The sequence below is a fragment of the Nostoc sp. genome, assembly GCF_036919555.1.
Taxonomy (GTDB): Bacteria; Cyanobacteriota; Cyanobacteriia; order Cyanobacteriales; family Nostocaceae; genus Nostoc.
Genome location: NZ_JBALCS010000003.1, coordinates 1 through 57,671, shown reverse-complemented (window position 1 = coordinate 57,671; position 57,671 = coordinate 1). Strand labels below are relative to the sequence as shown.

Annotated in this window: 40 protein-coding genes and 4 pseudogenes (1 of these 44 running past the window's edge); 22 read left to right on the top strand and 22 right to left on the bottom strand. The window is 40.9% G+C overall.

Going from position 1 to position 57,671, the window contains the following annotated elements:
• On the top strand, positions 1-672 hold the 3' portion of the coding sequence (locus tag V7K36_RS00660) for a methyltransferase domain-containing protein (protein WP_335112329.1). It extends 171 nt beyond the left edge of the window; 672 of the gene's 843 nt are visible here — the last part of the coding sequence; its start codon lies off the left edge, out of view; it ends in the stop codon at positions 670-672.
• A 630-nt stretch (positions 673-1,302) separates the two neighbouring features.
• Here the strand turns inward: V7K36_RS00660 and V7K36_RS00655 are convergent.
• Genes V7K36_RS00655 through V7K36_RS00645 form a run of 3 tightly spaced genes read right to left on the bottom strand, consistent with a single transcriptional unit; the run spans position 1,303 to position 3,190 of the window.
• Positions 1,303-1,743, bottom strand: a complete 441-nt coding sequence (locus V7K36_RS00655) for a DUF7689 domain-containing protein (RefSeq protein ID WP_335112327.1) — start codon at positions 1,741-1,743, stop codon at positions 1,303-1,305.
• The gene (locus V7K36_RS00650) at positions 1,727-2,392 is read right to left on the bottom strand and encodes a hypothetical protein (RefSeq protein WP_335112325.1); all 666 of its coding nucleotides are present in this window, start codon (positions 2,390-2,392) and stop codon (positions 1,727-1,729) included. Before V7K36_RS00650 ends, V7K36_RS00655 begins: the two co-directional genes overlap by 17 nt.
• A gap of 60 nt (positions 2,393-2,452) precedes the next feature.
• Positions 2,453-3,190, bottom strand: a complete 738-nt coding sequence (locus V7K36_RS00645) for a hypothetical protein (protein WP_335112323.1) — start codon at positions 3,188-3,190, stop codon at positions 2,453-2,455.
• A gap of 533 nt (positions 3,191-3,723) precedes the next feature.
• Between V7K36_RS00645 and V7K36_RS00640 the strand changes: the two genes are divergently transcribed.
• Positions 3,724-4,500, top strand: coding sequence for an ABC transporter ATP-binding protein (locus V7K36_RS00640; protein WP_335112322.1), 777 nt, complete (start codon positions 3,724-3,726; stop codon positions 4,498-4,500).
• Positions 4,501-4,714: 214 nt separating this feature from the next.
• Here V7K36_RS00640 and V7K36_RS00635 read toward each other — a convergent pair whose 3' ends face one another.
• From V7K36_RS00635 to V7K36_RS00625, 3 genes are all read right to left on the bottom strand, one after another.
• Complete coding sequence (locus V7K36_RS00635) at positions 4,715-5,485, bottom strand: hypothetical protein (protein ID WP_335112320.1); 771 nt, start codon at positions 5,483-5,485, stop codon at positions 4,715-4,717.
• Between the two features lie 285 nt (positions 5,486-5,770).
• Positions 5,771-8,563 carry a GAF domain-containing sensor histidine kinase gene (locus V7K36_RS00630; RefSeq protein WP_335112318.1) on the bottom strand — a complete coding sequence of 931 codons (2,793 nt, stop codon included), beginning with the start codon at positions 8,561-8,563 and terminating at the stop codon, positions 5,771-5,773.
• A 346-nt stretch (positions 8,564-8,909) separates the two neighbouring features.
• A complete protein-coding gene (locus tag V7K36_RS00625; RefSeq protein ID WP_335112316.1) occupies positions 8,910-9,380 on the bottom strand; it encodes an NADAR family protein in 471 nt (156 codons plus the stop codon).
• 197 nt (positions 9,381-9,577) lie between these two features.
• Here V7K36_RS00625 and V7K36_RS00620 point away from each other — a divergent pair, with 197 nt between their 5' ends.
• Positions 9,578-10,465 (top strand): hypothetical protein, encoded by an 888-nt coding sequence (locus tag V7K36_RS00620; protein ID WP_335112314.1) that lies wholly within the window; start codon positions 9,578-9,580, stop codon positions 10,463-10,465.
• A 351-nt stretch (positions 10,466-10,816) separates the two neighbouring features.
• Positions 10,817-11,428: a hypothetical protein gene (locus tag V7K36_RS00615; RefSeq protein WP_335112344.1), complete on the top strand. Its 612-nt coding sequence runs from the start codon at positions 10,817-10,819 to the stop codon at positions 11,426-11,428.
• 104 nt (positions 11,429-11,532) lie between these two features.
• Here V7K36_RS00615 and V7K36_RS00610 read toward each other — a convergent pair whose 3' ends face one another.
• Positions 11,533-11,901, bottom strand: coding sequence for a Dethiobiotin synthetase (locus tag V7K36_RS00610; RefSeq protein WP_334949077.1), 369 nt, complete (start codon positions 11,899-11,901; stop codon positions 11,533-11,535).
• A gap of 209 nt (positions 11,902-12,110) precedes the next feature.
• Between V7K36_RS00610 and V7K36_RS00605 the strand changes: the two genes are divergently transcribed.
• The 8 genes from V7K36_RS00605 (at position 12,111) to V7K36_RS00570 (ending at position 21,269) form a co-directional block, all read left to right on the top strand.
• On the top strand, positions 12,111-12,350 hold the full coding sequence (locus V7K36_RS00605) for a hypothetical protein (protein WP_334827548.1): 240 nt from the start codon (positions 12,111-12,113) through the stop codon (positions 12,348-12,350).
• Positions 12,351-12,362: 12 nt separating this feature from the next.
• Positions 12,363-12,563, top strand: coding sequence for a hypothetical protein (locus V7K36_RS00600; RefSeq protein WP_335112312.1), 201 nt, complete (start codon positions 12,363-12,365; stop codon positions 12,561-12,563).
• Between the two features lie 317 nt (positions 12,564-12,880).
• A complete protein-coding gene (psaC, locus tag V7K36_RS00595) occupies positions 12,881-13,126 on the top strand; it encodes a photosystem I iron-sulfur center protein PsaC (RefSeq protein WP_334827542.1) in 246 nt (81 codons plus the stop codon).
• Positions 13,127-13,564: 438 nt separating this feature from the next.
• Complete coding sequence (gene glmS / locus V7K36_RS00590; RefSeq protein ID WP_335112310.1) at positions 13,565-15,445, top strand: glutamine--fructose-6-phosphate transaminase (isomerizing); 1,881 nt, start codon at positions 13,565-13,567, stop codon at positions 15,443-15,445.
• A 132-nt stretch (positions 15,446-15,577) separates the two neighbouring features.
• The gene (locus tag V7K36_RS00585) at positions 15,578-16,393 is read left to right on the top strand and encodes a TnsA endonuclease C-terminal domain-containing protein (RefSeq protein ID WP_335112308.1); all 816 of its coding nucleotides are present in this window, start codon (positions 15,578-15,580) and stop codon (positions 16,391-16,393) included.
• 20 nt (positions 16,394-16,413) lie between these two features.
• Positions 16,414-18,651, top strand: a complete 2,238-nt coding sequence (locus tag V7K36_RS00580) for a Mu transposase C-terminal domain-containing protein (protein ID WP_335112306.1) — start codon at positions 16,414-16,416, stop codon at positions 18,649-18,651.
• Complete coding sequence (locus V7K36_RS00575) at positions 18,638-20,329, top strand: ATP-binding protein (protein WP_335112304.1); 1,692 nt, start codon at positions 18,638-18,640, stop codon at positions 20,327-20,329. The genes V7K36_RS00580 and V7K36_RS00575 overlap by 14 nt, the downstream gene beginning before the upstream one ends.
• Positions 20,322-21,269: a TnsD family Tn7-like transposition protein gene (locus V7K36_RS00570; RefSeq protein ID WP_335112302.1), complete on the top strand. Its 948-nt coding sequence runs from the start codon at positions 20,322-20,324 to the stop codon at positions 21,267-21,269. The genes V7K36_RS00575 and V7K36_RS00570 overlap by 8 nt, the downstream gene beginning before the upstream one ends.
• Before the next feature lie 1,104 nt (positions 21,270-22,373).
• Here the strand turns inward: V7K36_RS00570 and V7K36_RS00565 are convergent.
• From V7K36_RS00565 to V7K36_RS00535, 7 genes and pseudogenes are all read right to left on the bottom strand, one after another.
• Complete coding sequence (locus V7K36_RS00565; protein ID WP_335112300.1) at positions 22,374-26,672, bottom strand: amino acid adenylation domain-containing protein; 4,299 nt, start codon at positions 26,670-26,672, stop codon at positions 22,374-22,376.
• A complete protein-coding gene (locus tag V7K36_RS00560) occupies positions 26,669-29,935 on the bottom strand; it encodes a non-ribosomal peptide synthetase (RefSeq protein ID WP_335112298.1) in 3,267 nt (1,088 codons plus the stop codon). Before V7K36_RS00560 ends, V7K36_RS00565 begins: the two co-directional genes overlap by 4 nt.
• A gap of 336 nt (positions 29,936-30,271) precedes the next feature.
• The gene (locus V7K36_RS00555; RefSeq protein ID WP_335112296.1) at positions 30,272-30,745 is read right to left on the bottom strand and encodes a cupin-like domain-containing protein; all 474 of its coding nucleotides are present in this window, start codon (positions 30,743-30,745) and stop codon (positions 30,272-30,274) included.
• 75 nt (positions 30,746-30,820) lie between these two features.
• Positions 30,821-31,027 (bottom strand): hypothetical protein, encoded by a 207-nt coding sequence (locus tag V7K36_RS00550; protein ID WP_335112294.1) that lies wholly within the window; start codon positions 31,025-31,027, stop codon positions 30,821-30,823.
• 59 nt (positions 31,028-31,086) lie between these two features.
• A complete protein-coding gene (locus V7K36_RS00545) occupies positions 31,087-32,088 on the bottom strand; it encodes a hypothetical protein (protein ID WP_335112292.1) in 1,002 nt (333 codons plus the stop codon).
• A gap of 87 nt (positions 32,089-32,175) precedes the next feature.
• Positions 32,176-37,110, bottom strand: coding sequence for an aminotransferase class III-fold pyridoxal phosphate-dependent enzyme (locus V7K36_RS00540; RefSeq protein ID WP_335112290.1), 4,935 nt, complete (start codon positions 37,108-37,110; stop codon positions 32,176-32,178).
• A pseudogene (locus V7K36_RS00535) lies at positions 37,110-39,053 on the bottom strand (non-ribosomal peptide synthetase); the annotation flags it as partial. The gene V7K36_RS00540 and the pseudogene V7K36_RS00535, both read right to left, overlap by 1 nt.
• Positions 39,054-40,307: 1,254 nt before the next feature.
• Between V7K36_RS00535 and V7K36_RS33910 the strand changes: the two are divergent.
• The 6 genes and pseudogenes from V7K36_RS33910 to V7K36_RS00510 form a co-directional block, all read left to right on the top strand.
• Positions 40,308-40,436 (top strand): annotated as a pseudogene (locus V7K36_RS33910) (IS701 family transposase); the annotation flags it as partial.
• Positions 40,436-40,612 (top strand): annotated as a pseudogene (locus V7K36_RS00530) (IS701 family transposase); the annotation flags it as partial. The pseudogenes V7K36_RS33910 and V7K36_RS00530, both read left to right, overlap by 1 nt.
• 64 nt (positions 40,613-40,676) lie before the next feature.
• Positions 40,677-42,191: a hypothetical protein gene (locus tag V7K36_RS00525; protein WP_335112286.1), complete on the top strand. Its 1,515-nt coding sequence runs from the start codon at positions 40,677-40,679 to the stop codon at positions 42,189-42,191.
• A gap of 10 nt (positions 42,192-42,201) precedes the next feature.
• A complete protein-coding gene (locus tag V7K36_RS00520; protein ID WP_335112284.1) occupies positions 42,202-42,909 on the top strand; it encodes an anti-phage BREX system Lon protease BrxL in 708 nt (235 codons plus the stop codon).
• Positions 42,910-42,999: 90 nt separating this feature from the next.
• A complete protein-coding gene (locus V7K36_RS00515; protein WP_442948418.1) occupies positions 43,000-43,317 on the top strand; it encodes a S16 family serine protease in 318 nt (105 codons plus the stop codon).
• A gap of 63 nt (positions 43,318-43,380) precedes the next feature.
• Positions 43,381-43,584: pseudogene (locus V7K36_RS00510) on the top strand (type I restriction enzyme endonuclease domain-containing protein).
• Here the strand turns inward: V7K36_RS00510 and V7K36_RS00505 are convergent.
• From V7K36_RS00505 to murG, 3 genes are all read right to left on the bottom strand, one after another.
• Positions 43,496-43,693 carry a hypothetical protein gene (locus V7K36_RS00505; protein ID WP_335112348.1) on the bottom strand — a complete coding sequence of 66 codons (198 nt, stop codon included), beginning with the start codon at positions 43,691-43,693 and terminating at the stop codon, positions 43,496-43,498. The pseudogene V7K36_RS00510 and the gene V7K36_RS00505 sit on opposite strands and share 89 nt — an antisense overlap.
• A 550-nt stretch (positions 43,694-44,243) precedes the next feature.
• Positions 44,244-45,560 (bottom strand): hypothetical protein, encoded by a 1,317-nt coding sequence (locus V7K36_RS00500; RefSeq protein WP_335112282.1) that lies wholly within the window; start codon positions 45,558-45,560, stop codon positions 44,244-44,246.
• Between the two features lie 52 nt (positions 45,561-45,612).
• The gene (murG, locus tag V7K36_RS00495) at positions 45,613-46,686 is read right to left on the bottom strand and encodes an undecaprenyldiphospho-muramoylpentapeptide beta-N-acetylglucosaminyltransferase (protein ID WP_335112280.1); all 1,074 of its coding nucleotides are present in this window, start codon (positions 46,684-46,686) and stop codon (positions 45,613-45,615) included.
• Between the two features lie 84 nt (positions 46,687-46,770).
• Here murG and V7K36_RS00490 point away from each other — a divergent pair, with 84 nt between their 5' ends.
• The 4 genes from V7K36_RS00490 (at position 46,771) to V7K36_RS00475 (ending at position 52,308) form a co-directional block, all read left to right on the top strand.
• Positions 46,771-47,610, top strand: coding sequence for a nuclear transport factor 2 family protein (locus V7K36_RS00490; RefSeq protein ID WP_335112278.1), 840 nt, complete (start codon positions 46,771-46,773; stop codon positions 47,608-47,610).
• Positions 47,611-47,858: 248 nt separating this feature from the next.
• Complete coding sequence (locus V7K36_RS00485) at positions 47,859-48,812, top strand: DUF1822 family protein (RefSeq protein ID WP_335112276.1); 954 nt, start codon at positions 47,859-47,861, stop codon at positions 48,810-48,812.
• A 180-nt stretch (positions 48,813-48,992) separates the two neighbouring features.
• Positions 48,993-51,329, top strand: a complete 2,337-nt coding sequence (locus V7K36_RS00480) for a CHASE2 domain-containing protein (RefSeq protein ID WP_335112274.1) — start codon at positions 48,993-48,995, stop codon at positions 51,327-51,329.
• A 145-nt stretch (positions 51,330-51,474) separates the two neighbouring features.
• On the top strand, positions 51,475-52,308 hold the full coding sequence (locus V7K36_RS00475) for a DUF928 domain-containing protein (protein WP_335112272.1): 834 nt from the start codon (positions 51,475-51,477) through the stop codon (positions 52,306-52,308).
• A 136-nt stretch (positions 52,309-52,444) separates the two neighbouring features.
• Here the strand turns inward: V7K36_RS00475 and V7K36_RS00470 are convergent, their stop codons facing one another.
• From V7K36_RS00470 to V7K36_RS00450, 5 genes are all read right to left on the bottom strand, one after another.
• Complete coding sequence (locus V7K36_RS00470) at positions 52,445-53,593, bottom strand: AI-2E family transporter (RefSeq protein ID WP_335112270.1); 1,149 nt, start codon at positions 53,591-53,593, stop codon at positions 52,445-52,447.
• 90 nt (positions 53,594-53,683) lie between these two features.
• A complete protein-coding gene (locus tag V7K36_RS00465) occupies positions 53,684-53,875 on the bottom strand; it encodes a hypothetical protein (RefSeq protein ID WP_334829452.1) in 192 nt (63 codons plus the stop codon).
• Between the two features lie 155 nt (positions 53,876-54,030).
• Positions 54,031-54,963: a hypothetical protein gene (locus V7K36_RS00460; protein WP_335112268.1), complete on the bottom strand. Its 933-nt coding sequence runs from the start codon at positions 54,961-54,963 to the stop codon at positions 54,031-54,033.
• A gap of 1,406 nt (positions 54,964-56,369) precedes the next feature.
• Positions 56,370-56,981, bottom strand: a complete 612-nt coding sequence (locus tag V7K36_RS00455; RefSeq protein ID WP_335112266.1) for a WD40 repeat domain-containing protein — start codon at positions 56,979-56,981, stop codon at positions 56,370-56,372.
• A gap of 91 nt (positions 56,982-57,072) precedes the next feature.
• The gene (locus tag V7K36_RS00450; protein ID WP_335096829.1) at positions 57,073-57,501 is read right to left on the bottom strand and encodes a hypothetical protein; all 429 of its coding nucleotides are present in this window, start codon (positions 57,499-57,501) and stop codon (positions 57,073-57,075) included.
• Positions 57,502-57,671 lie beyond the last annotated feature (170 nt).

Genomic DNA, 57,671 nt, shown 5'->3' with positions numbered 1-57,671 from the left:
GCAGGGGTACAAGCAGCAGAAAATATCCTAGATGTGGGTTGTGGGATTGGTGGCAGTTCTTTATACCTCGCACAAAAGTTTAATGCTCAAGCTACAGGGATTACATTGAGTCCTGTGCAAGCTGCCAGAGCAACGGAACGCGCCCTGGAGTCTAATTTGAGCCTGCGAACAAAGTTCCAGGTAGCCAATGCTCAAGCAATGCCTTTTGCTGATAATTCTTTTGACTTGGTTTGGTCGCTGGAAAGCGGTGAACACATGCCAGATAAAAAGAAGTTTCTCCAGGAGTGCTACCGAGTATTGAAGCCTGGTGGGAAGTTAATTATGGTGACATGGTGTCATCGACCAACTGATGAGTCCCCATTAACGGCGGATGAACAAAAGCAATTGGAGGATATTTATCGGGTGTATTGTTTGCCTTATGTGATTTCTTTGCCAGAGTATGAAGCGATCGCCCAGCAACTACCATTACATAATATCTGCACTGCTGATTGGTCTACCGCCGTCGCCCCCTTTTGGAATATGGTGATTGATTCGGCATTCACTCCCCAAGCGTTTTGGGGCTTACTAAATGCTGGTTGGACTACCATCCAAGGGGCATTATCACTGGGATTAATGCGTCGCGGTTATCAGCGCGGGTTAATTCGGTTTGGCTTGTTGTGCGGCAATAAGTAGGGGAATTAGTAAGCAGCTGCTGCCCCTACTACCTTAAAGCCTATGCCACACGTCACACCAGTGAAGGGGTGTCTCCTGATAAAGTTGCCCGATGGATTGGTGACAGAGTGGAGACCGTTCTAAAGTATTACTGTCATCCACAGGTTGTAGAGGCAGATTGTCCAGACTTCTGATCTGCTACTCAAATGCTACTCAAAAGCGAAGCACTCAGTCTTCAAACGCTTGAATACAAGACAATATGTAATGTTTGATTTATTCCCATTAAGTAAACAGAGAACGCCTACATATCAAGGGTTTTTTGTTTTTGGGTTAGCTGGCTACTCAAATGCAGTATTTTAAATCTGATTTTGAGCAATCGCAATGTGCGATCGCGCTACTTATTTGCTACTCATTTTTGGCGATCGCACTTTATAACAATTAGATGTCTACTGCCAAGTCGAACGGCTACCAAATTCCCGATTAGGGCGAGAACAGCTAGCTACCCGCTGATATTTTCCCACCGCACATTATCTTTAACTATTGACAACAAAACTTTATGCAGTAAACATTTTACTTTGTAGATATATCAATGAAGATAATCGTGTCAAATCACTAAGGGAAAGTCTTAAACAAAATAGTCTTATCAAAATCCTATAAAGCACGTTTCATAAACTGTTCCACATTTCCGTACAGTTCACCAACTAATCCGTCGAGTTCGTGCTTTATATCTTCATAGCTTCTAAGTTTGCTACTCCACATACCATCATCTAGCTGTTTAGCTACGTGCTGTGGCTTTCCGTCTTCTTTTACATATATAGCAATCTTTTCAAATCTAGCTTCAATTTCCGCATTAGTGCATATCTCGTAACCGCAAATTTGGAATGCAATAGTAAATGCTTGTAGTGTTTCCTCTCTAGGGGCACCCTCAGGCCAGTAATAATCCTCTCCGGGAGCAGGAGACCACCAATGGTCATCTTCATTGTTAATTGCCCAAGCAAAGCAATTGTATTCACGTGTGTATTTACTTGTGATTTCGTATATAGTCTTGGCTAGGTTAGGCCAATCGGCTTCAAGTTCAGCATTTATATCCATGCTGTCTACCCCAATCCAACCAAGCCTCTGCCATTTTTTTGAGCCTCCCTCTATCTTCTGGCTTAATGGGATTAGCTCCAGTGATAGATTTTAATGCCCAAAACCAGTGTTCCGGCTCTCTGCTCAGTTCTTCAAGAATTAAAGGCACTGCATCTCTCCCCATGCCTATTATTTGTTGATATGCAGTGTGTAAAATGATATCACTCATTAATGACATATGCTTGGTTTCGCTACGCCATTGATTAGCAAGCTTAATGAAAGTGTCTTTTAGTTCTGCTTGCCTTAATAGATAACTTGACAGACGGTTTGTTATTTGCTTCGCTTTCGGATGGTTACTTTTTTGCAGTAAGGATCGTTCAGAAAAAACATACAACAGATTTTCTTTTCTACAACGAGAAACCACCTGCTTCCAGTTTTTAGGTCTCAATAATGATGCTTTGCTTGTTTGAATTTTAGTTCGATTACCCAAATAAATATCGCAGTTATTATCTTTGAGTAAATTGAAATTCTTGTAATTTTCTTGAATTGATATAGGAGAGACACTAAGGTAGCGAGATTTAATAGAATGTGAATATTTGTTTGCTTGTTGATTCTTTTCTTTTGGAATCCAAGGGTTTGTTTTATCTTTCGTTTTTTCTAATATCAACATATTTCTACCCTAGATTGTTATTTAGTAATTTTTGATGTTTATATTCTTAAATAAACCTTGTTATTCATCTTTATTTTGTGGATTTTCTAATCCTTCAATTTTTCGTACAGGATTGATACACTCTATTTCTGCTTTTTGTAAAACAGATCCCAAGACATCTCTATTGTTTATTGCAATAACTATTTGATCATGCAAATTATCTAAATCATCTGAGTCAAGAGCTACATAAAATTCTTTAATTCCCTCTGCATCTCTATACTGAATTCTAAGTGTATGAATTAATATAGCAGCTTCTACTTTTCTCTCAGTTTCTGAGTCAAATACAGTCCTTATGTCAGTAACAATCCTTGAGTCTGAAAATATTCGCTCATGTTCAATCAGTAAATTAGAAGCTTTATCCGAAATATCTAAGGAGAAAGCAATACTTTCTAAAGCTTTTAGTAGGCTGGATAACCTCTTGCTAAAACGTTCTATTTGCTCTATTTCAACTACAAATTCATCGTCTTCTTCTATATACTTACTGATTAAAACCACAATCTCCTCATTAGACAAGTTTTCTTCTTTGTATAATTGCCTTAAAGATACTAGAGTCTCAGCAATATTTACAGCAGTACGCCTATCAATTTTTTGTGTTTGAACTATTCTTTCAGAAATATTATATACAACATTTTCGACGGTCGGAGGAAAATCGCGTAAAGCTGATATAATTACATCAATGGCATCATCATCAGTGTTTAAAATAAATTCAATTCCAGTCTTATACTGCTCAGGAATGTTCAAATACATAAATTCTTCCACTCTTACCAAAAATCCTTGGAACACAAATACTATGCAGCAAGAGTAGTGTACTTTGCTGCACTGAAATGTATACGTATTACATTTTTACCATAAAGAATAAACTTTTATTTAAAAAAGCTTACTATTGTACTCTATATAGTATATTATAGTCAATATAAATATTGATTGGTTTTTCTTATATATTCAAATATTAATAATATTTTTTTAATAAAACTTTATTGATTTTTAGTTTTGAGAGCGTCAAGAATAGTAGACAAAATTTATACTTAAATGACACCACTCATATGCAAGGTAATTACGAATCTCTCTCACCCTATAAGCAAACATTTTACTTGATTGAGACACCTATAAAGATGCAAGTGATAAATTGCTACTATTAAATTAACATTTAAGTATATTTTACTAATTGTTATAACTAATGTGTGGAAGAGGGTGAGCGATCGCAGTTTGAGTAAATGGATAAAGTCGAGCTAAATAATCCACTCAAATACTGTAAGATTAAGTTTCTCCTTTTTGATTTTTGAATTTTTGAAATGCCACTCGAACTGCAAAACCTCACAGGCGGTTACACCTCAGTAGCAATTATTCAAGACATTAACCTCACTCTGCAAACAGGAGAATGGTTGAGTTTAGTTGGTGCTAATGGTTCAGGTAAATCTACTTTACTCAAATTGCTGAGTCGTATTCTCTCCCCACAGCAAGGAACAGTGCTACTTGATGGCAAAGCAATTCACTCTCAACCCCCAAATCTAGTTGCACAGAAACTAGCATTATTACCGCAACAACAAACGGTTCCCCTTGGGTTAACAGTGCGACAATTAGTAAGTTTAGGACGCACGCCACATCAACCTTGGTGGCAATGGGAATTAAACGCCGAAGATTGGATGAAAGTGGAAGCTGCAATTAAAAAGACGCAACTAGAAAAATTGAGCTATCGCTTAGTCGAACAACTCTCAGGCGGTGAAAGACAACGGGCTTTTTTAGCTTTAGCACTAGCGCAAGAACCAAAAGTTTTACTATTAGATGAACCGACAACTTTTTTAGATATCAACTATCAATTGCAACTATTAGAACTGCTTAAAGAACTGAATCAGCAGCAGGAATTAACTATTGTCACAGTTTTACACGAACTGAATTTAGCAGCCCGGTATAGCTCCCGCATTGCATTATTAAAACAGGGTCGCATTTGGGAAGTTGGAACACCTGAACAAGTTCTGACACCAAATGCGATCGCTCAAGTCTTCGGCGTAGAATCAGTGATTATTCTCACACCTGTGGGATTACAAGTTTGTGCTATTTCTGCGGTTTAATCTGTTTTGATAATTTTGAGATGCTCATTAGTTTTTAAGTAAGTGGGTCAAATTAAAATATAAAACCTCACCCTGCCTCCGGCTTCCCTCTCCTTAGTAAGGAGAGGGATTGAGGGTGAGGTTTGATCTTATATTTAATTACGCCTACCTACTTATTCAGAAACAAGGTATGTTTCCCCTGCTCATCTTTGCCACTCCCCATCATCTATGTTGCTCAAAAAAACAACTTGAATCGTGCTAGCTGGTTTTCAATGGTTCCTGTGAGGATTTTATTCAATTCTGTAGTGTCTTGAAATTGCAAAATTTGCTGTGTGGGTAAGTCGAAGGGAAATTGCCCTTCAAAGTCTGGGCGTTGCATTTGCGCTAATAGAATCTGTTCAGACCGCTTACTTTGGATGGCATAGCCAATCTCAATACAGACATTCGGACTGGAAATTAGTTGAGGGGTTTCTTTACCATTAATACTAGCAATGGGTGTGGTGTCAGCTATAAATAACAAACTCTTACGGATTTTTCGCATGATCGTGCGGTTAATTCGGATAGTAGCACCACTGGGACGAGAGGATTCTACTAATGTTAGGGGAAGGCGCGATCGCAAGTTTAAACTGTCCAAACTTTTTCGCAGTTCTTCTCTAAGAACATTCGTCGCTGCGGCATACTCAGTTTGAGAGGATAAAAAAATCGTTGGTTCTAACTGAGCCAATAGCGCCTGCTTCGTAAAATAAATTTCATGACTAATTAAGTCAATATTAGCGACGCAATAGCCACCACTACCTTCAATATAAAATTCAATATTTTCTCCTTCCAGATAGCGTCCAAACCAAGTTGATTCCTTAACTTCGTCACTTTCTTCTAAAAAGTCTGCTCGCAATGCTGATTTCAGGAGGCTTTTTTTGCTTAAGCGAATGTCTGGCGGACGTTTTTCCAGTTCTGGAATCGGCTCGTAATCCTGAAGATACCACGCTCTGAGCGCAATAATTGACATAAGGCGCTATTTAAACTATTTATCATTATTTAGCTTCGTATAATCTTACACCCAGAGGAGTCCCTATTTCCGACTTTTCTTTAAACATAAATGCGATTGGTATGGTCGCCAATTCGTCAAGATTGACCGATGGTTTGCAAGTTCTAAGTACAGCTTTTCCGAAATGTGTAGCTTTTTTAAACGCAGAGGGGCGCTGAGTTTTGCCAATTTTAATTCGCTATGAACTTATGAAATTCTGTACTAAGCCTTGTGGGCATCAGTGTCTTTAGACCTGAGACGAGTCAACTAGTTAACTATTTTAGCTAGAGGTTTGATGGGAATCTCAATCCAGAACTCTGTACCTTTGCCAGGTTCGGAAATGCACTCCATTATTCCACCATGTTTTTCGACAATAATCTGATAGCTAATTGACAGTCCCAATCCTGTACCCTTGCCCACAGGTTTGGTAGTATAAAACGGGTCAAAAATTCGCTTTTTCACCTCTTCAGTTATTCCAGACCCATTATCCTTAATCTGAATCAACAGACGAGATTTATCTAGTGAGAGTTTAGTGGAAATGTGGATAGTGGGCACTTCTACTGAGCGTTCCCGAAGTATTAGGCATCGGTTATACTGATTGTCCCTTTTGTCTCCTGTTCTCATTTCCTCATTGCCCATTCCCCATTCCCCATTCCCCATTCCCAAGGCATCTATAGCATTGCTGAGAATATTCATGAATACCTGATTCATTTGGCCGGCATAGCATTCCACCAGTGGGATGTTGCCATAGTCTTTGATTACCTCAATGCGGGGAAATTCAGCATTTCCTTTCAGCCGATGTTCCAAAATTAATAAGGTGCTGTCAATGCCTTCATGCAGATCAACGCGCTTGTTTTCAGCCTCATCCAAGCGAGAAAAATTGCGTAATGACAGTACTATTGAGCGGATGCGATCGGTTCCTACTTGCATTGAGGTGATGATTTTCGGGAAGTCTTCTAGTAAAAAGTCAAAGTCCATTGCTTTGATCGCGGTGCTAATTTCACTATGGGGATGGGCATAGTGTAGCTGGTAGAGACGTAAAATTTCTAGCAGCTGTTCGGTGTAGTCACTGGCGTGGCACAGGTTCCCGTAGATAAAGTTAACGGGGTTGTTGATTTCGTGGGCGACACCCGCCACCAACTGTCCTAAGCCGGACATTTTTTCGATCTGAATCAATTTTGTCTGTGTTTCTTTGAGTTCATATAGGGAATGCTCTAATTGGGCAGCTTGATTTCTGGATTCAGTTTCGGCATTACAGGTTTGTTCGTAAAGTTGTGCTTGTTGAATGGCGATCGCAGCCTGATCTGCTAACTGTTGCAATAAATCAATTTCTGTATCCTGCCAATTTCTGGGAGCGTTGCACTCATGGGCAATTAGTAAGCCCCATAGTTCCATACCGATATTAATCGGAACTATTAAGTTGGCTTGCACTTGCAGACTCTGCAAAAACTCTCGATAACAATCACTTAAAGCAGCCGTTGAAACGTTGTTAATTGCCTTTATCCTGCCCTGACAGTATAGACGGGTATACTCATCAGGAAAGCATTCCGGCGGTGCATTCAATCCCAAAGCTGACTGCCAATTGCCATTAATCTCTTCCACAATCACTGATTTAGTCTTCATTTGGAAAATCAGCACTCGGTCTGAATTTAGCAGGGGACGGACTTCCTGGACGATGGATTGCAGAGTTGTCTGCAAGTCTAATGTGCGGCGAATATGCTCTGTGACTTGCTTGAGGACTTTGGCAAGCAGTAATGATTTTTCGAGTTCAGCAGTTTTATCTTGCACCTTCAATTCTAGGTTTACATTGAGCATCTGTACATTTTTATACATTTGGTGCTGCTCAATTGCCATTGAGAAATGCTCGGATAAGGCTTGCGCTAATAAGATTTCTTCCGGTTTCCACTCAGATGATTGCCCCTTTTTTTGCTCTCGCCAAAGCTCAAAGGAAAGCTGGGGTAACACTTGTCGCCGATTTTCTTCACATCGTCCCGCCCACAAGACTTCTGTTTCAAATTCAGACCGAAAAATGCTTAATACACCAATAAATTTTTCGCGGTAATGTAGCGGAATCACCATAAGTCCGCGAATTTTAGTAGAACGGAATCCTAAAGCCAAAACTCGCAAACGTGGTTCTTTGTAGAGGTCATCGCTTGCCCAAACATTACCTGGTTTACACTCAGCCATCCAGTCTTGCCATACGAGATGCTGTTCGATAATACTGTTATCTAACTGATAGGGGAGTTTCGGCTGGTCGCCCCAGGTGTATAGTTCACTATTCTGTTCAATGTAAAGCCTGCCACCTATTCCACCAAAGGCAGTAATAACTTGTTTTAGCGCTCTCTGCAATTGGATTGTCGGCAGTTTATGTAATAGTGTGGTAACTCGGTTAATAGTCGCTTCTCGCTCTTGCTTGGCGTGGGCTTGAGTGAGGAGATTACTTTGAGCGATCGCGATCCCTACTTCGTCAGTAACTTCCTGCAATATTTTTAGTTCCCGCTTCAAAATCTCTCGCGGTTCACTGTGGTGAGCTACCAACAATCCCCACAATTTCGGCTTTGCCGATTGTTCTTGGAGGTCGGAATGTAAAATTGGCATTACCAACGAAGACTGCACGCCCATTGCCTTTAGGTATTGAATATGGCACGAGTCTACCTGCCGATAGTAGATATTACTTTCTAGATGTTTGCCAGATTCTATTGACTTTACAGGCGATAGCCCGATCTTCCCGTTTGGCACATCCACAATCGAACGTTGCCCTACTAACACGAACATCTGTCTGGCGGCTTCTGGAATATCATCAACTGGGAAGTTTAACCCCAATAAGGATGGCAGACGTTGCTCATGAATAGATTCAGCAACGACTTCACCACTACCACTAGCATTAAAGCGATACACTTTCACCCGATCTACATCCAAAAATAAACGCACTTGGCTAACGGTAGTCGTTAATATCTCTTGGAGGTCGAGCGATCGCCTGATCTGTTTGATCATCCGGTGCAGTAGACTTTTTTGGACTAAGCTTTGCTCCAACTCGTTTGGTTTCTTCGTAAATGTCATTGTTTATATACAGTATGACTGAAGTATAATTTTTTTATAATTGTCCTGATAAGAACTTTCAACTTACAATGCTTGTCTAAAGTTGAGAAAATATTAATCCGAGACACCTATTAATTTTATACTCTCAATCACCAAACTATTTCAGTGAAATCACTCAACTAATTTCTTCATGATTGCTTTAAGATGAAAAATTTTTCCGATTTTTTCCCATTTTTCCAATTAATTCTGATTTTTTTAAAAAAATAACTAAATCATTAGCAACTTTTTCAAATATTTTTGGCTAGGGATTTTTACTATTCCCTGTGTAATTGCTGATTTTATGTTGAATGTAACTATTTTGATGAAACTATTCGTAAAATACCGTTAAGGATAAGAAATTACGGATTTCTTCACGCACACTCATGAGAGTTTTACCGAGATGATTTTGACCTGCTTGATTAGCACCACAGCCCCAAAAAGAATCGGTTGGGGAGTTTTCAACCAAAATCTCATCGCCTGTCTTCAGGAGAACTTCTCTAATATCAGCATGAGTGAGAAACTTTTTGAGTACAGCTTTTCGCATAATTTGAGTTTTAACTAAATTCCAGTCTCGACGGAGTTGGCGATCGCTACATCTTCCCAAAGCAGCAGCTTCTTCTGGGGTGGCGGCGGCATGGATCAGGGGTATAATTGCCGCATCTGTGCTGCCGACAAACTTTTGGGCTTGATAATAATGCTCAACCGTTGGCCAGTAAGTACCCTGGATGTGGATTCCGTGGAGAGAAAAGTTAGAAAAACAGCCATAAGGCTGCCAAACCTTATAAAAGTAAATGGTCATTTGAAAATTGCTCTTTTATATATCAACTTCAGGGGATCTGAAAGTTTTGGATTTCAAAACCCTTGCACTTCGCCTCGCCCTCAGCCATGATGTTGCCAGAGGATTCGTGACTCAAATGACAAAACTGTAATTCAGAAATAGGGCAGGCTGTCATTTTGAGATGACTTAATTAGAAATATAAACTTTTGGAGATTTTAATGATGAATATTCGTCGAGTACTAGTCGTGACAGGGATTCCTGTTCTGGTTGGCACATTTGGTTTTATTTCACTCAATCAAGCAAATGCCGCTAATCAATTCCATCAAATTGCACAGGTGCAACTACCGCTCAACCAACCATCGGAGAAAGAGCCGCCTCCACCCCGACCTAATTTTGCAGCTGCTGCGGCAAAGTTAGGAGTGAGTGAAGCACAGTTAAAGGATGCGTTGGGAGTCCCTGCAAATTTTCCAAATCAAGGCGATCGCAATCAGCGTCCAACTCGACCTAATTTTGCAGCTGCTGCGGCAAAGTTAGGAGTGAGTGAAACACAGTTAAAGGATGCGTTGGGAGTCCCTACCAATTTTCTAAATCAAGGCGATCGCAATCAGCGTCCAACTCGACCTAATTTTGCAGCTGCTGCGGCAAAGTTAGGAGTTAGCGAAGCACAGTTAAAGGATGCGTTGGGAGTCCCTATAAATTTTCCAAATCAAGGCGATCGCAATCAGCGTCCAACTCGACCTAATTTTGCAGCTGCTGCGGCAAAGTTAGGAGTGAGTGAAGCACAGTTAAAGGATGCGTTGGGAGTCCCTGACAATTTTCCAAATCAAGGCGATCGCAATCAGCGTCCACCCACACCTAATTTTAAGGCAGTTGCGGCAAAGTTAGGAGTTAGTGAAGCACAGTTAAAGGATGCGTTGGGAGTCCCTGCCAATTTTCCAAATCAAGGCGATCGCAATCAACGTCCACCCAGACCTAATTTTGCAGCTGCTGCGGCAAAGTTAGGAGTTAGTGAAGCACAGTTAAAGGATGCACTAGGTGTTCCACCTCATCCTCCTGGTGTTGACAGAGCCTCTCCTTACCAAAATCGCCCTAATCTACCAAAATAGCTGAACATTATCTAGATTAAGGAAAAAATTAAATCATCCATTAATTCGTAGCGTTTTTAAACCCATAGGCGCTTCGCCTTCCCGCAGGGTAGGGATGCCAATGAGCATTGCTGTGCCCCTACGACAGGTGTGGTTCAAATACTTGAATTCTGCTGTAACTTGCAATAACAGCGTTCCCCTTATTTTTAAAGCTTTTTTCGACTTGTGTGTACACCGTAGTTCTTGCAAAGGCAGGAGATTCGGCTTCTCGGGGCGATCGCTGTGACACATTGAAATAATCTTGCTGAAAAACGGGAAAACTATGGTTACTCCACTAATAGGGAAATTTCCATGAAAGTCCTGAATCGGAAAATGCTGAAAAAATCTCTGCTTAACTGTTTGATTTTGCCTTTTTCTCTAGCAACCGGGCTGTGCGTGGGAACGCTTTTTAATTCCCAAGCTAATGCTTTACCAGGACAAAGTACAGAGGAAGTAGGCACCTGGATTAAAGCACATCCCACACTCCGCCCCAGAAGTGGGGAACAATTGTTTGTGCAAAAGACTGATACTGCTGCTCAACGATTTACTTTTCAAGCGTCGGTATTGCCTCCCGGTAGAATAGAATTTTCTAAAGACCGTGGCAAAATTCGCAGTGAGCGCATTGCCATGTATGATGCGATTAACGGCATGACATTTACGCGTCTCCAGGAATCCTTGCGGGTGATTTATGGCTTGGAGATTTATCAAGACTACGATCGCGCCCAAGTCGTGTACCAGTATCCCAACCAGAAGGTAATTAACTCGGCGCGTTTTGCCGAAACTCCGATTCGCGAAGCTTTAAAGGGAGAATTACGAGTAGGCGATCGCTATGTATATTGGGTGGAAATTGCCCAACCCAAGACGGGCAAAGCTTTTACCGGTCAAATGACGATTTTGCTCAAAACTGACCTAGATAAGTTAGAAAGTGAACTGAAAAATCGTTAATGGGCATTGGGCATTGGGCATTGGGCATTGGTTATTCCCGTTGTCCCCCTTGTCTCCCTCATCCCCCTCATCTCTTCTCGTTTAAAGATTACTGAATTTGTGTTCTATAACTTACCCAACCCTACAGGAGTTAGGGTTTGCCATATACCCGAAAAGATACTTTCAGATGCTAAGGAAATTCGTAGCAAATCTTCTTGCAGTAGTGGCGGCCAATCAACCCCGGCTTTACGCCCTGCCGCAAATAGCTGTTGCGCCTTAATGCTTAACTGATAAAGGGTCAAAGCCAGTTCTCGGTCTAGGTTCTTTGCATCTTTGAGGGCTTCAAACACCACTTTCAATGCCAATAAAATCGAGGTGATCTGACCGGGTACCGGCGGTTTCCCCTGTTTCATACGCGTTAACAGCGCATCTGGGTTTTCCTCGGTTATGATTGTCTGATCTATGAGGAGTTTGCGAGCTGTTTCGTAATTCATGTAGTCAGTTTAGCGTAGATTTTGCTTCAGCACGAATACCTAATTAAAAACTCATCAAACTGGCTTTTGATTATTTATAGCAATCTCATTTGATTTATAAAAAGATAGGTGTGGGGAAAATGATTGGGAATTTGCGATGCTCTAGGTTAACCAGATAGACTGAAATATAATATCTTTGAAAATATACCTTCCTGGGAATCAGAAGCAAAATGATATCACCGAATTTACTAGAAATTGAGCGCTCCGTCCTTGCCTTGTCTGTGGAAGAACAACTTTGGCTGCTAGAAAGTATTGCTCGACAAATCCGAGAAAGTGAGTATACAAAAGATAAATTGGCTGATGCCAAAAATCCCGAAGAACAACTGGAAGTGATGGTTAGTGAGCCAAAGATTCCTACAGAAATTGCTGCTATAAGAAATGATGAATTTGCGATTTCTGAAATCCTCTGAAATCTAAAAATTATGAGATTGCCAGACTTAAAAAGTCAAATATACAAGTTATCGGTGAGCGATCGCTTAGAATTGCTGACTGCGATCGCCCATTCACTACAAAATGATCTCAGATCCCGCCCACTAGTACCAGAAGATATAGTAGATCGGATGACCGGGCTACTGAAAACAGACACAACACCACCAACAGAATTACTGAAGAGTCGGTCTTAAAATAGGGATTAGGGATTAAGGGCTGGGGACTGAGGAATAGATAACTTTCCCATCTCATCTTTTGGATTGACTTTTGTTTCATTTATCTTTACGATTCAACCCGATTATGGTATATCAGTGGGGTAAATACGCTCCAATGATGTTGCTAATTAATAAGTCAATCGGGACAATCTCGCAAAAACAAATATCAAGGGTGTTCATTACATTGTTTGAAGTTATGTAGCCTTTTGATTACGGCCTATCAACCACTGCGGTAAACTGTGCGTTGATTATGATTCTTTCGCAGAGAAGAACACTCGGAAGGAGCGGCTTTTTCAATGTCTCATAACGTAAAAATCTACGATACCTGCATTGGCTGCACCCAATGCGTCCGCGCTTGCCCTACTGATGTACTAGAGATGGTTCCTTGGGATGGCTGCAAAGCTGCTCAAATTGCCTCTTCACCCCGTACAGAAGACTGCGTGGGCTGTAAGCGCTGCGAAACCGCTTGTCCCACCGACTTTTTGAGCATCCGGGTTTACCTGGGCGCTGAAACAACTCGCAGTATGGGTCTGGCTTACTAAAAAGCTCAGTGCTGAGTCATTGAACTTCTGATCGCGATGCGGGTCTACTGCTCAAGCGTTCCTTCTAGAACGGTTGCTTTGTCTCCTTTGGAAATAAGGGAGAGGCGCAAGCCTTTGCGCCTCTTGGCAGTGATATAGACCATCAAAAAAAGCCTCCGATCAGAGTTATCGCTGAGTCCTGAGTTCTAAGGCAAAAGAAGTAAATCAAAAAAACAATTTCTTGATTCTTCACTCAGCACGGGCTAAACCCTAGCTATCCGCTAACGGAACTCAGAACTCAGCGCTCAAGAATTTTAAAGTTTCTTAATAGCAAGCATCTTTAGCAATACTTAGTGGTAGAGGGAGTAATTTACTCCCTTTTTTATTTGCAAAACGTCAAGTTTGTGCTACCAACTAGACATACTGGATTTAATCATCCTAAAAAAAGCGGTGTGAACAATGTGCGGAATCGTTGGATATATAGGCACTCAAGCGGCGACAGAGATTTTACTGGCTGGGCTGGAAAAACTAGAGTACAGGGGCTACGATTCTGCTGGAATCGCCACTATTTGGGAAGGTGAGGTAAATTGTGTACGGGCAAAGGGCAAACTGCTTAACCTGCGTTCTAAACTGGAACAAATAGAAACCCCTAGCCAAATTGGTATTGGTCACACACGCTGGGCAACTCATGGTAAACCAGAAGAGTACAACGCCCATCCGCACATGGATACGGCAAAGCGAGTGGCGGTGGTGCAAAATGGCATTATCGAAAACTACCGCGAGTTACGCGAGGAACTCAAAGGAAAAGGACACGAATTTCGTTCTGAAACCGATACTGAAGTCATTCCCCATCTCATAGCCGAATTTTTAAAAAATCTTCCTCCCTCATCTTCCTCATCTCCCTTCCTAGAGGCAATTCGCCAAACCGTTAACCACTTGCGCGGGGCATTTGCGATCGCCGTTATTTCTGCTGACTACCCCGATGAATTGATTGTTGTCCGCCAACAAGCACCTTTGGTAATTGGTTTTGGGCAAGGGGAGTTATTTTGTGCATCTGACACGCCAGCGATCGCTTCCTACACCCGTGCAGTGTTACCTCTGGAAAATGGCGAAATTGCCCGCCTCACACCTTTGGGCGTTGAGATTTACAATTTTGCTGGCGACAGGTTGAAAAAACAACCCCGGCTGCTCAACTTCAATCCTGCAATGGTAGAAAAGCAGGGATTCAAACACTTCATGCTCAAAGAAATCCATGAGCAACCAGGGGTAGTAAGAGCTAGTTTAGAAGCATACTTTAATCCAGCCGAATCTACCGAATCGCCAATCAGTCTAGGTTTACCTGCGGATTTATATAACGATTTAGAACAAATTCAAATCGTCGCCTGTGGTACTAGTTGGCACGCAGCATTAATCGGAAAATATTTAATCGAACAATTAGCAGGAATTTCAACTCAGGTACATTACGCCTCTGAGTATCGTTATGCACCATCACCTGTGACGGCTAACACGTTGATCATTGGCGTTACCCAATCAGGTGAAACCGCCGATACCCTAGCAGCTTTGGCGATGGAAAAAGAACGTCGCCAGGGGAAAGAACCCAAATATCAAGCGCGACTACTGGGCATTACCAATCGACCCGAAAGCAGCCTTGGTGATATGGTATCGCATATCATTAGTACCCTAGCGGGAATTGAAATTGGGGTAGCGGCGACAAAAACTTTCACTGCCCAACTGATGGTCTTTTATGCTTTGGCATTGGATTTAGCAGCTCGTCGTCAGACAGTTTCAAAAGATATTTTAGAGAAGATTATTAATGGGTTATGGCAGATTCCCAAACAAATCGAGGCAACTTTGGAAACTCAGGAACGTTTAACTGAACAGCTAGCCCACGAATTCGCCGAAACCCAAGATTTCATTTTTGTGGGAAGAGGAATTAACTTTCCTATTGCTTTAGAAGGGGCGTTGAAATTAAAGGAAATCAGCTATATTCACGCCGAAGGGTATCCGGCTGGAGAGATGAAACATGGCCCGATCGCTCTATTAGATGCGAAAGTACCAGTAGTTGCGATCGCAATACCTGGTAGTGTGTACGAAAAAGTTATTTCTAATGCCCAAGAAGCAAAAGCCAGAGATTCTCGGTTAATTGGCGTGACTCCCGTCAACGATGGCGAAGCTGCGGAAATCTTTAACGATCTTCTTCCTGTCTCTCATGTGGACGAGTTACTTTCCCCCCTGCTCACAGTAGTTCCTTTACAATTGTTCGCTTATCATATTGCCGCCCGTCGCGGTTTGGATGTCGATCAGCCAAGGAATTTGGCCAAGTCTGTAACGGTGGAATAATCTATTAATAGAGGTAGTAGCTGTTGTAGGAGAATAATAAAGTCGTATAACAAATAAAAAAGTTATACAATACATAAAAAAGTTGTACAATTTATCCTGTAGGTGTGTATGTGAGCATCTACAGGAGTTTTTATGGCTAGAAGAAATCAAGATTGGACGCAAGCCAAGTTTGAGCGTTACTTCAAGGAAGGGCGTGGTCAGGGTACTGGTAAAGACTATCAGCCTTGGATAAAGATTCAGGATTTTCCTTCAAAGGGTCGTGTTTCCAGACCCCCAGGTTGGAAAACAAACCGAGAACATCATCTGTTTTCTGATAACGAGAAGCGGCTATTTTATGTGTTTGAGTGGTCTGATGCGATTGTAGATATAAGAGAGCAGTTTCCTCTACTTGACCTTGACTTATCAATGAGTATCGCAGAAGAAATGGCTATTAACCATCCCAAAGACCCTCAAAGTAATACTCCCTATCCTTTAACCACGGATTTTATGCTTTCTGTCAGGCAAGGCGAAAAGATAGTCCAGAAAGCACGAACATTTAAGCTAACCAAGGATTTGGGAAGTAAGTCTGTAGCTGAAAAATTTGAGTTAGAAAAGCGTTACTATGCTGCCAAAGGTATTGATTGGGGAATAATTACAGAAAAAGAAGTTCCTAAACTATTAGCGGAAAATATTGAGTGGGTTCATACTGCTTATAAATTAGAGGAAAATGCAGATATAAATCTCGAAGAACTACGTAACATTGCCAACATTTTAAAGTCCAAGCTTCAGGAAGCTGATTCAAGCATCAATCGAATAACAACGGGTTTAGATAAAGACATGAATATAGAGCATGGTACATGCCTCTATCTTTTTAGACACCTTATCGCTCGGAAAGAAATCATTATGGATATGTTACTAACCAAAATATCTAGTTCCCCTTCTTCAAAAGAAATTAAAAAGATTATTTAAAATAATACGAGGTGCTTTACATGATTAATGAATTATTTGTCAATGACTTGATTGAATGGATTGATGAATCAGGTAATAACTTCGTAGAACGAGTTCTTTGGATTGATGAAGGATATACTATAGCCTTTGTTTTTGATATAAATACTAAAACAGGATTTCCAGAACATAAAAAAATTTCAGAGATTATAGAAGCTATTTCTGATAGTCGTGCATTGAAGCTTAAATCAGATCCGTGGGCAAGAATAGTCAGAGATGAAGATTTGTCAGAGAAGGAAAAAGGACTGAGAGATAGAGCTTGGCAAATAATTTCATTTATCATTACTCAAGAACCCTCGGTTTACTATAGAGATTATAGAGGTGCTTTAGTTCAGCAGACTATTGAAAAATATAATGCAGATAGAAGTAAAGGTAAATTAGTAGAAATAAGTGTTTATAAATATTTAAGAAGATTTTGGCAGAGGGGTAAAAATAAAAATGCTCTTCTGCCTGATTATGCAAATTCTGGTGGTAGAGGAAAACCTAAAACATCAGGAGACAAGAAGAGAGGAAGACCAAGAAAATATGCACATGACCAAGAAATTGGTACTGGGGTAAATGTCACAGAGGAGGATAAAAAAATCTTTAGATTTGCAGTTACTAAGTTCTACAACAATCCTAAAGAGAATTTTTTAACTACTGCTTATAATTTGATGATACAAAATTTTTACCATGAGGATTTTTATTATGATGAGAATGGAGTGAAAAAAAGCATTTTAATCCCTCCAGAAAAACAACCTACATTTACTCAGTTTAAATATTGGTATGAAGTAGAACAAACTGATATTAGGAAAACTATTATATCTCGTAAAGGTTCTAGAAAGTATGCTCTTGAGCATCGGGCTATTACAGGAACCTCGCAAATGGAAACGATGGGTCCTGGGTCGAGATATCAAATTGATGCCACAATTGCAGATGTATACTTAGTATCAGAATACAATCGTAACTGGATTATTGGTAGACCTATTATCTATGTAGTTATTGATGTTTTTAGCCGTATGATAACGGGTGTTTATGTTGGCTTGGAAGGGCCATCTTGGGCAGGAGCCATGATGGCTTTAGCCAATGCTGCTACAGACAAGGTAGAGTTTTGCCGAGAATATGGTATTGAAATTTCTGAAAGTGATTGGCCATGCAAGCATGTTCCTGATGCTATTTTGGGCGATCGAGGTGAATTAGCAGGCATGAAGGTAGAAACATTAATCCCTAATTTAAACGTTCGCATTGAAAATGCTGCTCCTTATCGAGCAGATTGGAAAGGTTTAGTTGAAAGACAATTTCGTATTATTCATGGGTATGTAAAACCATTTGTTCCCGGTTATATAGACAGAGATTTTAGGCAGAGAGGAGGGCATGACTACCGCCTTGATGGCAGACTTGATATAGAAGAATTTACTAAAATAATTATTTTTTTAATTCTCCAACGGAACAATCATGACTATTTAAGTAATTACAGTAGAGATGAGATGATGATTGCTGATGATATAAATCCGATACCCAGAGAACTGTGGGAGTGGGGAATAGCAAATCGTTCTGGTAGACTCAGAACTTTTCCAGAAGATATTATCAAGTTAAACCTAATGCCAACAGGGCAAGCAACAATTACTGCTCGTGGTATTAAATTTAAAGGAATATACTATACCTGTAATAAAGCAAGAAAAGAATTTTGGTTTGAAAAATCTAGAAGTGGTTTGCTTTCTAAATCAGAAAAATCATTGAATGTTTCATATGATATTCGCCAACTCAACTATATTTATGTGCGCTCTCCCGATGGCAGAGATTTTGAAAAGTGTTTTCTTTTAGATTCACAACAAAGATACTCTGATAAAAATTTACATGACATAGAATATTTACAGGCATCTGAAGAACTGCAAAAACAAAAAAATTACGGTAAACAGCTACAAGGAAAAGTAGATTTAATAGCAAACATAGAAAGTATAGTTAGTAAAGCTAAAGAAGAGACTGAAGAAGTTTTAGATGAGAAAATCAGTAACAGAAAAAAAGTTGCTGGTATCCGAGATAATAGAGCTTTTGAAAAAGATAAAAGGCGTGAAAGTGAGGGATTTGAACTAGCAAAGCAAGAAAAACAAAACATTGTTGAGGCTACAAATAATCAGCCTTTGGCTGAAGATGAAGATTCAGAGGCATCAAAATCATTGCAGCCTGACCATATGAATTTACTAAGACGCAAGAGACAGGAGCGAAAACGTGGACAGGAATAATGAGGGTGAAGTTGTTAGGATTCCTGATGGAGAATTAGCGGTTATTGCCAAATACATAGATCAAAAACTTCCAGAGTATAACGCTAACCCATTGATTCAGGCACTACCTCCTATCCTTTCAGCAGACGAATTTATAGATAAAGTAACAAGAACGCCAGATTTTAATGATGAAGAGAGGGAGCTAGAAGCTCGTTATAGATTTCATTGCATCGAGAGGCTTTCTAGATACTTTGATCCCCAAAATAAAACTGTTGAATTACAGAAGAGAATTTGTGCGCTCATAATGACTGGCTATCTGGCTCGGAATGTTCTAAAGCCTGAATATGCAAGTCGCTCTAGGCAAATTTATAATGCAATAAAAGACGGGGGAGGTAAAAACTTAGAAAACTATGTTAATCTTCCTACGTCTGCTTCCGGTTTAACCCTGATTGGCCCATCAGGAATGGGGAAGTCTACAAATTTTCAAAATATTCTTAATCTCTATCCTTCAGTCATTCTTCACCCTGAACATAGTGTCTACCAGATAGTTTGGTTGAAGGTTGATTGTCCTCATGCGGGTTCTTTGAAGGGTCTGTGCACTGATATTTTTCTTGCTGTTGACAGGTTGTTGGGTACTAACTACTTCAAAAAATTTGGTTCATCGCGCAACTCTGAAGATTATATGCTTGCTCAAGTTGCTCAGATTGCCCATACTCATCATTTAGGAGCTTTGGTCATAGATGAGATGCAGAATCTTGTTACAGCAAGAAGAAGTAGCTCCGATATGTTGAACTTTTTAGTAAAAATGGACAACACTGTAGGAATTCCAGTAATTCGCGTTGGCACAAATGAGGCTTTCCCCATTCTTCAAGGAAATTTTAGAAATGCTAGGAGAGGAACGGGAGAGGGAAGTGTAATTTGGGACAGAATGGCAAACGATGATGAATGGTATTTTTTCATGGAAGGGATGTGGGACTACCAATGGACAAAAATGCCAATTCCTTTCTCAGATGAAATTAACGAAGTTTTCTATAACGAAAGTCAAGGAATTATTGATATTGCCGTCAAGCTTTACAAAATGGTTCAATGGAGAGCTATTTCAATAGGTGGTAAAGAAACTATTACTGTAGACCTGATTCGTCAAGCTGCTAAAGATGGGTTGTATTTAGTTAAGCCAATGCTGGATGCGATTAGGTCAGGTGATAAGGATTGGATGATTAAGTATAAAGATATTGCTCCTCTAGAAACTACAGAATATGAAAATAGATGTCTATCTGAGATTGATTCTAAAGATTTTAAAGAAATTCGGAGATTAGCCAGGAAGCAGCAGACTCAGCATAAAATATCGCCAAAGCTAAATGATGTAATTATTGAACTTTTGAATTTGGAAGTAGAACCTGTTAAAGCAAAAGAATGTGCAGAACAAATAATGATTTCTAGTGATGAAGATGAAGATATTAGATCGTTAGTCAGGAAAGCATATACTCTTGCTTTGCAAGGAGAAAAAGTAAATGAGAATCTTGTTAAGACAAATATAAGGAAAGCTAAATTAAAGCCAAAATATCAAGGAAATGACATTCGACGAATTGTTGAAAATGCCAAGAAGGAGAAAAAACCTGCATACGAAGATTTGAAATTAGCTGGTATAATCAAAAATCCAGTCGAAGATTTTATAAATATTTCGCTTATCGATGCTTAGTTTCTTCCCAACTCTTTATCCAGATGAACTTTTGTATAGTACTTTAGCTAGATACCACATTCGGAGTGGTAATAGAAGTTTTAAGCAAACTGACTTAGACCTATTCGGTTATAGTTCTCAACAAGTATGCAAGATTACTTTAACTAATCACTTAAATTATTTAGTTAAAAACTTACCTTTACGCTCCTACCAAACAGTCGGTAATTTACTGCAAAATCATACTTTATACCCTTTTTATGCAACTTTCTTAATGCCACAGGAAGCTTGGTCATTAAAAGACTCAATGAGTAAAAAACTTAGTGGTTCTATTTTAGAGGTTGCTAAGGTGGCTAATGGCTCTAGTGGTGAGTCAAAAAAATTTTTAAAATTTTGTCCTGAATGTTTAGAAAAAGATACCCAACAATATGGTGAGCCTTACTGGCATAGAACACATCAAGTACCTGGCATATTGGTTTGTCCAACTCATGGTGTCGTTCTGTGCGATAGTTCTGTTGCACTTGAATCGAAAGGCATACATTATTATGCTGCAAACTTAGATAATTGTTTAGTAGTTACTGATATAAAAAGTTTGGCAAATCAGACTTTAAAAACACTCTTCACGCTGACAAATGATATTAACTTGCTGATTCATAGTAATTTTGCCTTTAAAGGCTTGGCTTGGCTTCGCGCTCAGTACCAGCGTTACTTAGTGAGTAAAGGGCTATTGCAAATCTTTCCTGCTGGGAAGTTTAAATTTGACGAATATGGTTTTTCAAAGCTTATATTTGATTTTTATGGTCAAGAATCTTTAGAAGCTCTCAATCCAAAGTTAATCCAACATCAAGGTAAATATTTCTCCCATTGCTTGCTTGGATGTGACTTAAATCCAGCTATTGACCGGATCACTCATATCTTGATGATAAAATTTTTAGCAAATTCTATAGAAGCATTTTTTCAGTAGGAAAGTTCACATATAAATATTTTTATGTATATTAATATAAATCAATAAAAATTTACTAAAAATTATCATGTTTGCTTGTCATTTTAAAGTAATCTCATATTAATCACTAAGATAGCCTAAGTAATAATTTAGTTGCCTCAAATATCGTGTATTTGCTTAAAGATAGGGTGGTAAAGATGATTATTGATTGCAGCTTACCTACGCAGATTCTTCAAGAGTCACCTTTAAACCTAATAAAGCAAAGAAAGCTTTTAACATCTCAGTTACCGTAGGCGTTTGCCCTTAATGTTTATATTGGGTTTTCTAGATCAGCTATTGGACACACTCATAGTTTGCTTAAAACAGCTGTTGATAACTGTACAAGCCAAGTAATTGTATAAATTATTATACTTAATATCTTTTGATATGGTTGTGGATTTTATACCAACGTTCACTGTTAGAAAGTGAAATACACCGTAACAGGAAGTAGTTTTGGCAGATAGATACTAATGTTGGTGCGAGGCGAAGCTAAAAAGAGTAGCCCGATCGCATTGGCAGCATAAATTAGTTGTTGAACTTGCTACTTGAAATGCGATCGCGCCAGGTAAAGCTAGAGTTAGCTAGTCTTTTTAAAATTCTGTTTGTATAAGGTTCTCAAACACTTGTCGGAAAATGGCTGAAACAATTGTTTAATCGGGTTATTTTTTTAGCTAGGACTTATGCAAAACTACACACGCCCTGGGGCAATTCATGAATTGCCCCAAGCTGACAATTAGGGTTTTGGGGTTTTGGCTATTATTTGCGTAAGTCCTGTCAGCTTAAAATTAAGCACATCAAGGGATACTCTCTGAAATTGTTTAACCGTTTTATTTGTCTACACAGGTGTGGATTAAGATCAGAACTATGCGATCGCAATAAAAATACTTATATCAATAGCTTGAAATGTTTGACAATTAAGCCTTTCAAGAATTATACAACTTTTTTATTTATTAATTTTAAGAATCTTCCAGAAATTGTACAACTTTATTTATGGAGATGAATATTGACACTAACGGGAATATAATGGTTCTAGGCGTTCAAATTGTAGAACTTTATTATATTTCTACACGAAGATGTAACATAATTTCAGGTTTCTAGAATAATTTGATCTATGCAAGCCTTCATTTTTTCAGATAAAGTTCGGACATGGGGTTCTCTAAAAATAGAGTCGTGGTTTCCTGGGACATTTTGAATATCCAAATCTCCCAAGACCATTTCACTCCAACCCATTTTGGGGTCAACCTCTCGTTTTTCCAATGCAAAGCGCTCTTCTGCTCGGAATACAGTGACTCGACCTGGATAAGCTTTTAGAACGTATTCTCTGGCTGCCTGTTTATTGGCCTCTTCGATTGTTAATTTACGGTAGTTATAAGGTACAGTCCGCCAGATTCTTAAGGAAAACTTAAAGATTAATGTTCGGAACTTTTCTTGAAGTTTATACTTCAGCCAAAAGCCTTTGTTCCTTATTTGCTCAAGCACGTAATTAGTTCCAAGTTTTGTCAGGTTATCCCAATGCTGAGAAACTCGCTTTTCTAATGGCGCTTGTTTAATATAATTTGGGCCAGTGGTATCAAATAAAGCTAACAAAGCTACTTTTTGACCTTGCTTTACTAGTTGTTGAGCCATTTCCCAAGCTACTAGTCCGCCAAAGGAGGAGCCACCCAAAAAATAAGGGCCTTCAGGTTGAATAGTTTGTATCTCTTTGATGTAATGATCTGCCATTTCTGCAAGCTTGGTAAAGGGAGCTTCTTTCCCATTTAACCCTCGTGCTTGTAGTGCATAAAATGGCTGATTTTCACCCAAATTAAGTGATAAATCTCGGTAGTAGAGGACACTTAAACCAATTGCATGGATACAAAATAAAGGTGGCTTAGAACCGTTGGGCTGCATTGGTACTAGTGATGGCCAAGGTATCGATTTTCCTGAGTTGGTACTAGTACTAGTCTGAATCTTGTTATGGCTTTCTGACAAAAACCCTTGCTGGCGAATAAAATTAGTTAATTGCTCAATGGTTGAATATTGCAAGAGAATAGCTAAGGGCAGATTTAATTCAAATGTCTTTTCAATCTGAGAAAACAGATGTACTGCAAGTAGTGAGTGTCCACTCAAATCAAAAAAGTTGTCTGTTATTCCAATCGAATGAATTCCTAAAACATTTTCCCAGATTTCTGTTAATTTAAGTTGCAATGGGTCTTCTGCTGTGGCAAATGTTTTTTCTATTTTAGAATTAGTTGGATTAAGTGTAGATAAGGCTTTGCGTTCAACTTGACCATTAGCATTCAATGGGAGAGAATCTACTATGATAAATGCAGAAGGCAACAAATGCTCAGGCAGCTTTTGCTGGATAAAACTCCGCAGTTGCTCACTTCCAAAAGTCTCCCCTTGTTTAGGAACAAGATAAGCAACTAAACTTTTATCCCCCAGAACATCTTCTTTGGTAATCACCACAGTTTTTTGCACGCCTGGATATTGACCCAAAATTGTTTCAATTTCAGCCAACTCAATGCGAAAGCCGCGAATTTTTACCTGATTGTCTAGACGACCAAGAAACTCAATATTACCATCACTTAAGTAGCGTCCTAAGTCGCCACTTCTGTAAAGGTATGCCCCAGATTCGCTACTAAAGGGATTGGGGATAAATTTCTCAGATGTTAAGTTAGGACGGTTAAAGTAGCCTGATGCAACAGCGATACTGCTGATGTAGATTTCGCCAGTAACGCCAATTGGTAGGGGTTGCGATCGCTGATCGAGAATATAGATTTGGGTATTGGCGATCGCTTTTCCTATAGGAATTTCTGACCGCGTGTTACTGGCTTCAGTGGCAGCTTCCGGATCGTAAATAGTGGCGGTTAAAGTTGTTTCTAGTGATCCATAGGCATTAAGCCAGCGTACTTGCTTGCCAACTTTTTCTACCCAAGTTAAATAAGCATTGCGTGAGACTTTTTCACCACCAACCATGACTAACCGCAAAATCGCTGGCAAAGTTTGTGGAGACACAGATGGCTCTTTAACTAACTCATACCAAAAATAAGTAGGTAGATTAACAACGGTAATCTGTTGTTGATCAATCAATGGGAAAAACTGCGTCGTCGAGTTTTGTAGCTCTTGAGACTGGAGAATTGCGGTAGCACCAGTAATCCAAGTGGGGAAAAGTGATTCAATGAAAGAATCGCAACTGATGTTAGGTATGAGTAGTAGGCGATCGCTCTCGGTCAACTCCCAGGTGTCGCTGATTGCTAGGCTGTGGATGACAAGATTACGGTGGGTAATGGCTATACCGTTGGGTTTTTCATTGGAATCGGACACATACATCACACAGGCGAGAGTCTGATCTGTGGTATGATAACCTAGATTTTCAGTCGCGTGTACGGCGATCGCTTCCCAATCACTATCTAAACAGATAACTTGTGCCTGCTGCTCAGAGAATTTCTCAGCCAATGAGCTTTGGGTTAACACTAAGGATATTTGGGCATCTTCTAAAATGAAAGCCAGACCATCTTGCCCAGATGTCGGAGCGATCGGTACGTAAGTTCCTCCTCCTTTCAAAATACCCAACAGCGCCACAATCATATCTAGGGAAGGCTTTACATAAAGACCGACGAGTACCCCCGATCTTACCCCTAGAGTTTGCAAATATTGGGCTAGTTGATTTGCCCTCTGGTTGAGTTCCTGATAGGTTAGTTGCTGATTTTCAAAACTTACTGCAATATTATTTGGAGTTCGCTTGACTTGAGCCTCAAACCACTGATGGATACAAGTATTCTGGGGATAATCAGCCTGTTTGCCATTCCAGTCAACCAACAATTGATGTTGTTCAGGTGTTGTCAACAGGGGTAATTCGGCAATCAGCTGATCGGGATTAGTAACAATACCTTCGAGTAAAGTTTTGAAGTGTCCCAACATCCGCTCTATGGTATTGGCATCAAACATCTCGGCATTGTAATCAAATACCATGCCCAGACCATTATCCTGTTCCCGCAAGACTAATGTCAGATCGTATTTGGTTTTACCATGATAGATGTAGCCAAATAGAGAAGTAATAGTCAAATCAGATAGTTGCACTGCTCCCATTCCACGACCATTAGACCAAGGAGGATTGAGGGAGAATTTTACCTGAAACAGGGGCGAAGTATTGCGACTTCGTTGTTCTGGTCTAAGTTCTTCAATTAGCTTCTCAAAGGGTAAATCTTGATGGGTATAAGCTTGTAAGCAATCCTTACGCACTCGGTCTAACAATTCTCGGAAAGTTGGGTTCCCTGCAAAGTTACTCCGCAGTACAAGTGTATTAGAGAAAAATCCAATCAACCCCTCGGTTTCAACTTGTCCTCGACTTGCACTTGCAAAGCTAATGAGTAGGTCTTCTTGTCCAGAATAACGGTAGAGCAATAGCTCAAACACTGTCAGTAGAGTCATGAAGAGGGTGACACCCCATTTTTGACTCAGGTCTGTCAGGGCATGGTTCAGCGCTTTTGATAGCAGCAGGGCAGCGCGATCGCCTCGATAGGTTTGCACACCATGAGGACGGGGACGATCGTAAGGTAACTCAATGATGGGTAAATTGCCTTCTAGCTTTTGCTTCCAGTAGTTTACCTGTGACTCTAAAACCTCTCCCTGGAGCCACTGATATTGCCAATTGGTAAAATCAGCATACTGCACAGTTAAGGCAGGTAAAGGAGAAGCCTTGCCTACCGAAAATGCTTTATAGATGGTAGTGAAGTCTTGATAGAACAGATCAGAAGAAGCGCCATCACAAACTATACAGTGCATATTCCAGATTAGCAGATGCTCGCGCTCCCTCAACCGCAGCAGTAGCAACCGCAAAATCGGCCCCTTACCTAAATCAAAGGGTTGATGAGCTTCTTTAGTTGCCAGTGAGTGAGCTTCCGCTTCTCGTTTTTCATTTGATACTTGCTGCAAGTCAATTATTGGCAGCGTCAAGAAAACATCGGTGGCGATGACTTGAGTGGGCTTGCCATTCACTGCGGGAAAAGTTGTCCGCAGAACTTCATGACGGCGGACGACTTCTCTCAAACTTTCCTCTAAGACAGCAACATTGAGATTCCCCGTAAAACGCACCACAACGGGCATATTATTTGAGGAACTATCAGGTTCAAATTGATGGAGGAACCATATCCGTTGCTGGCCAAAGGAAAGCGGCAAGTTGCCATTCCGTTCACAAGCGACAATTGGGGGAATCTGTGAATTGGCGGCTGTAGTAATTTGTCGAAGAAAGTTGATGATTTCGGCTTTTTGAGTTTTTAACTCGGTGAGCAATTCCGGCGTGAGACTGTCTTTTGCCGCTCGGTAGCGTAAGCTTTCGCCCTCTAGCCAAAGTTTGACATCGCGCTGACGTAGTTCAGATAGTAGTTCATCTAATGTTTTCATAGCTCACCTTCCTCATAATCATCAGCTGTTTCACTCTCAGCAGCCTGAACACCTTGGCTTGCCCAACGCAGAGTCTCCACTCGTTCAGCCAAATCTGCTACCGTTGGTAATTCAAATAAATTGGACATGAGAATTTCTACTTGCAAGGCTTGGCGCAGTCGAGAAACCACTTGAATTCCTAGTAGAGAATATCCACCCAGTTCAAAAAAGTTGTCGTAAATCCCAACCTGCTTGACATTCAAAACCTGTGTCCAGATATCTGTAATTTGCTGCTCAATGGGAGTGCGAGGCGCTACATAATTTGCCTCCAGTTCTAGGCGGGAAGCATCGGGTTTTGGCAATGCCTTGCGATCGACTTTGCCATTGGGGGTTAACGGCATAGCTTCTAATGCCATAAAGATCGTTGGCACCATAAAGTCAGGAAGCTGTTGTTTCAAGAATCGACGCAACTGCGAAATCACTTGCAAGCTATCTTGACCAGTTTCCGCAACAATATAACCTACTAAATTATTCTCATTAGGAGTGTCTTCTCGAATAATTACAACGCCTTCTTTTACTTCTGGATGTTGCAGGAGTGCGGTTTCAATTTCACCCAATTCTATGCGGAAACCACGCAATTTTACCTGATAGTCGATCCGACCCAAGTATTCAATATGTCCATCTGGTAAATAGCGAGCCAAATCTCCAGTTTTGTATAAGCGCGATTTAGGGTTTGGGCTGAAGGGATTAGAAATAAATTTCTCAGCAGTCAGATCGGGACGATTAAGATATCCCCTTGCTAGTCCTTCGCCACCAATATACAACTCACCTGATATACCAATGGGAACGGGTTGTAAATGGGAGTCTAAAATGTAGATATGCGTATTAGCTAGAGGGCAACCAATACCTATTGCTTTATTTCCCGCTATCACCTTGTAGCCTGTTGACCAAATTGTTGTTTCTGTAGGCCCGTAGAGGTTCCACAGACAGGCTCCTTTAGGTAATAATTGATTTGCGAGGTCTCTAGGTAAGGCTTCGCCTGTGGAAATCATCTTGAGTTGAGGACTTCCTTGCCATCCGGCTGCCAGTAATAGCCGCCAAGTAACTGGCGTCGGTTGCATAAAGGTTGACCTGGAGGTGGTTAGCGCTTTTAAAAGTTGAGTACCATCAGCTGCAACTTCACGGCTTACCAACACCAACTTCGCACCTACAGACAGGGGTAGAAAAATTTCTGAAACGGCAATATCAAAGGATAGGCTAGTAACAGAGAGGAGAGTATCCTCATCGGTTAAACCGGGTTCTTGAGCGACGGCATTCAGGAGATTGACAGCACTCCGATGTTGAATTTGAACGCCTTTCGGTTGACCTGTTGAGCCAGATGTATAGATGACGTAAGCTAAGTTATTGGAAGTGATGTTATGTGTTGGGTTATCCAACCCATAATCTTTGGATTGCCAATTGGTATCAAGGCAAATAATCTCTGCTTGATGGTTGGGTAGCCCCGATTTTAGCTTCTCCTGTGTTAGTAGCACTGACACCTGAGCATCTTGCAACATGAAAGCTAAACGTTCTGGAGGGTAAGCATAATCTAACGGTACATAGGCTCCTCCGGCTTTGAGAATGCCTAAAACTCCTACAACCATTTCCAAGCTACGCTCGACACACAGACCAACCAGAACTTCTGACCCGACTCCTAAGCTTTGAAGATAATGGGCTAGCTGATTGGCTCGCAGATTCAGTTCGCGGTAGCTAATTTGTTTGTCTTCAAAAACTACAGCGATCGCGTCAGGAGTTTTCTCCACTTGAGTTTCAAACAGTTGGTGAATGCAGATATCTTGAGGATAAGCTGTTTGAGTATTGTTCCATTTTGCTAATAACTGTTGCTCAATTGCTGGCAAAATTGGCAATTTAGCAATACTTTGATTAGGGTTAGCAACTATGCCCAATAACAAAGTTTCAAACTCCGCCATCCGGCGGCGGATAGTGTCAGCGTCAAATAAATTAGTGTTGTACTGACATTCCAAGATCAGCTTACCATGCAATTCCGTAGCATTGATAAACAGTTCAAAATTCTCGAATGCGCGTGGATTCGAGAAAAATTCTACCTCTAACTCCAGAAATGGAAGTTGATTGCTATCTAAGGCTTGATCGACATTAAATATAATTGGTACTAAGGGAATGCGGCTAGAATCCCGTGGTAATACTAATTTTTTGACCAGACTACCAAAGGTAAATTGTTGATGGTCATAGGCATCTAACACAGCCGATCGCCGTGATCGCAAGTAGTCGCTGAAAGATTTTTCGCCATTAACTTGGCTACGCAAGGGTAATAAATTTACACAGTGACCTACGAGATTATATTGACCTAAAGCAGCTTGTCCGGCGGCTGAAATACCAACAACCAAGTCGTCTTGACCTGTCAGACGGTGTAGCCAAACCTCAAATCCTCCCAAGATAGTAGTCATAAAGCTACAACCGAGTTTTGTTCCTAGTTGTTTGAGGTTGGCAACTAGTTCGGGGTTTAAATGCCAATCTTCGCGGGCGGCGTTAAAGGTTCTCAGTGGGGGACGGGGGCGATCGCTAGGGAAATCCAGTACAGGTACAGAGTCAGCAAATTGTTGCAACCAGTATTGTTCTGTGGCGATCGCTTCTGGACTATCCGCCTCTTCTTCCTGCAAAGTCGCATATTCACTTAAATTGTCTGGTTCTTCCAGTTCAGGAACAATTCCCTGTTGCAAGCCAGAATAAAGTTTACCCAAATCTGGCATTAGCACTGCCCAAGACCAACCATCACAAATAATATGATGGGCTGTCAAAAGAACTAGATGCTCCTGCGGCTGCAATTTGACAATTTTTACCCGAAATAGGGGGCCATGTTCCAAATTAAAAGGTTGCTCTACCTCTTGTCGCAAGATACTAGCTAATTTTTCCTGTTGTTCCTGTGGCTCCAGGCTAGAAATATCAATAATAGGGATTTCAATTTGCCGAGAAGCAACAATGCAGAGTGTATTACCATCCGTACTAAAAGTTGTCCGTAGTGCTTCATGACGTTGTACTAACTTTTCCACCGCAGACTGGAAAACTTTGACATCAAGTTTGCCTCTTAGTCGCAGAGATTGGGATTCGTTATAAGCACAATTGGCAGCATCCCCCATTTGCACAGAAGCCCAAATTTCTTTTTGTGATTCTGTGGCGGGGGCGGTTAGAAGTAATTCTCCATCTGCAAATGGATCAAAATCAACCGCAGTTAATCTGGATTGGAAATCTACAGGTGATAAGGTCATAAAACTCTATTATTTTCTCAGTTTATTCAATGTTGTTAAATTTAAATCTTTCTTGACAAAGTATTGGCGTTCAATTCATTGTTTAACGAAGATTGTAGACTTTAAATAATTACGCATAGGAACCTCTACAAATTTAGATGTCAATGATGCAGCCAATATACTAATCATAAGAAATGCTCCTATAGATGTCAATGCTTCATCTTTTGTGAATCCTTTACCAAAAATATCGTGAAAATGATAATTCCAGAATAGTTTTAACAATTCTTGAAAAAACCAATGAACCATATAAATTGAGTAAGATATAGAACCAAGATATAGCATTAAGAATAAAAAATCTCAATTTGGTTCTAGGGATGTTAGGAGTCTTCCTAGATTGTCTAGATAGGAATAAATATTAGATTCAATAATAGTGAGTCTACTCTGGTTATTTTTGGCAGAAGTTAATGAATTAACCAGATCGCGAGTCAAATCTTGGCTAAATCTATCCCAGTTTGAGTTAGTTAGGCAATTCATTGTGACTGCAATTGAAGGGGTCGGTAATAGTCCGGGAATATCAGTATCTTTGAGATATGAACAAGGTTTCTCTTCAGTTGAAGCAATAACTAAATCAATAAAATTCCGCAGTTGATAGCGTTGAGCATCAACAGTTACTTCTTTTGAACCATAGTTTTTTTTAAAGTATTCAGGAGTCCATATTGACAATGCTTTCCAATCTTGAATCGCATCAGTGATGACAACAGGATACAATGGGTTTAGATAGCGACTGACAAACTCTTTATAGGATAATTTAGCCACTTTTTCAACAGTCATTTTTTCTGGTTGAGCTATTAAGCTTCCATTAGAATTTGCATTAGCAGGATTGGATTGGCTCAAGAAATTTAGAATCTATTTTTTACGATCTCTCATTTGAGCGAGTAAATCAGGAGTCAGTGTTTCTTTAGGAGCTTTATAGCGTAATTGATCGCCTTCAATCCATAACTTTACATCTAACTGTTGAAGCTCTGATACAAACTTCTCAACCATTTTTATATCTTTATCGGCTAATGAATTAATCGAATTCTGCTTATTCGTGGATGGTTTAATTAGTGACATATCGAAAACCCTAATCTTAATGTGGTATATACTTTGTTTTCAATAATTACGACAGATGATTATCGCTTTAGGGACCTCACTGCCTGTTGAAATTGCTTTAGCCTTCCCTCAATAGATTTAAGTCTTAATACACCAGAGCGCAGTATTGTAAATTTACTTTTCGGCCGGCGATCGGATAAAAGACCCAGAGCAAAAATTTTCATCCGGTCTCGCAAGGTAGACTTGCCTGGTGGAGTGGGTTCCAATCCCAGTCTGCGTAAATAGTTGTTGACTTGATATATTCTGGTTTTTAGATCGTAAGGTCGCAGATAAAAGAGGACACTCAAAGCCACAGAGACATTATTACCATTTTTGGCCCAATGGGGTGCCAGGATTGGATGATGGAGTCCCTTGCCTGGTTGCAAATGGTAAACGCTCGCTTTACTCTGATTCTCCTCTCTATAATTTGCTACATTCAGGTCGCCTATGTAAAATTTTTCAATCTCCTCCTCACTCAGTACAGAACGATCATTTTGATTGAAGAGGCTCATATCTTTTTCGCCCTGAATTTGAAACAGGAAATTCAACTCACTATCGATGTGGTAAGGTGTAATAGAATTTGGAGAAGCAATAAAGATATAAGCACCTAGCCACGTCATTTCCTTGCGAAGGGGTCTGCCTGTAAGAATTTCGAGTTCAGTTATGATCTGGTTGAGCAATGCAGCGTATTCTGGGTCTACTTGGACATCTTCAAGCATCACCCAAGAATCCGATTCTCCAATATGTGCGATCGCCTCCCTAATTTGCTTGATTCCAGGTCGATGATTCCACTTTTGCTCAACAGGGACTTTGCTGATATAGGACTGGATTTTATTTGTTCTTCCCTGACTTAGGATAGTATTTGCAAGCTCAACTAAGCGGGGGATCTCAAACAAAGGGTGTCCCGCAAGGTTATGCGAAAACATGAAGTGAGAAGAATTGAAGTTTTCCCGGAAGTTTGAAAGATCAGTTTCAATGATTTGTTCAGGAAGCTTCAGATCGCACTTTATAGAACTAGGTTCAAGTAGATTATCAACTGACATACAAAACCTTGATGGATGAGTATTTACTATTTGCAAAAATTATTGACGCACACTATACTTTGTGTGCAATTGCTTTTTTAAAACACTTCAGGAAACACTGGCAACTTGTAGATATTTGCCGGGTCGCTCGGTATTAGGAATATACCAGGCGGGATTCCCTTGAGGATCTCGTCCTAATCTGGCATCAGCTTGCGGAGGACGATTACGTAGGCTGTTATTAGTAACTTCTGCTCCATTGTGGCGATCGCAATTTGTTACTTCTATGGGCGGTGCAGATAAGAAGCCAGCAGATTGCATTTCGGCAATACTTTCTTTAAAGGCTGCCATTACAAAAGCCAGATCGGCTTCGGAATGGGCTGTTGTCAAGAAGCAAGGACGGTGATCCCAAGTATGCACTCCCTTATCCCGCAGCAAGTAAAATAGCAAATCACTGTAAGGGAACTCTGGTAAAGATTTAACCATGAACAGAGAGCCGAAATTATAGGCTGTAAACGGAGCCTGAACTTGCTGGAAATAACCCATGAGTTCCGCTACAAATTTATCAGTTCTTGCATTGAGATTTTGCTGCAAACTGGGGCCACTCTGTTTTAAATGCTGAAGCACTGCTTTGGCTGCTGCTAGTGCTAAAGGATGGCGGACAAAAGTTCCGGCAAAGTAAGTCACACCTACTTCTGGAACTGAGTCATCCCCAAACTGCCAAAATCCACCATCTAAAGCATCCATATATTGCGATTTGCCAGCAATGACTCCAATCGGTAGTCCACCGCCCACAATCTTGCCGTAGGTTGCTATATCAGCTTTGATACCAAAATGTGCCTGAGCGCCACCTGGATGAATTCTAAATCCGGTAACGATTTCATCAAAAATTAGTGCAATACCAGCTTGTTCAGTGAAATCACGCAGTTGGTGGAGAAATTCCTTGGGCTGGTATTCAGGGCGACGGCTTTGCACAGATTCAACCATCACTGCTGCTAACTCATCAGCCCGATTTTTGAGGATTTCTAAAGATTCAGGCGAATCATAGTCTAGTACCAAAATGTTCTCTACCATTTCCGGTGGGATACCGGGAGCAGCGGGAATTGACCGGAGTTTCTTTGTCCCTCGAACAATTACTTCATCCAGAATGCCGTGATAAGCTCCAGAAAAGATGGCAATTAAGTTACGCCCTGTGATTGTGCGTGCCATCCGCATCGCTCCCAGAACCGCTTCCGAACCTGTGTTACAAAAGGCTGCTCGGTCAAAGTTGGTCAACTCACACATCAGCCGTGCCACTTCTCCAACTAAGGGAGTCTGGGGGCCAATTTCCATACCAAGTTTCAGTTGCGCTTCAATTGCTTCGGTAATGAAAGGTGGCGACCAACCAAACAAATTCAAACCAAAGCCATTGCTTAAATCGACATATTCATTGCCATCAACGTCCCAAAGTTTAGAACCCGATGAACGAGACGCTACGATGGGGTAAACCATCTCTTTCATCGTCGGGTTAAACCCAGAAACAGTTCTTGGATCTGCTAAGTAAGGACGATGAGATTGAGTATATTCTTTGGATTTTTGAGTCCGTTGTGTATATCTTTGGATAATTTTGTCTAGATGAGTGCGTTGTTGCGCTGTCAGAGTTTTAGTCTGGGTTTTTTCAATTCGAGCAGCCGCACCAAATGCCTTTTTAGCGCCATTCGTCTCCGTGTCTACCGATGCAAGTGATTCTTTGCTCGTTTGAGTCGCTGGGATAGATACAGTGTTTTGTGGTTTGACACCATTATTTTGAGGTGTCGCCGCAGGTACAACTGGGATTGTTACAGATTGACTATTGTTACCCAATAGTGTTAATTGCTGACTCATGATTTGGAGCTGCTGATTAATCACATTTTCTAGGAAACTGGATGCAGCAGGTTGGGGAGAAATCTGAGGTGCAGATCCATTTGTATGAACTTCATGCACTACCAAAGTGGGTGATGTGGTTACAGATGCTGATAATGTTACTTCTGGAATGGCTTCTGCAACGGTTTCTGTTAATCCTAATGCGGATAAAGTTTCGGCAGACAGGACTGGATTGATAAAGTCAGCCAGTGTTCCTAAATTGGGGTAAATTTCTAGTAACTGCCTAAGTGTTACCTTGACTTGAAATTTTTTCTTTAACCCTAGCCCCACTTGAGTCAGGGATAAAGAATCTAATCCCATTTCTAAAAATGTTGTGGAGTCGTCAACACTAGCGATTTCCAATCCTGATGTTTCTTCGATAATTTCTTTTAGCAGAGAAATAAGCTTTTGCTGAGGAGATTTTGTCATAGTTTGGGTGTTTTCTAACTGGGGATTTGAAGGTTTGGGAGTTGCTGCGCGGTTGGAATGAGGTAGAGGATCAATCCAGAAGCGTTGGCGTTCAAAGGGATAGGTAGGCAGAGGAATTCGTTGTCGCGTTTCCCTTTGATAAAAGCTGCTCCAGTCAATAGATACTCCTGCTAGCCACAGTTGTCCTACTGCTTTGAGTAATGTCGTCCATTCGGCTTCGTTCTCGGCATTATCACTCAGAGAAGATATCGCTATCTGTTGTTTAATATCTTTTGCTTGTTGGCGGGCTAGGGTCGCAGTTGTGATTCGCGGCCCCACCTCTAACAGTAGGCGTTCTGGCTGCTGCCATAGGGTTTGTACACTCTCCGCAAATCGCACAGTCTGACGTAGATGTGTAGCCCAATACATCGGATCAGTTGCTTGCTGGGCTGTAATCCAGTCGGCGGTAACTGTGGAAACAAAGGGAATTTGAGGAGGTGATAATTTAACTTTCCCAACTACCTCAGCAAAGGGGGCAATAATGCTATCCATTATTGGGGAGTGGAAAGCATGGGAAGTGTGTAAACAGCGACAAACAACTTCTTCGCTTTCTAGTTGTTTTTGCAGAGCCGCGATCGCCTCAGTGGGGCCAGAAACTACACACAGGGAAGGGCTATTAATTGCAGCGATCGCTAGTTCTGCACTCAATCGCGGCTCTAACTCTTTGGCTGGTAAGCGCACTGAGAGCATAGCCCCTTCCGGTAACTCCCACATTAAGCGACCGCGATTTGCAACCAACATCAGCGCATCTTCTAAGGTAAATACACCCGCTATACAGGCGGCGACAAATTCACCAATACTGTGACCAATCATGGCTTGGGGCTTGACTCCCCAAGTTTGCCACAGTTGCGCTAAAGCGTATTCAATGACGAATAATGCTGGTTGGGTAAAGCAAGTTTGCCGCAGGGAGATAGCCGCAGTTTCACTATCGCTCGGTGCGGGATACAGTATTTCTCGTAAATCCTTGCCCAGCAAAGGTTTAAGGATTTCAGCACATCGAGCTACTACCTCCTGAAATACGGGTTCACGGTTGTAGAGATTCAGTCCCATATTCACATATTGTGATCCTTGTCCGGGGAACATGAAGACAACGGCTGGATTGCGGATTTCTGTATGACGGGTATTTACTTGATTTGGATCTAAAGATTGTAGGGCTGCGATCGCATCTGTTACATCGTGACAAACTATACTGCGTCGATAGTTTAAGGCTTTGCGCCCTCGTTGTAGGGTATAAGCTACATCGGCTAAGTTAATTTCGGTATTGTACAGGAGATGTTGCTGCAAATTTGCTGTTGCAACTTCTAAGGCTTTACTAGTTTTTGCTGAGAGCAATAATAGCTGCTGTGGGCGAGAAGATCCAGAATTTTGAATTTGTGGCGCTTCTTCTAGCACAATATGAGCATTAGTCCCGCCGACACCAAAAGAACTCACACCGGCTCGTCGCGGAGTTTCACCCTCTGACCATTTAGCTAGTTTGGTATTGACATAGAAAGGGCTGTTGGCAAAGTCAATCTTGGGGTTGGGAGCCTCAAAATTTAAACTAGGTGGAATCTTTTTATAATGTAGGGCGAGAGCGGTTTTAATTAACCCTGCTACGCCAGCCGCAGCAACTAAATGTCCGACATTGCTTTTAAGAGAGCCGATCGCACAAAATTGTTTAGCATCTGTATGTACACGAAATGCTTGGGTCAGCGCTTCAATTTCAATCGGGTCGCCTAAAGGTGTAGCTGTACCGTGAGCTTCAATATAAGAGATGGTTTCTGGGTGAAAGTTGGCATCAGCTTGCGCCATCGCAACGGCCTCTGCTTGTCCGTCTACACTGGGAGCTGTAAAGCTCACCTTATCAGCGCCGTCATTATTGATCCCAGAACCCCGAATTACGGCATAGATGCGATCGCCTTCATTAAGTGCATCTTCTAAACGCTTGAGGACAACCAGTCCTGCGCCATTGTTGAACATTGTACCCTGAGCGCTAGCATCAAAGGGACGACAATGCCCATCCTCAGACAGCATACTGCCTTCTTGAGCCATATAACCGCTATTTTGGGGTGTAGTCATAGAAACACCACCAGCTAAAGCCATATCGCACTGATAGCTGCTTAAGGCTTGGCAAGCCTGAATGACTGCTACCAAAGAAGTAGAACAAGCAGTATTAACACTGACAGCCGGGCCCTTGAGGTTGAGCTTGTAAGCAGCACGGGTCGTCAAAAAGTCTTTTTCATTTGCTAGCATTGTCTGGAACTCGCCGATGCGATCGACAATTTCCATGCGTCCAGAAATGTGGTTAGCAAAATAAGTATTTTGACCACAACCAGCGTACAAACCAATCAAACCATCGAAAGACTCTGATTCATAACCAGCATTTTCTAGAGCTTCATAAACCAACTCTAGGAAAACTCTGGCTTGTGGGTCCATAACCACAGCTTCCAGTGGATTAATGCCAAAGAAGGCAGCATCAAAGGTTTCCCCGCCAGAAATGATTCCTCTAGCTTTTACGTAGCTAGGATCTTTGCAAAGGTTCGGGTCAATACTAGGATCTAGTTCCTCATCTTGAAAGAAAGTAGTTGATTCTAATCCCTCACACAGATTGCGCCAAAACTCATCGACATTTCCAGCGCCAGGAAATCTTCCTATCATGCCAATAATGGCAACACCATCAATAGGATCTTGGTTATCTGAGGTTTGCATATTCACCATTACTTAAACACCTGATGATTACGGTGACGAGTTCGAGCTGCTTGTTGGCGTTGGGCGCGATTTTGCAGCTTGTCATGAGAGGGTTGACTATTCTGGTTTGAATGCAAATAGTTTGCTAAAGAGCCAATCGTTGAATACTGAAATAGCTTCACAGTAGGTAGCTCAATACCAAGCTCGTATTGTAACCGCACAGCAACTTGCAGAATCGAGATTGAAGTTCCTCCCAAATCAAAGAAATTATCATCAATCCCAACGCGATCAATTTTGAGCAGTTCAGACAAAATACCTGCAAGTAAACGCTCTAAATCGGTTTGGGGAGCAATGTACGCTTGTTCCAGTTGCGGACGTTCTCTACTTGGTGCTGGTAATTTATGTCTATCTACTTTGCCATTTGCAGTCAAAGGCAGTGACTCTAACATCACAAACGCTGAGGGCATCATGTAATTAGGTAGTTGCTGCTGTAAAAAATTACGCAATTTATTATGTGTGTATCTACTGTTATAGTGAGGAACAATATAAGCTGTCAACTGTTTTTCACTTGTTTTATCCTGACGGGCTAAAACGACAACTTCCCGAACGTCAGGATGTTGTGCAATCTCCCGCTCAATTTCCCCTAGTTCAATTCGGAAACCGCGAATTTTTACCTGATTGTCAATTCGACCTAAGAACTCGATATTGCCATCTGGAAGATAACGAGCTAAATCTCCAGTCTTATAAAGACGCGTTATTAAATTGCTATCAAAGGAGTGATAAATAAATTTTTCAGCAGTCAAATCGGGACGGTTCAAATAGTCTCTAGCTAATCCATCACCACCAATGTATAATTCGCCAACTTCTCCAATTGATACTGGTTGGAGATTGTTATCTAATATATAAACTTGGGTATTAGCAATTGGACGACCAATAGGAATAGAGACACCTGCTTGCAGTGGCGCTGTTATCGGATGGTAGCAGGTAAAAGTTGTATTTTCAGTTGGACCATAACCATTAATTAGCTGACAGTTCTCTACTGTTTGGAGAAACTTCTGTACATGGGGAACAGATAAAACATCGCCACCCGCTAAAAGTTGACGCAAGGATTTTAAAGCATCAATTTTTTCATCCACTATGAGGTGGAATAAACCGGCTGTTAGCCAAAGAGTAGTAACTTTGTATTGCTGAATAATCTGCCCTAATTCGTCTAAAGATGGGGTATGGGGAGGGAATATTACTAGTTTTCCACCGTTAAGCAAACAACCCCAAATTTCAAAAGTTGAAGCGTCGAAGGAAATAGGAGCCAGTTGCAGAATTATTTCTTCATCTGTGAGGTGGGCATAATTAGTTTCTTTGACTAACCTAACTACACCACGATGGATAACACTAACACCTTTGGGTGTACCTGTAGAACCTGAGGTATACATGACATAAGCCAAGTTATCAGCAGTGACGCTAGTACTTAGGTTCTCTTTTTTATTTTGGGCGATACCTCCGGTGGGCTTTGCCAACGCATTCCAATCTGCATCTAGGCAAATTACAAATGCTGTATGAGTAGGTAATTTGGCAACTAGTTCTTTTTGAGTTAATAATACTGATACCTGGGTATCTGATAGGATGAAAGCTAAACGTTCTTGTGGATACCCTGGATCTAGTGGTACATAAGCTCCACCTGCTTTGAGGATAGCTAAAAGTGCTACAACCATTTCTAAGGAGCGCTCTATACAGATTCCTACAAGAATTTCTGTTCCTACCCCTAGTGATTGCAGATGTTGTGCTAATTGATTAGCACGACTATTCAAATCTCTATAGGTGAGATGCTGATTATTAAAGATTAATGCTATAGCATCAGGTGTTTTCTCTACTTGTGCTTCAAACAATTGATGAATACACGCTTGCTGAGGATAATCAGTTTGAGTATGATTCCACTCGATTGGTAGGTGTTTTTCGAATTTTTTCAAAATAGGTAATGTTAAATTATCTTGTTCTAAGTTATTTTCTGATGATGAGCTTTGATACTCATTTGCCAACCACGCAAGAATGTTAAAGCTTTTAAACCGCGTCTACCTTGAAAACCATAGTTTTTTGGAATCAGGGTAAAGTTCAGAACTCAAGCCACGACCGAATAATACACTCTCCTTAAAAACTCCAGGTTTAAAAATGGACGGGGTTTATATGTTTATCTATCAGTGTTGATACTTAGATAATACATAGAAATCGAATTTAATTTTTGAAAAAACCTAAGTATACACAGTGCCGTGGCAAGCTTAAAATGTTGCAATATAAAAATTAGATTATGTTTCTCAAATCGAATTTTCTAGAGATTTTTAATGCACTATTTTAGCCTTGCCACGCTAGTAGGGTGTCTTAGCGAAAGGTAGTGTACCAAAGGTTTTAGGCGGTACGTTACGCTTCGCTAACACACCCTACACATCTTTCAAAAATCAAATATAAGTCCTATAGTGATGTGTTAGCTTTCAAATTATATTTAAAGACTAATTTCACATCAAATTTTACCGCAATCTTACAATGTTTGTATGAAAGGGCACTTACTATAAAATTTAATTCTCTCAGTTTGACCTATTTATTTAAAATAATAGTTATTTTCGATACATCTTCATTGAAAATTAAACCTTTATAGATGGTTTGCAATGGAAGTATAAACAGTAACTTTTGAAGAAGCTTTGCCCGAATTTCTCACAAAGCCAGAAAAAAGAGGGGTCAAAAACTGCCAAAATGTATATTGCGAAACAATTCCAGCAGTTTTAAGTAGCTCACAGATTTGCTCCTTTTTCCCCCTCTTTTTCAGCCAGATGACGTTTTGCGAGGAGTAGGTATTTCACGTCCCAAAGTTTTGTATTTGAAAGACCTTGCTCAAAAAATTTTAGATGGATTGCCTAAAACACACAGCAGGGTGTCATGAGAAATGACGTTTGAGGGTATTGCTGAATAGTTTGGCTTTTCTTTATGTCCAACAGAAACAGCCTCTTGAGTTGATCTGGTAGTTTTTACCACATCGCTCATCTATTAAACCCGATTCGTAACAAGTTAGAACTTACGCAACTGGCACAGTGCGATCTCTAGCCAGTAGTACATAGGTATTAATTAGGGAGAATGTGTTTGATTGGCTTGACTCGAATTAGTAACAATAATCAATGATGTATCTTCTTGTTCAAAATTTTATGAGAAAATTGATAGAAGGTGCATCAAAAAGTTGGTTAGTGATGAAATTTACTAAACTTAATTATTGTCAATATTTACTGAGCAGCCAAATTAACTATACAATGACTAATCTAGCGGAACATTTGTCAAATATTAGTCATGATAAAATCAATTATTATTTAAAGAATGATGTCGTAAAGCTCGTCTTCAAAGAAATCATATTGCTTGCGCTATGTTAGTTTGGCTAAGACTGAAAAGTTTAGCTTATCAAACTTGTCTTACTATTTACAAGCTCAAGCAAAATTTGCTTTCTAATTATTTAATTGAGCAACTAAAACGTCCAGATATTGCTATGTCTTTTGTGTAGTTTTTGGGCGCTCGGTGCGCTTCGCGCACCATTGCTTGTGCCAGTTGCGTAAGTCCTGTCTATTTTGAACTCCTGTCGTCAAGCCGAAGCCGTCTACCGCCACATGAACGAGTCTGATGACTTAGCCAATGCTGGGTTGAATCTCCTCATTTACGTACCCCGCCAGCGTGGAACAATAGAAGATGAGAAGCGGCAAGATCCGTTTGAAGTTTTCGCATGGGCTGGTGTGGCGTTTGGCGACAAAGAAGCAGAACAGTTAGAATCTCTTGCCAGACAAGCAATACCAGAACGGGCTATAGAGATTACTCGGCTATTTGCCCAAGGCAGTCCAACCCTATCGATGTTGGATAAATTACAGTTCCATCACCGTTCGCCTTTACTGTTAGAGGCGTTAGGTACTGACTCACCATCAGAAGCGATCGCCTTAGTCCTCTGCTTAGATGAAAAATCACAACGTATTGATTCCGTTAAGGGTTGTTTAAAAGAATTTTTGCAGTTACTAGCAACGGAGATTGGCTTTAAACCTCTATTAAAAGCGAAATCCTGGACAGAAATCAGAAAGCAACTCGGTCAGTATCTGCTGTTCAACGAGTTTGCCCTCGACCTGCCTTATGAACTACCACAATCCTTCAGTGGCTTACCCAGAGCCGAAGCTAGCCATGAATTAGTGATTTTTGCAGTGTGCGATCGGATGCGGGATAGTTCTGACCTGCGATCGGGCTATGTTCAGCTAGCAGTAGAAGTAGAAAACCAGTTGCACCTTGGCAATCTCACAGAAAATATAGCTCAACTAGGTACTAGAGATACCTTCCCCTTTGCAGAAAAGCGATACCTACAGCAAGTGCTGGAGTATGTACAACAGAATAACTTAGCAGATGCCCAGAAGATTTTAACGCAACGCCGTCATTCCATCTGGAACAACCACTTGGAACGAGGTAATATTTGGATGATAGTCGAGCGTTGTGTCACATTTCTCGCCACAAGCAATGCTGTAGAAGAGTTGAAAATTAAGCGCAGGAGTTTGCTTGGGCAATTTATATCTGGCGAATCTTCAAGTGTAGTTATCTTTAAAACTGAGCAGGTTGGTATCCAAGGAGATGCCCAAGACCTCTGTGTTGCCAAAGGCTTTAAAGTTTTCCAACAAGTTGAAGGTTACTTCCACGAAGGCATAAGCTTGCAGGAAGCGATCGTGCCATTGGTAATTTTGCGATCGCAAGGTAAGATTACAGCTCAGAGTAAGCCGAATATTTTCCTGCGTTATAAGTACGATTACTTTACCAATAAAGTAATCAATCTGCGAGTCTGCTATGAATATTTGCTACTAAAAGCAATACAAGTCCGCATCGAAGCTTACGATGGCTCAACAGCAAAAGCCAAGCGGGTAGGTAAAGCAACCGACTGCGATGCTAGAGACGAACGAACTGGTGAAATCATACTCCAGCCCAATCAAGAAACTTCGGTTCCTATCTTACTGGAGTCTGACGATATTTCATGCTCCAAAATTGAAATGCGAGCAATTGACCCACAAACTGGCGTAATTTGGGCAAAGTTAGAACTAGAAAATCGCTTACTAGATTAAGAATGAACTCATGTTTCAAGATGCCTTAGACCAAAAAGTTAATCAAACATTTCCAGGAAAGGTAGTACGTAAGGACTTGCTACATCAAATCAAGGGTGGAGAAAATGTACCATCTTATGTACTGGAATATTTTCTAGGAAAGTACTGCGCCTCAGATGATGAAGATGAAATCCGCATTGGCATTCAGGCTGTTAAAGAAACACTACAAAGCAACTATTTCCGCCACGATGAAGCTAACAAAGCCCAAGCGCTAGTAGAACAACGAGGACGACACCGATTTATAGACCGTATAGAAGTTCGTTATCTCGCCAGTGAAAACAAATATTGGGCGGCAATGGATCACTTTAGTTACTCCAGAATTCATGTTGCTGACCGATTTTATCGACAATACGAACGACTTTTAGAAGGTGGAATTTGGGGTCTTGTAGATGTCGAATTTCAACCAACTGAAGAAGAAGGAAAGCGAGGTTCTTTTGAGTTTTACAAAACCAGCTTTTCTTACATCGACCAGGAAAGTGATGCAGAGATGACAGTGGGTGTACCAGAACAAGGTAGTGCTGGAATCATCTCTCAAGAACCTTTACCTCCTGGCACAGTGTACACCGCCACAGCAAATGGAGAGGCTAGGGTTGGTCTTTTCCGCCTGGAAGTTGCTTGTACATCGGGGACAGGAAAATTGCAAACCCCTACAGGGCTAGACAAAACTTTAAAAGAATGATTAAACCGGGCTTTCAGCTATCTTCAAAGTATAAAAGAAAGGAAAGGACTCAACGAAACTCTGGGACTGAAAGACATTTACGCTGAAGCTGTGGACTTGTCTGGAAGCCGTGTTGAATGCCCTTGTGGTGTAGCATTTTTTGTCGCCATCATTTCAGCCATACAGAATCGTCAAATCCAAGCCGGAACTTTGATCTTGGGCGATTTAACAATTCAAGGGAATATCAAAGGCCCTGCTTCAATTGTCGAATCACTGCAAATAGCAATGGAAAGTGGGGCTTTACGAGCTTTAGTACCACTTTCCAATAAGAGTCAATTTGCAGGCTTGCCAGAAGAGGTGGTCGAAAAGCTTGATATTGTGTTTTATGGCGACGTTGACCGAGCAGTAATTAAGAGCGTCGATATTTAAGAGTATATTGATGAGCTTGCTTTTTACAATGTCTTAGATTTTAATGAGACTTCAGTTGGTGCTTTGGGTGATGAAATACTAAAAGCGATCGCTCGTGAATTAGTGAAGACAGTCCGCCCTAATGTCAGCATAGACTGAACGCAGAAAGAAAATGTCAAACCCAATCTGAGACGGCTAGTCAAACGCCTGCTGTGGAAATATGGCTATGTATCAGACAAACAGGATAAAGCGAGGGTAATACTATTAAAACAGGCAGAATCGCTGTAAAGATTGTGCGGCTTGGAGAGGGGAGAAATTGGAGTTGCGATCGCTCCATGCTACCAGCCATAGATAAAGTGAAATAGAGTGCGATCGCATCCATCGCACGCAAACTCAACCTGTTAATTCAGTTTTGCACTTGGGATGCGATCACAATTGAATATTGTAGCAAATAGTTCCAAACCCTTGCAGTGCCTGCATTTGAGAAAATATACAACTTTTTTATTTCTCAATATGACAAATTTTTGCCAAATTGTACAACTTTATTTTTTCAAGTCGCGTAAATGCCAACGGTAATATAGGGGTTATAAACTGCGAAATTGTACAACTTTTTTATACTTCTACACAGAGCCGCAATTGAAGTGCATTTCCAGCCAGAGGCTGGAAACGAGGTTTTGGTTTTAAAAGGGTTTGCGCTTAAGTTGATACCAATGAGCATTGCTGTGCCCCTACGACAGATGTGGTTCAAATACTTGAATTTTGCTGTAATATAACGTGAGTTCAATTACTGCGATCGCATACATCACCAACCAAAATTACTGATGTGGCTTTGACTAGGGAGCGATCGCCATTGAATCTTGTAGTCAATAGTTCCAAACCCTTACAAGTTTATACTTCTACATAAGGTTAAAAAGTTTTCCAACTTTATTATTCGTCTACAGAAAGCATTACTTCTTTACTAAAAAATATGCTGTAGCATAGTCTGGCACTTGGCTGATATTTTGTCCAAATTCTTTTTGATTCTGAAAAATACCTGCCAAAAAATCGAGTTGATAAAGATTGGGTAAAAATGCTCCGCCTGTATCGGCAATGACTCCCATTTGCAGATGTTTGCGACCACCTTGAGTATGCTCAATCACAATCACTTTACCTAAACCGATATTCAAAACATCTCCCGCAAAAGTGACTCCGGGTTTGATAGAAATTTTTGCATCTATTTTGTATCCATAGCCTTTAATAGCATCAACTTCTCTAAAATACCAATAACGCTTTTGTGCTGTTGCCTTCAATCCGCGAATATAAGACATTCCATTATTTCTATCTACATTAAAAAATGCCTGATAACCATCTGTAAAATTAATCAGTATTGTTCCTTCCATAATTGCTTCTTCTAAGCCATTTCTGGTTAGATAAGCGAGAGTCGTAACTTTTCCAAATTCTCTACCACCTGGTTCATAAATACCCGATAAAACATCCTGCTTTGTATATCTAGTATAAAATTTATCGTTATTGGAGTTTTCTTTTAAGCTATAAATTGGTGTGTTAAAAGTAGAGGTTTTCTGGCGAGAACCGGGGTGAGTAAAAACAGCATATTCAGTAATTCGTAATTGTTTTTGCTGTTTATTATTTGGGTTGTAGGCAGACCATTTAATGACTCGAAAATTGGTATTGATAAATTTAGGGTCTTGTAAACGAGTAGCTCGATTATTAGCAATATCCTCCTTTAAGACGGCAATCATGAAATCCAAAGTTTTGAGAACATCTGGTACAGTAACCCCTTGAGTGGCAAGTATTCCTGTACGCAGAATATCTGGGTCTTCTGAAGAGTAATCTTGAAAATATTTTCTAGTATTAATGAGAACGGTTAATAAATCTCCTTGATTGAAATTAACCTTACTAATTGGCAGTTTTACTGGGGTAACAACCTGGCTGCCATTAAGACTAAATTTATATTTTTTGAACTCATCGACAACTGGATACGGTGCAGATGCTGCTAACAAATTCTGCCGAGATGAAAAAGCATTTTGCTTGTCTATAATCTCATCAGATGTTTGTTGAACTACAAAAGGATTTTGAAATGTTGAGGTGAGCGAAATCTGTGATTGAAGTGGGGCAAAATTTTCTTGCTGAGTAAAGGACTGAGCTTTTTGAACTAGCTGTTTAGTTTTTAACTGAGTATATAGATGGCTACTAGCTAAACTGACAAATAAGAAACTAGCACAACTTACTGTAATCCGGAATTTTTGGTTAAACAAGATATTCATAACTTAGAAAATAAATTACTGTTGTCTTTTACTATTTTGAGTTTTGAATTGTTTAAGTTTCGATCACCTCACGTACTAATTGCGCCAACTTTTCGGCGCTATCGGGAACTGCGATCGCATGAGCTTTTTCTCCCATCTTTGCTAATTCTGCCGGTGACTGCAATATATTCAACACAATACTTTGCAATCCTTCAGTCGTCAACTCTGATTGCTTTAAGGTTAAGGCCGCACCAGATGAAGTAAATACATCTGCATTATAAGATTGATGGTCTTCGGCGGCAAAGGGGTAAGGAATCAAAATTGCTGGTTTTCCACACACTGCCAATTCTGTCAAGCTACCTGCGCCAGAACGACTAATAGCAAGAGTTGCCCGTTTCAACAACGCCGCCATATTGTTGTAAAAAGGTAAGGCTATGTACTGTGGATGTTTGAGACTATCTGCTTCTGGATCGCGATCGCCAGTTAAATGTACTATATATGCACCAGCATCAAACCAAGCGTTTGCAGATTCCCGCACCAATTTATTAACCGCAACAGCACCCTGGCTACCACCAAAGACAACAATTAAAGGAACACCATCAGGAATGGCTAAATCTAGCGGTGCATTAATTGCCCCATCCAGAAATTGCGATCGCACAGGAGTGCCAACATAGACATTTTTGGCCCGGGGCAAATACTTAGCAGCGACTTCAAATCCCAAGGCTACCGCATTACACCAAGGGCTAAAAAAGCGAGTTACTTTACCTGGTAAGGCGTTAGATTCGTGGAAAACCACGGGTAAACCGAGGGAACGCGCCGCAATGACGGCTGGCCCGGCAATGTAACCCCCTGTAGTAAACACCCCTTGAAAATTCCCCTGTTTGAGAATTCGTCTAACTTCCAGAATCGAAAGGGCGAGTTTACCCAAGATGCGAATCGAGGACAGTCCAAACCCTTGCTGAAACCCTTCAACTGCAATAGTATTCAAGGGATACTGTTTGGGAACAAGTTGAGTTTCTAGCCGATTGGGTACTCCCAGCCATTCTATTTGATAATCTGGAAGTTTCTCTGCCAGTGCGATCGCTGGAAATAAGTGTCCACCAGTCCCACTGGCAGCGATTAATAATCGTATCGGTGCGTTTGCCATCAAACCTTTACCGTTTAGCGCCTAGCTTAACTAAGATAAAACAATTTCCTTACTTTCTCTAATCAAATCAGTAAATTATTACCAATGACTAACATTATTACCGCCTTAGTGAGACGCCAACTCAGATTTCCAGCAAGTATCGGGTTGATTGCCTTCCTGCTGACACTTGGTTTAACAAGTGGTTGGCAACGCACTCAAGCGACAACACCACAGCAATTAGTCCAAGCTGGTACACCCGAAAATGCACCAGCACAACTGACAAATCTGTTGACGCAAGTTGATGCTGCCGCCAGTCGCGGGGATGTCAAAGGGGTGTTGCAATTTTATAGCCCCAATTTCACTCATGGAGATGGATTAAATCTCCAAACTATGGAAAGGTCTTTGATTTCACTTTGGCAACGATATCCCAAGTTGAAATATAGTACAAAAGTACTATCTTCAAAACCTGAAGGGAATGGGATTATTGCCGAAACAGAAACGCAGATAACTGGCTTACCCTCTGGTAGCGGGAATAATTTGGCTCTCAATGCGACGATTAAATCGCGTCAGCGCATTGAAAGCGGAAAAATCGTCCGCCAAGACATTTTATCAGAACGCACCCTACTTACCTCTGGCAGCAAGCCGCCCCAAATTGAGATGAAATTACCACAGCAGGTACAAGTTGGTCAGAAGTATAATTTTGATGCGATCGTCAAAGAGCCACTTGGTGATGATTTTCTACTAGGAACCGCGCTAGAGGAATCTATCCAACCAGATAAATTTCTCAATCCCACATCTGTCGATTTGGAATTACTGACATCTGGCGGACTGTTTAAAGTCGGACAAGCACCATCTACCCCTGGTAGTCAATGGGTTTCTGCTGTCATTCTGCGCGGTAATGGGATGACGATGATAACTCAGCGCCTGCAAGTGGTGAAGAAGTAGAGACGCGATTAATCGCGTCTCTACAGGAGTTTGGAGTAGACGCGATTAATCGCGTCTGTGCGCTACGCTACCGCTAGCGTACTAAAAATCTGGATAGTGCGTTACCTTGTTGGGAGTACTCGAAGTGGTAGTCCCCAATCCCCAATCCCTAATTCTGTTTTTCCAATAATCATTCTCTATTTTGTGGCATAAATTTAGTGAATGCGGGTGATATGTATATACCAGCATTGATCACTAGGGATTGATTTATGAATAACTCCACCTATCTGCTAGACGATTTTGCTTTAAGATTGCCGATTTCCCAATCGGCTCGCACAACTGCCCAGCAATTTGCTAACCAACAGCCAAATCCTGAAAAAGCAGAGCAAGTCCGGCTGAATACGCTAGCTGTATGGGTGGTGAATGACTACTTGAAAATGATGGATATTCCTACTGACCTCCAAGCTAGTGACAGCTGGAACCCCATCATGCGCCTTTGTGGGAATGTAGCTGACTTAAAGATACCCTCAGTTGGTCGTCTGGAGTGTCGCCCCGTCCATCTGCATCAGCAGATATGTTCCATTCCTCCAGAAACTTGGGAAGAACGCATGGGTTATTTAGTAGTTCAATTTGATCAATCGCTCCAAGAAGCTCGGCTGCTTGGTTTTATGCCTACTATCGCAACCGAAACACTGCCTTTAGAACAACTGCAACCATTGGAAGCGTTTATCGACCACCTGTGGCAACTGCGCCAATTGGTTAATTTGAGTCAGTGGTTTGCTGGTATATTTGAGAAAGGTTGGCAGACTATTGAATCCCTGTGGAACGTGCCCGAACTCAGACCAACTTATGCCTTTCGCAGTACTGAAACTTTGCAATTAAATGCCCTGAACCAATCAGAATCAATTACTAAACGTGCAAAACTGATTGATTTGGGTATCCAAATTCTCAACCAACCAGTCATGTTGATTGTGCAAATCAGCCCCGAAAAGGATCAACAAACCAGTATTCATCTGCAATTGCACGCCACTGGGAATCATATCTACTTGCCGCCCGGAGTTCATCTTACGGTTCTAGATAGTTCGGGAACAGTGTTTCTAGACGCTCAATCTAGAAAATCAGACAACTACATTCAGTTGCAGTTTCGCGGGGAACCTACAGAGCAATTTAGCGTTAGAGTCGCCATAAATGATACTAGCATTACCGAACATTTTAGAATTTGAAACATCTAGCTATCTTCCCTCTTTGTCGGTAATTTATAAGTGGTAATTGGTTAATTAAAAATTCATAATTAAAAATTAAAGCTGGCTTTTAGGGATTTGGAAAGAAGTCTGTAAACGCTTCTGGAGCTTGCGATCAAACATTAAAATAGGGCATGATTTTGCACAGGGAGATAGCGACGGATGGGTAAGTTAGTGGTTCTGAAATTCGGAGAGGGGAGTTTTGAGCAGGGGTTTGCTATCACCCTCCAAATTGGTGAAGAACGCGAACATGCTACAACCGAAATCACGGGGAAGCTACCTTCATTCCCTGAAATGCCGCTCTATTATAGTCATTGGCAGTCTAGTTATCGGCAGATCGGCAATCGTTATCGCCTCCATGCTGATCAAATGCAGGTGACGAATGTATCGATGATTCAAGACTGCGAAAACACTTCCCATATTTTGCGGGCACGTTTTAATACCTGGCTGCGAGCAGAGGAGTTTCGCCCTTTGAGGGAAAAATGGTTACAAAGATTGTCGTCCACGGAAGAAGTGCGGGTGATTCTGCAAACAGAAAATAGCCAATTGCAACTATTACCCTGGCATCTGTGGGACTTGTTAGAACACTACCCCAAGGCTGAAATCGCCCTTTCTTCACCATCCTACGATCGCATTTACAAGCCACGCACAAAAAATCCATTAGTCAACATTTTAGCAATTGTGGGCAATAGTCAGGGGATTGACACCCAGGCTGATCAAGCTTTACTGCAACAGTGTCGTAATGCAGATGTCAGCTTTTTGGTAGAACCACAACGTAAGGAATTGACTGACCATCTTTGGGGAAAAAACTGGGATATTCTCTTCTTTGCTGGTCACAGTTCCAGTAATGGAAATGGAGAAAGCGGACGAATTTACCTGAATAAAACTGATAGCCTCAGCATTGGCGAGTTAAAGTACGCTCTGAAGAAAGCAATTGAAAACGGCTTGCAACTAGCTATATTCAACTCCTGTGATGGATTGGGATTGGCGCGAGAACTGGCTGATTTGCAAATCCCTCAAATAATTGTGATGCGCGAACCAGTCCCAGACCAGGTTGCCAAGGAGTTCTTAAAGTATTTTCTCCAAGGTTTTGCCGGTGGACAGTCTTTATATCAGTCGGTACGCCAAGCACGAGAACGGTTGCAAGGACTTGAGGATCGATTTCCCTGTGCAACTTGGCTACCAGTGATTTGCCAAAATCCAGCACAAATACCACCCACTTGGGATGAATTAAGGTCTATAAAAACTGAAGATCCACCGAATTTTGCTTTGTCTACTAGACGCAAATTTCAGAGAACCTTGTTATCCAGTTTGGCAATTACAGCCTTAGTTTGTGGGGTGAGATTGCTGGGATTTGTGGAAAATCTAGAGATTCAAGCCTTTGACCTGATGATGCGATCGCGCTCTGCGGAGGAACTTGATCCCCGACTGCTGGTAATTACAATTGACGATGATGATTTGGCGACTCAAAGACAAAATGGCGAGTCTTTGATCGGAGCTTCCATTTCCGAAAAATCTCTCAACAAACTACTGGCAAAACTGAATCAATACCAACCCCGCGCGATCGGCTTGGATATCTACCGTGATTTTAAAGCCACACAACCAGATTTAATTACTCGTTTTCAACAAACTCAGAATTTGGTTGGTATATGTAAGGGGAGTGATAGCACAGCAAATATCAAAGGCATTAAACCGCCACCAGAAATACCCACAACAAAGCTGGGATTCAGTGACTTTATTCATGATCGTGATGGAGTTATCCGTCGGCATCTCCTGTTCATGAACCAGGAGGCGACATCGTTGTGTCCTGCTCCCTTTGCATTCAGTCTACAACTGGCCTCTCTCTATCTTCGCCCTTCAGGAATTAAACCAAAGTTCACCCCTGAAGGAAATTTGCAGCTGGGTAAAACTATTTTTCCAAATCTGAAATCTCATACTGGCGGCTATCACGATATTGATGCCAATGGCGGTCAAATCTTACTTAACTACCGTTCTTCAAAACAAATAGCCGAACAGGTGAAGCTAACTCAATTTTTATCTAGTCAGGTTAACCCCAATGCCATCAAAGACAAGATTGTTTTAATTGGTGTGGTGGCAAAGGGGGATTCTCCAGATACCTGGCCTACACCTTATGGCGCTGCTTTAGATGATCAAATGCCAGGAGTGTTAGTACAAGCGCACATGATCAGCCAGATCCTCAGTGCTGTCCAGGATGGGCGGCCATTGCTGCGGGTTTGGTCACTGTGGGTTGAGGTGGTCTGGATTTGGGGCTGGTCTTTGGTAGGGGGAATCTTGGCTTGGCGAAAGCTTTCGTTCCCCTGGTTAGCATTGGCAGTCAGTATTACCTCTAGTGTTCTGTATATAGTTTGCTTTGGTCTGTTAATTTGGGGTGCTTGGGTACCGTTTGTACCATCGGCTTTGTCGTTGGTAGTCACGGTTAGCTTGATGTCAATTTATAATAATTCAAAAACAAAACTTCGGGTGGCGAGTGGGGAATAGGGGACTTCCAATTCAAAATTCACGCATTCAAAATTCAAAATTGTTCGCGTAGCGTTTCGTAGAGAAGATAGTTACAACATAATGGGATTTAAACCCTTGAATTTACGATAAATTTAGAAGGTTTACATACTAAGTGAAGGTTTTTATGAAGTCAAATTCACAACCGATAAAACTGTTTTTAGTAGTAGCTTTTAGCTGCACCAGTTTACTAGTTAGCCTGATTCCAGTACTGGCGAAATCAACTGATGATTCTTCAGTTAGCGATGCCTACGGCGGGCTACGCCTACGCTCTAATCCGAAAACGACCCTTGCTCAAGCTACAACATTTAATCAACCTCAACTTCCACCTGGTCCTGCTCCTGGAGGTCGCGTTCGTGGCGGAGCAAAGCGCGGGGGTGGATGTAAACTTAGTAAACTTGATTTGACTGCTTTAGTACCTTTTACTGAGGAAGCTAACTCAGTAATTAATGTCTGGGGACAGACAACGGAAGAACGCCCAAGTTGGTTTTTCTATGTGCCATATACCAAAGATTTACCGTATGCAGTTAAATTTGTGGTGCAAGATCAGAACTCTAACGATATTTACCAAAAAGCGATCGCTCTACCAGATAAACCAGGAGTCATCCGCGTTTCTCTGCCTACCACTGCTCCTGCTTTGGCACTAAACAAACAATATAACTGGTTTTTCACGATTAACTGTGACCAGCAAAAGAATTCTCCCCCGACTTTCGTCCAAGGGGTAATACAACGAGTCAAACTGAATCCAGCCACAGTCAAAGAGCTACGAATGACAGACCCTCTAAAGCGCTATGCTATCTATGCCCAAAACGGGATATGGTACGAGGCACTGACGATACTGGCTCAACTACGTCAGAAAAATCCTCAAGATGCAGCGCTGCAAGCACAGTGGCGGAATTTGTTAAGCAGTATCCACTTAGATGATATTGCCGCCCAACCGATTCTCTCGGACAAACCTTAGATTAAAAAACACTAGACCTCTTGCAAAAGTCCCTAACACCCCATTCCCAACCCCTCCCCGCTCTTTCGGAGGGGGGCGTTTGCTTTACTCAAATGCGGGGTGGGGTTCTTAATTTTTGATTTATGCAAGAAGTCTACTAATCTTTTTTTGGCAAGGTATCATCAATCGGTCGTTCATGCTTAATATCAGGACTTTCTGCGGTCCAATTATCATCTGCTTCAGGAGATTCAGAAAGTATCACAAACTCAGTCTCTTGTGTATGATTATTTCCCCATTGATCCAAAACATCTTTAATTAACACCTCTTGCAACCAAATCTTAGCGACAACGGTCAAGGGTAGCGCCAGAAATAATCCTAAAAAGCCAAAGAAAGTAACGAAAAATAGTTGGGCAATTAAGGTTAGAGCTGGCAGCAATGAGACTTGATGCGCCATCACAACGGGCGTGATGAAATTACTTTCAGTCTGTTGAATGATAAAGTAGAGAATCAAGACAGCGACGGCTTTCCAAGGTTCATCCAAGAAGGCGATTGCCATTGCTGGTATTACACTCATCGTTGGCCCCAGATTGGGAATTAAGTTAAAAAATCCTGCCAAAACCGCTAAAGCTAGTGCTGCCTTTACACCCAAAATTGATAAGCCAATCAGACTCATCAGCCCGACTACACAGATGGCAATGAAAGCGCCTGTAATCCATCCCTCCAAAGAGACTTCACATTTATCTAAAATCCCATCTACCCGCCGCCGATAAAATGAGGGGAAAAGCTGCACAAATACTTGGCGGTAAGCCACGGGGTTGGCTAATATCATTCCTGTTAAAACCAACACTAGCAAAATCTTGAGGACTACTTCCAAAGAGCCAGATACAAAGGCGAAGGAGTTTCCCAGTAGCCGATTAACAAAGGGCTGTACTTGTTGGATGAGGCTGTTGATATCTGGGATGTAGGGAATCAACTGGGTAGGAATACGAGTTCTCAGGGCATCAAGCCAACTATTAAAGCGCCCAAACCCTTTAGGAACCTGATAGGTTAGTTCTTGAAACTGCTGTGCAAATGGTGGCACAATGAGCCAGAAAAAACCCACGACACCTGCAAAAAAGATAGCTACTGTGAGGAGGACGGCGAATCCACGCTTCATCCCAAGGCGTTGGAAGCGTTTTGCTAGCCGATTTAAGGTGGTGGCTAACACAACTGCGGCAAACATTAGCAAAAGCACTTCCCGAATTTGCCACAGGATGTATAAAGAAAGAACTATGGCGATTAAGCCGATCGATTGACCGAGGTTCACAGGCTGACTCCCAACAGTTGGGGAGATGCAATTTTCTGGTAATTCAGCTAGGTTAGCCGATTTTGGTAAGTTGTGCGTAGATACTTTGAGTTAATTTTGCTTCTGTGCTTGGAATCGCCACAGTAACGCGATCGCTATAATCACAATCGGCAACAATATTATAATCAACGCGTTGGTTGCTGTCGCCGGAATTGATAGATTTGGCGCTGCATACTTAATTAATAGCGATAACAAAGCCGAGAGTAAAAGCAGTTTCAGAACCAATCCTAGTTGATTTTCCATAAAAGTACGGCAATACAAATTTTTATGGTACACACGATTTTGCGCTGTATCGCCCAGTTTCTACAATAAACCTACAGATACAATCCTTTACAACTTTCTCTAGGAAATGCGATCGCTTTTTTAAAGCATAAAGGGATGCAGAGTTTTAGCCAATTTTATTTGCTACGAGTTAACTCAATTCTATATTTAGTTTTAATCAACTCAGGCAATTGTATCAAAAGTTTTTTCACTCTAGCTTGAATATATTTAGGATTTTTAGGTACACGTTTAGCTATATACCTTAATAAAGCAATCTGATAGCCAAACTTATATTTAATTGCGGAAGATATATTAGACTTTATCTGTTTAGCTGAACCTTTGTCTAGGTTTTTTAACTTTGATATTTCACGATGATATATGGGATGCTCTCCCCAAACGCAGGCAAAGTGTACAAGAGCAGGAGACACCACCTGATTGTATTTTTGAAAAGTAGATTGACCTGTAATAGCATCTATATTAAAAGAACCACGAAGACCGATAGGTGTTCGCATCATCTGACCATTATCTTCAAACATACTTTGATTGTGTAGCATCATAGCTAGACCAAAAATACGTTCATCATTAGGGCCATCACCACGAAATTCACTAATACCTAGCTTTTTCCAGTCCCTCGAAAATTCTAGTGCTGTTTCAAAAAATGCTTTAGTAGTATCGTTTTTCTCAAAATAATAGAGACCTCCATTAAATTTAGGTAATTTTGTCAGATTAAATCGTTTAAGTGTGTCATCTACATCAATGAATGTATCTTTATCACCTGCTTGAAGATATACATTACCTGCCGCACTAAAATTTCTACCTTTAAAAGCATCAAAAATAAAGTTAATATCCCTCACTGCTATGCAATCACTATCAATACAAAGTGTATATTCAAATGGAGAATAATCATAGATATGAAGCTTTTGTTTCACGTTAGAACCGTATTCATCTCTAAGATTTATAACGTAATCATAAAGTTCTAGTAACTCTTGATCATTTGGAGCGTCAGTAATAATAGCACGCGGAACTTTTGGTGAATGAAGACGCAAAGAACGCGCTAATGACTTTGCCATCTCGAGATAGTAAGATGCTCCGTAAGCATACGTGATAATACCAGATTGTGAAATAACCATTGTTTTTTATTAGTTAAGAGTATCCGAACTTTGGTTTTCTACTCGCAGTATAACTTACACACAGAATGAAATCTACTGATATGCAGTCAAACTTAAATTCTATGTCAAATGTTCCGTAGATTCAGGTATAAATAAAATTTATAAATATTTAAATATACCTGATTTGTTGCCTTTAAGAGGTTGTTTGAAAAGTAGTTCAGTGTGATTTTAGACACTTATTAATCCCCAATCCTGAAAAAGGAAGAACCGGAATCAAAGTCCCCCTTTTTCAGGAACGCCACTGCGTTGGGCATCTTTGCCAACTTCAAACAGGTGTGTGGACTTACGGGAATATGGAACGTTCTGCTACTGAAAATAGGACTGTTAAAACATTCTCTTAGAGAATGTTTTAACAGTATTATTGCTAACATCAAAATCTCAGAAACCTAACCCCCTAGCCCCCCTTCCCTACAAGAGAATTGGCAGAGTGTTTTCATACGAATAAATAAAAATCTCAGATTCTTATTTTTCCGTTTAAAACCTACTACAAAATAGTCAAATGAAAACGAAAGTTTAAGGATTACATTTTTTCTCTGTCGAGAATGAAACAACCCCCCTTCCCTACAAGGGAATGGCAGGGTGGTTTCATACGAAGAAAGAAAAATACATAAGTCTTGATTCTCGTTTTGTGACATGGCTTTTTACCCTGCTATTCCTCTCGACCCTTGCCTAACGGCAGGCTGACGCCAACGGGGAGAGGAATGGAAGCGGGCTTTTTGGTATACTCTACGACTTTTCAAACATCCTCTAAGAGCAGCAATGTAATCATAACCAGTTTTGATTATCAATTCACAAGTTTTTTTGGATATCATATAGCATCAAAAGCCAAGAATACCTCTTAAAGAGCTAATTCTTGAATAAAAATCAGTAGAGCTTTGATTTTATTTGTTTTAGCTTAATCCGCTATTCATCCCACATCCTAGCCGCAGGGAGGTGTGGGATGAATAGGGGGACAAAAACAAGGTACACCCCCGACCTATCTTAAACGTCGTTTAACGCGGGAGAGGGGTGTACGAGTTTTTGTCTATCTCTGGGAATTTTAACGAGTCAATAAGGTCTTCTACAACTTGCGTCATAGTTTTATCTTTGAAGTGCGACATATAAGCGCAACTTATTTAATCTACGTTCGCTCATTCGCATTTTAAAAGACTCTGGTTTCATTTATGTACCCACGAATTACCCATATCGGCTTTAGCGAGAGGTTTTTAAAGTTTGTTGTTCACGAGTCTCAAAGACTCCACAATTACGAATTACCTTAGCGTAGCTTTAGCGAGTATTTGAGCGTCATTACGAATTAGGAATTACTATTAACTCCGTTGCCAAATTTTAATTGTCTTATCCAAACTCCCGCTAACCAACATCTCACCGGAAGCTGTAAAAGCTAATGCTGTGACTATATTCCCATGACCTGTAAACGTGCCCAGCAATTCCCCAGTTTGTAGATGCCATAATTTGATGGTTTTATCAGCACGGCAACTCACTAAAGTCTGTCCATCTGAACTAAAGGCGAGGGAATTCACTTCATCCACCAGCCCAGATATCACCCAAGGATACTCTGACAATGTATCTATTAATTCACTCTTGCTTAAATCCCAGAGCTTCGTTTCTCCACGACTACCACTTGCCAATATGGGTAAGGCTTTGCCATTCTTACACCCGGAGTTGAAAGCTAGGCAATTAATGCCTCTGTTATGCCCTTTTAGCGTTTGCCAGCATTCCCAGTCACCTACTATATCCTTAAGGCAATGCTCTGATGGTAGAGTTTGTATTGTATCTGCGCTCGCGCTCTCATTAATTACTGGCGACGCGTCTTTTTTGCCAACAAGTGATTCTAAATACCAACTCAATCCCCCCGCATAGAATAATTTACTTGAAGTGATGTAGATTTTTGCAGAGAGCAACACGCGGTAGGGGCGCACATCTGTGCGCCCCTATGAAAAACCTAACTTAGATTCTGACTTGGGAAGGCTCGGCTATTGCTGCTTTCGCTTTAAGTTACGATCCTCTTGATCAAAAAACACGGTAATACACATCATATGTAGAGCCACTTCCAGACACACGCGCTATTGCCGTACCATTTGTTGGTCCATTGACAGTAAAACCACCTAGATAATCGTCATCGCCGTTAAAACCGCCGTCTTCATCGAAAAGAGCGATGCTTGCAGGGAAATCAACGCCTAAACCTCTGTTAACTCCAGATGTCTGTCCGGTAGAAAAACCACCAGGTCCCCAAAGCTTACTGCCATTGACTGTGATATAGGTATCATCATCGCCGAATGTATCTGCACCAGCATTGATAGCCTGAAGTTGATCTATAAAAAGAATCCCTCCGCCTCCTTCTATAACAGCCCCTTCTTCAAAAGTTAATTGAGTGAATAGTTGTTCGTCATCGATACCAGAAAGGTCAGAATTAAGAGTCTTTTTGTTGATGCCTAGCATGGGTTTTCTCCTTTTTTAATTAAGTGCATACAGAGATAATTAGGTAAGTTTTAATTCACTCAATTTGCATTACATATTAGACCTATCCTTAATATAAATATTATGAGATAATTAAGGAATAAAATAAAAACTAAACTGCATCTAGTATGACAACACCTTTACAAAGAATA

Coding starts and splice junctions, on each gene's coding strand:
- V7K36_RS00655 (WP_335112327.1), bottom strand. CDS start 1,743: ATGGATATAAATGCTGAACTTGAAGCCGATTGGCCTAACCTAGCCAAG.
- V7K36_RS00650 (WP_335112325.1), bottom strand. CDS start 2,392: ATGTTGATATTAGAAAAAACGAAAGATAAAACAAACCCTTGGATTCCA.
- V7K36_RS00640 (WP_335112322.1), top strand. CDS start 3,724: ATGCCACTCGAACTGCAAAACCTCACAGGCGGTTACACCTCAGTAGCA.
- V7K36_RS00635 (WP_335112320.1), bottom strand. CDS start 5,485: ATGTCAATTATTGCGCTCAGAGCGTGGTATCTTCAGGATTACGAGCCG.
- V7K36_RS00630 (WP_335112318.1), bottom strand. CDS start 8,563: ATGACATTTACGAAGAAACCAAACGAGTTGGAGCAAAGCTTAGTCCAA.
- V7K36_RS00625 (WP_335112316.1), bottom strand. CDS start 9,380: ATGACCATTTACTTTTATAAGGTTTGGCAGCCTTATGGCTGTTTTTCT.
- V7K36_RS00620 (WP_335112314.1), top strand. CDS start 9,578: ATGATGAATATTCGTCGAGTACTAGTCGTGACAGGGATTCCTGTTCTG.
- V7K36_RS00615 (WP_335112344.1), top strand. CDS start 10,817: ATGCTGAAAAAATCTCTGCTTAACTGTTTGATTTTGCCTTTTTCTCTA.
- V7K36_RS00610 (WP_334949077.1), bottom strand. CDS start 11,901: ATGAATTACGAAACAGCTCGCAAACTCCTCATAGATCAGACAATCATA.
- V7K36_RS00605 (WP_334827548.1), top strand. CDS start 12,111: ATGATATCACCGAATTTACTAGAAATTGAGCGCTCCGTCCTTGCCTTG.
- V7K36_RS00600 (WP_335112312.1), top strand. CDS start 12,363: ATGAGATTGCCAGACTTAAAAAGTCAAATATACAAGTTATCGGTGAGC.
- psaC (WP_334827542.1), top strand. CDS start 12,881: ATGTCTCATAACGTAAAAATCTACGATACCTGCATTGGCTGCACCCAA.
- glmS (WP_335112310.1), top strand. CDS start 13,565: ATGTGCGGAATCGTTGGATATATAGGCACTCAAGCGGCGACAGAGATT.
- V7K36_RS00585 (WP_335112308.1), top strand. CDS start 15,578: ATGGCTAGAAGAAATCAAGATTGGACGCAAGCCAAGTTTGAGCGTTAC.
- V7K36_RS00580 (WP_335112306.1), top strand. CDS start 16,414: ATGATTAATGAATTATTTGTCAATGACTTGATTGAATGGATTGATGAA.
- V7K36_RS00570 (WP_335112302.1), top strand. CDS start 20,322: ATGCTTAGTTTCTTCCCAACTCTTTATCCAGATGAACTTTTGTATAGT.
- V7K36_RS00565 (WP_335112300.1), bottom strand. CDS start 26,672: ATGAAAACATTAGATGAACTACTATCTGAACTACGTCAGCGCGATGTC.
- V7K36_RS00560 (WP_335112298.1), bottom strand. CDS start 29,935: ATGACCTTATCACCTGTAGATTTCCAATCCAGATTAACTGCGGTTGAT.
- V7K36_RS00555 (WP_335112296.1), bottom strand. CDS start 30,745: ATGACTGTTGAAAAAGTGGCTAAATTATCCTATAAAGAGTTTGTCAGT.
- V7K36_RS00550 (WP_335112294.1), bottom strand. CDS start 31,027: ATGTCACTAATTAAACCATCCACGAATAAGCAGAATTCGATTAATTCA.
- V7K36_RS00545 (WP_335112292.1), bottom strand. CDS start 32,088: ATGTCAGTTGATAATCTACTTGAACCTAGTTCTATAAAGTGCGATCTG.
- V7K36_RS00540 (WP_335112290.1), bottom strand. CDS start 37,110: ATGGTGAATATGCAAACCTCAGATAACCAAGATCCTATTGATGGTGTT.
- V7K36_RS00520 (WP_335112284.1), top strand. CDS start 42,202: ATGTTTCAAGATGCCTTAGACCAAAAAGTTAATCAAACATTTCCAGGA.
- V7K36_RS00500 (WP_335112282.1), bottom strand. CDS start 45,560: ATGAATATCTTGTTTAACCAAAAATTCCGGATTACAGTAAGTTGTGCT.
- murG (WP_335112280.1), bottom strand. CDS start 46,686: ATGGCAAACGCACCGATACGATTATTAATCGCTGCCAGTGGGACTGGT.
- V7K36_RS00490 (WP_335112278.1), top strand. CDS start 46,771: ATGACTAACATTATTACCGCCTTAGTGAGACGCCAACTCAGATTTCCA.
- V7K36_RS00485 (WP_335112276.1), top strand. CDS start 47,859: ATGAATAACTCCACCTATCTGCTAGACGATTTTGCTTTAAGATTGCCG.
- V7K36_RS00480 (WP_335112274.1), top strand. CDS start 48,993: ATGGGTAAGTTAGTGGTTCTGAAATTCGGAGAGGGGAGTTTTGAGCAG.
- V7K36_RS00475 (WP_335112272.1), top strand. CDS start 51,475: ATGAAGTCAAATTCACAACCGATAAAACTGTTTTTAGTAGTAGCTTTT.
- V7K36_RS00465 (WP_334829452.1), bottom strand. CDS start 53,875: ATGGAAAATCAACTAGGATTGGTTCTGAAACTGCTTTTACTCTCGGCT.
- V7K36_RS00460 (WP_335112268.1), bottom strand. CDS start 54,963: ATGGCAAAGTCATTAGCGCGTTCTTTGCGTCTTCATTCACCAAAAGTT.
- V7K36_RS00450 (WP_335096829.1), bottom strand. CDS start 57,501: ATGCTAGGCATCAACAAAAAGACTCTTAATTCTGACCTTTCTGGTATC.